This is a genomic window from Amycolatopsis orientalis DSM 40040 = KCTC 9412, assembly GCF_000478275.1.
Lineage (GTDB): Bacteria > Actinomycetota > Actinomycetes > Mycobacteriales > Pseudonocardiaceae > Amycolatopsis > Amycolatopsis orientalis.
Map to the genome: position 1 here is coordinate 1 of NZ_ASJB01000077.1, position 54,980 is coordinate 54,980.

General features: G+C 67.8%; 66 protein-coding genes (1 of these 66 running past the window's edge). 55 read left to right on the forward strand and 11 right to left on the reverse strand.

Annotated features, from left to right (window positions below; translation table 11 throughout):
• Positions 1-199: 199 nt before the first annotated feature.
• The 3 genes from L324_RS27025 (at position 200) to L324_RS27035 (ending at position 1,656) form a co-directional block, all read left to right on the forward strand.
• Entirely contained in the window at positions 200-433 is a 234-nt protein-coding gene (locus tag L324_RS27025; protein WP_037314629.1) for a hypothetical protein, read from the forward strand.
• Positions 434-488: 55 nt separating this feature from the next.
• Positions 489-980: an MmpS family transport accessory protein gene (locus L324_RS27030; RefSeq protein WP_037314631.1), complete on the forward strand. Its 492-nt coding sequence runs from the start codon at positions 489-491 to the stop codon at positions 978-980.
• A gap of 175 nt (positions 981-1,155) precedes the next feature.
• Positions 1,156-1,656 carry a GNAT family N-acetyltransferase gene (locus L324_RS27035; RefSeq protein ID WP_037314634.1) on the forward strand — a complete coding sequence of 167 codons (501 nt, stop codon included), beginning with the start codon at positions 1,156-1,158 and terminating at the stop codon, positions 1,654-1,656.
• Positions 1,657-1,708: 52 nt separating this feature from the next.
• Here the strand turns inward: L324_RS27035 and L324_RS27040 are convergent, their stop codons facing one another.
• Genes L324_RS27040 through L324_RS27055 form a run of 4 tightly spaced genes read right to left on the reverse strand, consistent with a single transcriptional unit; the run spans position 1,709 to position 4,641 of the window.
• Positions 1,709-2,407: a hypothetical protein gene (locus tag L324_RS27040; protein WP_037314637.1), complete on the reverse strand. Its 699-nt coding sequence runs from the start codon at positions 2,405-2,407 to the stop codon at positions 1,709-1,711.
• Between the two features lie 49 nt (positions 2,408-2,456).
• Entirely contained in the window at positions 2,457-3,722 is a 1,266-nt protein-coding gene (locus L324_RS27045) for a WXG100 family type VII secretion target (protein ID WP_051174122.1), read from the reverse strand.
• The gene (locus L324_RS27050; protein ID WP_037314640.1) at positions 3,722-4,078 is read right to left on the reverse strand and encodes a WXG100 family type VII secretion target; all 357 of its coding nucleotides are present in this window, start codon (positions 4,076-4,078) and stop codon (positions 3,722-3,724) included. Before L324_RS27050 ends, L324_RS27045 begins: the two co-directional genes overlap by 1 nt.
• Positions 4,078-4,641: a YbaB/EbfC family nucleoid-associated protein gene (locus L324_RS27055; RefSeq protein WP_037314643.1), complete on the reverse strand. Its 564-nt coding sequence runs from the start codon at positions 4,639-4,641 to the stop codon at positions 4,078-4,080. The genes L324_RS27050 and L324_RS27055 overlap by 1 nt, the downstream gene beginning before the upstream one ends.
• A 190-nt stretch (positions 4,642-4,831) precedes the next feature.
• Here L324_RS27055 and L324_RS43130 point away from each other — a divergent pair, with 190 nt between their 5' ends.
• The 40 genes from L324_RS43130 to truA all read left to right on the forward strand — a co-directional run bounded on the left by L324_RS43130 (position 4,832) and on the right by truA (position 29,964).
• Positions 4,832-4,978: a hypothetical protein gene (locus L324_RS43130; protein WP_152547015.1), complete on the forward strand. Its 147-nt coding sequence runs from the start codon at positions 4,832-4,834 to the stop codon at positions 4,976-4,978.
• A gap of 359 nt (positions 4,979-5,337) precedes the next feature.
• Positions 5,338-5,712 carry a 30S ribosomal protein S12 gene (gene rpsL / locus L324_RS27060; protein WP_003102113.1) on the forward strand — a complete coding sequence of 125 codons (375 nt, stop codon included), beginning with the start codon at positions 5,338-5,340 and terminating at the stop codon, positions 5,710-5,712.
• Positions 5,712-6,182 carry a 30S ribosomal protein S7 gene (gene rpsG, locus L324_RS27065; protein ID WP_005166770.1) on the forward strand — a complete coding sequence of 157 codons (471 nt, stop codon included), beginning with the start codon at positions 5,712-5,714 and terminating at the stop codon, positions 6,180-6,182. The genes rpsL and rpsG overlap by 1 nt, the downstream gene beginning before the upstream one ends.
• 63 nt (positions 6,183-6,245) lie before the next feature.
• Positions 6,246-8,345 (forward strand): elongation factor G, encoded by a 2,100-nt coding sequence (gene fusA / locus L324_RS27070; protein WP_037314649.1) that lies wholly within the window; start codon positions 6,246-6,248, stop codon positions 8,343-8,345.
• 127 nt (positions 8,346-8,472) lie between these two features.
• Positions 8,473-9,666, forward strand: coding sequence for an elongation factor Tu (gene tuf / locus L324_RS27075; RefSeq protein WP_007031035.1), 1,194 nt, complete (start codon positions 8,473-8,475; stop codon positions 9,664-9,666).
• Between the two features lie 379 nt (positions 9,667-10,045).
• Complete coding sequence (rpsJ, locus tag L324_RS27080; protein ID WP_003102098.1) at positions 10,046-10,351, forward strand: 30S ribosomal protein S10; 306 nt, start codon at positions 10,046-10,048, stop codon at positions 10,349-10,351.
• 31 nt (positions 10,352-10,382) lie between these two features.
• Complete coding sequence (gene rplC, locus L324_RS27085) at positions 10,383-11,033, forward strand: 50S ribosomal protein L3 (protein WP_020633317.1); 651 nt, start codon at positions 10,383-10,385, stop codon at positions 11,031-11,033.
• Between the two features lie 2 nt (positions 11,034-11,035).
• Complete coding sequence (rplD, locus tag L324_RS27090) at positions 11,036-11,722, forward strand: 50S ribosomal protein L4 (RefSeq protein WP_037314655.1); 687 nt, start codon at positions 11,036-11,038, stop codon at positions 11,720-11,722.
• Positions 11,719-12,030: a 50S ribosomal protein L23 gene (gene rplW / locus L324_RS27095; RefSeq protein ID WP_005166778.1), complete on the forward strand. Its 312-nt coding sequence runs from the start codon at positions 11,719-11,721 to the stop codon at positions 12,028-12,030. The genes rplD and rplW overlap by 4 nt, the downstream gene beginning before the upstream one ends.
• 14 nt (positions 12,031-12,044) lie before the next feature.
• Positions 12,045-12,878 (forward strand): 50S ribosomal protein L2, encoded by an 834-nt coding sequence (gene rplB / locus L324_RS27100; protein WP_005166779.1) that lies wholly within the window; start codon positions 12,045-12,047, stop codon positions 12,876-12,878.
• A gap of 18 nt (positions 12,879-12,896) precedes the next feature.
• Positions 12,897-13,178 carry a 30S ribosomal protein S19 gene (rpsS, locus tag L324_RS27105; protein WP_026468892.1) on the forward strand — a complete coding sequence of 94 codons (282 nt, stop codon included), beginning with the start codon at positions 12,897-12,899 and terminating at the stop codon, positions 13,176-13,178.
• Between the two features lie 29 nt (positions 13,179-13,207).
• On the forward strand, positions 13,208-13,624 hold the full coding sequence (gene rplV / locus L324_RS27110; protein ID WP_007031038.1) for a 50S ribosomal protein L22: 417 nt from the start codon (positions 13,208-13,210) through the stop codon (positions 13,622-13,624).
• Positions 13,624-14,475, forward strand: coding sequence for a 30S ribosomal protein S3 (rpsC, locus tag L324_RS27115; RefSeq protein ID WP_037314663.1), 852 nt, complete (start codon positions 13,624-13,626; stop codon positions 14,473-14,475). The genes rplV and rpsC overlap by 1 nt, the downstream gene beginning before the upstream one ends.
• Before the next feature lie 3 nt (positions 14,476-14,478).
• Positions 14,479-14,898: a 50S ribosomal protein L16 gene (gene rplP / locus L324_RS27120; RefSeq protein ID WP_005166782.1), complete on the forward strand. Its 420-nt coding sequence runs from the start codon at positions 14,479-14,481 to the stop codon at positions 14,896-14,898.
• On the forward strand, positions 14,898-15,146 hold the full coding sequence (gene rpmC, locus L324_RS27125) for a 50S ribosomal protein L29 (protein ID WP_007031040.1): 249 nt from the start codon (positions 14,898-14,900) through the stop codon (positions 15,144-15,146). The genes rplP and rpmC overlap by 1 nt, the downstream gene beginning before the upstream one ends.
• Positions 15,143-15,421, forward strand: a complete 279-nt coding sequence (gene rpsQ / locus L324_RS27130) for a 30S ribosomal protein S17 (RefSeq protein WP_037314666.1) — start codon at positions 15,143-15,145, stop codon at positions 15,419-15,421. Before rpmC ends, rpsQ begins: the two co-directional genes overlap by 4 nt.
• 77 nt (positions 15,422-15,498) lie before the next feature.
• The gene (gene rplN / locus L324_RS27135) at positions 15,499-15,867 is read left to right on the forward strand and encodes a 50S ribosomal protein L14 (RefSeq protein ID WP_005166785.1); all 369 of its coding nucleotides are present in this window, start codon (positions 15,499-15,501) and stop codon (positions 15,865-15,867) included.
• A gap of 3 nt (positions 15,868-15,870) precedes the next feature.
• Complete coding sequence (gene rplX / locus L324_RS27140; RefSeq protein WP_037314671.1) at positions 15,871-16,185, forward strand: 50S ribosomal protein L24; 315 nt, start codon at positions 15,871-15,873, stop codon at positions 16,183-16,185.
• 2 nt (positions 16,186-16,187) lie between these two features.
• Positions 16,188-16,751: a 50S ribosomal protein L5 gene (rplE, locus tag L324_RS27145; protein ID WP_037314673.1), complete on the forward strand. Its 564-nt coding sequence runs from the start codon at positions 16,188-16,190 to the stop codon at positions 16,749-16,751.
• A gap of 4 nt (positions 16,752-16,755) precedes the next feature.
• Positions 16,756-16,941, forward strand: coding sequence for a type Z 30S ribosomal protein S14 (locus tag L324_RS27150; protein ID WP_005166789.1), 186 nt, complete (start codon positions 16,756-16,758; stop codon positions 16,939-16,941).
• A 79-nt stretch (positions 16,942-17,020) separates the two neighbouring features.
• On the forward strand, positions 17,021-17,419 hold the full coding sequence (gene rpsH / locus L324_RS27155; RefSeq protein ID WP_005166791.1) for a 30S ribosomal protein S8: 399 nt from the start codon (positions 17,021-17,023) through the stop codon (positions 17,417-17,419).
• Positions 17,420-17,435: 16 nt separating this feature from the next.
• Entirely contained in the window at positions 17,436-17,975 is a 540-nt protein-coding gene (gene rplF, locus L324_RS27160) for a 50S ribosomal protein L6 (protein ID WP_037314677.1), read from the forward strand.
• A 2-nt stretch (positions 17,976-17,977) separates the two neighbouring features.
• Positions 17,978-18,376: a 50S ribosomal protein L18 gene (gene rplR, locus L324_RS27165; RefSeq protein ID WP_037314970.1), complete on the forward strand. Its 399-nt coding sequence runs from the start codon at positions 17,978-17,980 to the stop codon at positions 18,374-18,376.
• Positions 18,377-18,407: 31 nt separating this feature from the next.
• Complete coding sequence (gene rpsE / locus L324_RS27170) at positions 18,408-19,052, forward strand: 30S ribosomal protein S5 (RefSeq protein ID WP_005166795.1); 645 nt, start codon at positions 18,408-18,410, stop codon at positions 19,050-19,052.
• 1 nt (position 19,053) lies between these two features.
• Entirely contained in the window at positions 19,054-19,239 is a 186-nt protein-coding gene (gene rpmD, locus L324_RS27175) for a 50S ribosomal protein L30 (protein WP_005166796.1), read from the forward strand.
• Complete coding sequence (gene rplO, locus L324_RS27180; protein ID WP_037314680.1) at positions 19,236-19,682, forward strand: 50S ribosomal protein L15; 447 nt, start codon at positions 19,236-19,238, stop codon at positions 19,680-19,682. The genes rpmD and rplO overlap by 4 nt, the downstream gene beginning before the upstream one ends.
• Positions 19,683-20,025: 343 nt before the next feature.
• Complete coding sequence (locus tag L324_RS27185; RefSeq protein ID WP_235783666.1) at positions 20,026-20,799, forward strand: hypothetical protein; 774 nt, start codon at positions 20,026-20,028, stop codon at positions 20,797-20,799.
• A gap of 50 nt (positions 20,800-20,849) precedes the next feature.
• Positions 20,850-21,482 carry a LysE family translocator gene (locus tag L324_RS27190; protein ID WP_037314684.1) on the forward strand — a complete coding sequence of 211 codons (633 nt, stop codon included), beginning with the start codon at positions 20,850-20,852 and terminating at the stop codon, positions 21,480-21,482.
• A gap of 321 nt (positions 21,483-21,803) precedes the next feature.
• Positions 21,804-23,111 carry a preprotein translocase subunit SecY gene (gene secY / locus L324_RS27195; RefSeq protein ID WP_037314687.1) on the forward strand — a complete coding sequence of 436 codons (1,308 nt, stop codon included), beginning with the start codon at positions 21,804-21,806 and terminating at the stop codon, positions 23,109-23,111.
• Positions 23,108-23,662: an adenylate kinase gene (locus tag L324_RS27200; protein ID WP_037314690.1), complete on the forward strand. Its 555-nt coding sequence runs from the start codon at positions 23,108-23,110 to the stop codon at positions 23,660-23,662. Before secY ends, L324_RS27200 begins: the two co-directional genes overlap by 4 nt.
• Before the next feature lie 44 nt (positions 23,663-23,706).
• Positions 23,707-24,483, forward strand: a complete 777-nt coding sequence (map, locus tag L324_RS27205; protein ID WP_037314692.1) for a type I methionyl aminopeptidase — start codon at positions 23,707-23,709, stop codon at positions 24,481-24,483.
• 537 nt (positions 24,484-25,020) lie between these two features.
• Positions 25,021-25,242, forward strand: a complete 222-nt coding sequence (infA, locus tag L324_RS27210; RefSeq protein WP_005166804.1) for a translation initiation factor IF-1 — start codon at positions 25,021-25,023, stop codon at positions 25,240-25,242.
• Between the two features lie 36 nt (positions 25,243-25,278).
• Positions 25,279-25,392 (forward strand): 50S ribosomal protein L36, encoded by a 114-nt coding sequence (gene rpmJ / locus L324_RS27215; RefSeq protein ID WP_004558882.1) that lies wholly within the window; start codon positions 25,279-25,281, stop codon positions 25,390-25,392.
• 205 nt (positions 25,393-25,597) lie between these two features.
• Positions 25,598-25,978: a 30S ribosomal protein S13 gene (gene rpsM / locus L324_RS27220; RefSeq protein WP_005166805.1), complete on the forward strand. Its 381-nt coding sequence runs from the start codon at positions 25,598-25,600 to the stop codon at positions 25,976-25,978.
• A complete protein-coding gene (locus L324_RS27225; protein ID WP_004558884.1) occupies positions 25,975-26,160 on the forward strand; it encodes a hypothetical protein in 186 nt (61 codons plus the stop codon). The genes rpsM and L324_RS27225 overlap by 4 nt, the downstream gene beginning before the upstream one ends.
• Positions 26,161-26,178: 18 nt before the next feature.
• Complete coding sequence (gene rpsK, locus L324_RS27230) at positions 26,179-26,586, forward strand: 30S ribosomal protein S11 (RefSeq protein WP_004558885.1); 408 nt, start codon at positions 26,179-26,181, stop codon at positions 26,584-26,586.
• A gap of 23 nt (positions 26,587-26,609) precedes the next feature.
• Positions 26,610-27,215 (forward strand): 30S ribosomal protein S4, encoded by a 606-nt coding sequence (gene rpsD, locus L324_RS27235; RefSeq protein WP_037314696.1) that lies wholly within the window; start codon positions 26,610-26,612, stop codon positions 27,213-27,215.
• Between the two features lie 127 nt (positions 27,216-27,342).
• Positions 27,343-28,416: a DNA-directed RNA polymerase subunit alpha gene (locus L324_RS27240; RefSeq protein WP_005166811.1), complete on the forward strand. Its 1,074-nt coding sequence runs from the start codon at positions 27,343-27,345 to the stop codon at positions 28,414-28,416.
• Between the two features lie 77 nt (positions 28,417-28,493).
• A complete protein-coding gene (rplQ, locus tag L324_RS27245) occupies positions 28,494-29,057 on the forward strand; it encodes a 50S ribosomal protein L17 (protein WP_034304270.1) in 564 nt (187 codons plus the stop codon).
• 73 nt (positions 29,058-29,130) lie between these two features.
• Positions 29,131-29,964 carry a tRNA pseudouridine(38-40) synthase TruA gene (gene truA, locus L324_RS27250; protein ID WP_037314981.1) on the forward strand — a complete coding sequence of 278 codons (834 nt, stop codon included), beginning with the start codon at positions 29,131-29,133 and terminating at the stop codon, positions 29,962-29,964.
• On the opposite strand, the gene L324_RS27255 is transcribed toward truA, so the two are convergent.
• From L324_RS27255 to eccE, 3 genes are all read right to left on the reverse strand, one after another.
• The gene (locus tag L324_RS27255) at positions 29,934-30,893 is read right to left on the reverse strand and encodes a DUF559 domain-containing protein (RefSeq protein ID WP_037314706.1); all 960 of its coding nucleotides are present in this window, start codon (positions 30,891-30,893) and stop codon (positions 29,934-29,936) included. The genes truA and L324_RS27255 overlap by 31 nt on opposite strands.
• Positions 30,894-31,137: 244 nt before the next feature.
• Positions 31,138-31,860 carry a hypothetical protein gene (locus L324_RS27260; RefSeq protein WP_037314709.1) on the reverse strand — a complete coding sequence of 241 codons (723 nt, stop codon included), beginning with the start codon at positions 31,858-31,860 and terminating at the stop codon, positions 31,138-31,140.
• Positions 31,857-33,038: a type VII secretion protein EccE gene (gene eccE / locus L324_RS27265; protein WP_037314712.1), complete on the reverse strand. Its 1,182-nt coding sequence runs from the start codon at positions 33,036-33,038 to the stop codon at positions 31,857-31,859. The genes L324_RS27260 and eccE overlap by 4 nt, the downstream gene beginning before the upstream one ends.
• Positions 33,039-33,575: 537 nt before the next feature.
• Between eccE and eccB the strand changes: the two genes are divergently transcribed.
• From eccB to L324_RS27280, 3 genes are read left to right on the forward strand one after another with little or no spacing between them, the layout of a single operon-like run.
• A complete protein-coding gene (gene eccB / locus L324_RS27270) occupies positions 33,576-35,201 on the forward strand; it encodes a type VII secretion protein EccB (RefSeq protein WP_081736489.1) in 1,626 nt (541 codons plus the stop codon).
• 56 nt (positions 35,202-35,257) lie between these two features.
• Positions 35,258-35,584, forward strand: coding sequence for a hypothetical protein (locus tag L324_RS27275; protein WP_235783667.1), 327 nt, complete (start codon positions 35,258-35,260; stop codon positions 35,582-35,584).
• A gap of 5 nt (positions 35,585-35,589) precedes the next feature.
• A complete protein-coding gene (locus L324_RS27280; RefSeq protein ID WP_037314721.1) occupies positions 35,590-36,747 on the forward strand; it encodes a WXG100 family type VII secretion target in 1,158 nt (385 codons plus the stop codon).
• A gap of 132 nt (positions 36,748-36,879) precedes the next feature.
• Here the strand turns inward: L324_RS27280 and L324_RS27285 are convergent, their stop codons facing one another.
• Together L324_RS27285 and eccD are read right to left on the reverse strand one after the other, a co-directional pair.
• Positions 36,880-38,541, reverse strand: coding sequence for a S8 family serine peptidase (locus L324_RS27285; RefSeq protein WP_037314724.1), 1,662 nt, complete (start codon positions 38,539-38,541; stop codon positions 36,880-36,882).
• 23 nt (positions 38,542-38,564) lie between these two features.
• Positions 38,565-39,929, reverse strand: a complete 1,365-nt coding sequence (gene eccD, locus L324_RS27290) for a type VII secretion integral membrane protein EccD (protein WP_081736490.1) — start codon at positions 39,927-39,929, stop codon at positions 38,565-38,567.
• A gap of 461 nt (positions 39,930-40,390) precedes the next feature.
• Here eccD and L324_RS27295 point away from each other — a divergent pair, with 461 nt between their 5' ends.
• The 4 genes from L324_RS27295 to L324_RS27315 all read left to right on the forward strand — a co-directional run bounded on the left by L324_RS27295 (position 40,391) and on the right by L324_RS27315 (position 47,677).
• On the forward strand, positions 40,391-44,398 hold the full coding sequence (locus L324_RS27295; protein ID WP_037314730.1) for a type VII secretion protein EccC: 4,008 nt from the start codon (positions 40,391-40,393) through the stop codon (positions 44,396-44,398).
• 68 nt (positions 44,399-44,466) lie between these two features.
• The gene (locus L324_RS27300; protein ID WP_037314732.1) at positions 44,467-46,410 is read left to right on the forward strand and encodes a type VII secretion-associated protein; all 1,944 of its coding nucleotides are present in this window, start codon (positions 44,467-44,469) and stop codon (positions 46,408-46,410) included.
• Positions 46,411-47,021: 611 nt separating this feature from the next.
• Entirely contained in the window at positions 47,022-47,342 is a 321-nt protein-coding gene (locus L324_RS27310; protein WP_037314738.1) for a WXG100 family type VII secretion target, read from the forward strand.
• Positions 47,343-47,392: 50 nt separating this feature from the next.
• Positions 47,393-47,677: a WXG100 family type VII secretion target gene (locus L324_RS27315; RefSeq protein WP_037314741.1), complete on the forward strand. Its 285-nt coding sequence runs from the start codon at positions 47,393-47,395 to the stop codon at positions 47,675-47,677.
• 129 nt (positions 47,678-47,806) lie between these two features.
• On the opposite strand, the gene L324_RS27320 is transcribed toward L324_RS27315, so the two are convergent.
• Entirely contained in the window at positions 47,807-48,547 is a 741-nt protein-coding gene (locus tag L324_RS27320) for a DUF4333 domain-containing protein (RefSeq protein WP_037314744.1), read from the reverse strand.
• Positions 48,548-48,609: 62 nt separating this feature from the next.
• A complete protein-coding gene (locus tag L324_RS27325) occupies positions 48,610-49,500 on the reverse strand; it encodes a hypothetical protein (RefSeq protein WP_037314747.1) in 891 nt (296 codons plus the stop codon).
• Between the two features lie 276 nt (positions 49,501-49,776).
• On the opposite strand from L324_RS27325, the gene rplM reads away from it, so the two are divergent.
• The 5 genes from rplM to L324_RS27350 form a co-directional block, all read left to right on the forward strand.
• Positions 49,777-50,229 carry a 50S ribosomal protein L13 gene (gene rplM, locus L324_RS27330; protein ID WP_037314750.1) on the forward strand — a complete coding sequence of 151 codons (453 nt, stop codon included), beginning with the start codon at positions 49,777-49,779 and terminating at the stop codon, positions 50,227-50,229.
• 14 nt (positions 50,230-50,243) lie between these two features.
• Positions 50,244-50,756 (forward strand): 30S ribosomal protein S9, encoded by a 513-nt coding sequence (gene rpsI / locus L324_RS27335; protein ID WP_037314753.1) that lies wholly within the window; start codon positions 50,244-50,246, stop codon positions 50,754-50,756.
• Between the two features lie 251 nt (positions 50,757-51,007).
• The gene (gene glmM, locus L324_RS27340) at positions 51,008-52,342 is read left to right on the forward strand and encodes a phosphoglucosamine mutase (RefSeq protein ID WP_037314756.1); all 1,335 of its coding nucleotides are present in this window, start codon (positions 51,008-51,010) and stop codon (positions 52,340-52,342) included.
• 84 nt (positions 52,343-52,426) lie between these two features.
• The gene (locus tag L324_RS27345; protein ID WP_037314987.1) at positions 52,427-52,735 is read left to right on the forward strand and encodes a type VII secretion target; all 309 of its coding nucleotides are present in this window, start codon (positions 52,427-52,429) and stop codon (positions 52,733-52,735) included.
• Positions 52,735-54,980, forward strand: partial view of a hypothetical protein gene (locus L324_RS27350; RefSeq protein WP_037314758.1) — the 5' portion only. It continues 220 nt past the right edge of the window; the window shows 2,246 of its 2,466 coding nt (coding positions 1-2,246); its start codon is at positions 52,735-52,737; its stop codon lies off the right edge, out of view. Before L324_RS27345 ends, L324_RS27350 begins: the two co-directional genes overlap by 1 nt.

Here is a 54,980-nt window from a genome sequence, read left to right on the forward strand (position 1 = left end):
TGGCGGGTGGGGTCGCCTCGGCCGACCCGCTGCCGGTCCCGCCTGCCGGTGGCGGCGGTCCGGCGCTCTGGCTGATCCCCGGCGTCGACCTCGGTGGCCTGCTCGGCCCGGCCGTCACGGCGCCGACCGGCGTCCTCGCGCCGATCTTCGGGATCATCACGCCGATTTCGTAAAACCGTTACCAGTAAAGGAGAAACTCATGAAGAAGACGCTCGCCCACGCCGTCGCCGGCGTTGCGCTCGCCGGTCTCGTCGTGCTCGGCTCGGCAGCCCCGGCGCTCGCCGCGGAAGCCGCCCCGAACGATGTCGTGGTCGTCGACGAACCCGACACCAGCGACCTCAACAACATTTGGACGTTCGCGCCGCTCGGCGTCCCGGTGCTCGGTCTCATCCAGTCGCTCAACGGCGTCCCCGGCAGGCTGCTGCCGTCCTGATTCCCGCGGCGGCGCGGCTGCCGGGCCGCGCCGCCGCCTTCGGTGAGGAGAATCGATGGCCGACAGACAACTGATCGGGCGCGCCGCCATCGCGGGGATCGTGGTGGCCGCGCTCGCGACCTGTGTGGTGCTGCTCAACGGCGGTGAGGAACCGCGCGCCGAGACCGTGGCCGTCGTCGGTGAGCCGACCGAGAGCGCGCCGTCGCGGGAGCCGGACCGCACGATCACGCGGACGCTCGGTCAGGAGCGGCCGCAGCCGGTGTCGAACGACTGGCGGATCACCTACGAACTCGTCGGCACGGGGACCGCGACCGTGGTCTACGACTCGAACGGGCTGGGGCTCGTGCACCAGGAGCCGCAGGTGACGCTCCCGTGGCGCAAGGAGCTCACGTGGAAGAACACCGGCGCGCCGCCGACCGTCCAGCTGATGGGGCAGGGCGAGGGCGCCGTCGAATGCCGGGTGACCGTGGGCGGCGCCGTCGTCACGTCCCAGAAGTCCGTCCCCGGCGAGGTCGCCACCTGCGCCGGCCGCCTAACCCCCTCCTGACCGTGCGCCCAGGTCGACTTTCGCCCCCTAATCGCGCTCCCGGCCCAGGTTCCCTCCCGTACGCCCCAGGTCGACGTTCGCGGGCTAACCGTGCTCTGGCGGCCGTGTCGACTTTCGCGGGCTAACCGTGATCCGGGGGCGGAAATTCGCTGGCCGGGGCAGGGATCATGGAGGCATGACCTGGAGCTTCGAAGTGACCCCCGTCGACCACCCGGACGCGGCCCAGCTGCTGCGCGAGTACCTGGACGAGATCGCGTCGCGTTACTACGGTCGCCAGGTCCCCGAGGACGAGCTCGACACCCTGCTCGAGGAGCACCACAGCCGGGACCTGGTCCCGCCGACCGGTGCCTTCCTCCTCGCGTACCGCGACGGGATGCTCGCCGGATGCGCCGGGGTCCGGGGTGCCACGCCCGAGATCGCCGAACTCACCCGGGTCTTCCTCCGGAAGCCCGAGCGTGGCCGAGGTGGGGCGGCGCTACTCGTGGCCGCCGCCGAGGACGTCGCCCGAGGCCTCGGAGCCACGTCCATCCGCCTGGACACCCGCAGCGATCTGGTCGAGGCGAGAGCCCTGTACGCGCGTCTCGGCTACGACGAGGTCGAGCGCTTCAACGACAACCCCTTTGCCCACTACTTCTTCTCGAAGTCCCTGGTCCAGGCCCTGTCAGATCGCGTTTAGGGGGCGAAAGTCGCTCCGAGCCCGGAGCGACTTTCGCCCCCTAATCGCGATTTCAGCGGGGGAGGCGGGTGGCGACGTCGATGAGGAAGTCGGCCTCGGCGAGCAGGGTTTCGCGGTCCAGTGACCGGCGTCCGCCGGTGCGGATGGTCCCCCGTTCGACGAACACGGGCCACCGGCCGAACCGCGGCTCGGCGAGGATCCACGCGCGCACCTCGGGCGTGAGCAGCGCCGCGGCCCGGTCCCGGTCGGCGGCGCGGACCTTGATCGCGCCGTCGAAGGCCTTGTCGAACGTCTTGACCTGCTCGAACTCCCGCAGTACCCGGCTCGGGAACACGCCGTCGGCGGCCAGGAAGAGCGCCGCCGAATCCGGCACCCGCACCTGGACCGAATGGAACGCCCGCTGCGTCGTGTCCCCGCCCGGCTGATGGCGATCGTCCAGGAAGTCGACCCCGGCGACGTCGTGGTCGCGGTGCCGGAACTCCACCGCCCGCGTCACCGAAGCCTCGGCCAGCGGCCTGTCCCGCCCGACCGGATCGATGCCGAACCCGGGGGAAGTGCCGCCGTCCTCGGCGTGGAACCGGCCGGACCTCTCCGCGGCGAAACCGCTCATCCAGTGCCCCCGCTCGTGACGGCCGCGCACCTTCCCGGCGAGGAACAGGACCAGGAACAGAAGCCCGACGCCGACCGCGAGCATGAGGATCGCCCCGAGGGTGATCATGACCGGCGAATCGGCGTCGAGTGCCGAGACCATCGCGAATTCCCTTTCCCCGCCACCCAGAAAGCCGACAAGCCCGGAAGCCTCAGAAGTCCAGGTCGTTCTTGGTCTCCTGATCGGACTGTTCCTGACCGCGGTCGCCGTGGTCCGCGGCCGTCTTGAAGCCCTTGGCGTAGCCGATCACCTTGCCACTGGCGTCGAGGATGGCCTTACCGCGCTTGTCCTGCCAGTCGCCCGTCGTCGCGCCGGTCAGGCCCTTGACGACACCGTCCGTCGCCGCCTTGCCGACGTCCCGCGCCATCTCCCGGCGCAACGTGGCGTCGACGTCGACCGCGTCCTTGGTGGCGTTGAACACCGGGCGCGGGGTGTCGAGCCGCTTGCCCAGCATGCCCTTCTCACCCATCAGCGCGTCGACGTAACCCTTGCCGGACTTGGTGTTCGCCATCCGGTCGGCGAACCGGTCGGTCGCCCGGTTGCCGTCGGTGAGGAACTTGCCCATCTTGCTGTCGGCGAGTTTGGCCTGCATCTTCCGCAGCCACGCCAGCACGTCGGACAGGATCTTGCGGAGCCGGTTGACGAACCCCGTCGTCTTCGTCGCCGTGGACGCGACCTTCGGCGGCGTGGCGGCACCCGCGGCCGCCGTCGACGCGCCACAGGTGGGGACGGCCGCCGCGATCGCGGGCACCCACAACGTGATCAGCCAGCTGATGACCTCGGTCAGGATGGCCTTGATCAGCTCTTCGATGAAGGTCATCAGCATGCTGTTGAGCTGCAGCATCTGCGCCATGTCACCGGCCTTCGCCGCGACACCGTTGATACCGCTGGAGAACTCCGCGAGACCCTTCTTCGCCGCTGTCCCCGCGTCGCCCGCCCAAGCGGCCAGCCGCTCGTCCGCGACCTGGTCGAAGTTGACCGACATCTCCTGCAGGGCCTTCGCCAGCGCGCCGAAGTTCTCCGCCGCCTTGCTCAGCGCGGGGCCGTCGCCGCTGACGAAATGGATGGCGTCCTGCACCGGCTGGACGACGTTGATCAGAAAGCTCAGCCCCTGCCCGATGAGCCAGCCGAGCGGATCCGTCGCGATGTCCACAATGGTCTGCGAACCGGACTGGATCAGTGTCCTGGCGTCCATCGCGATGGTGGTGACGCCCATCGCGATGTCCGCGCCGTCGGCCTGGGTCTTGCTGTCGAAGACCTGCTTGTAGGCCGCGACGGAGTCCTTGCCCAGCTGGACGGCGTCGCCGACGATCGGCGTCTTCTTGATCGCGTTCTCGGTGTTGATCCCGGGGATCACGGTGTCGTCCTTGTAGGACTTCATCGAGACGCCCTCGGTCACGTCCTTGACCTCGGCCATTACGGCTTCCCCCCGGTCTTCGGTCCGTCGAGCTTCACTTCGAGCTTGTTGAACGTGGTCAAGTGGTCTTCTTCGATGCCCTGGTAGATGTCGGCCGCCTGCGTCATCTTCGAGCCGGCGCTGTCCAGGCCCTTCGCCATGGCCTCCATCAACTCCTTGAGGGAGGCCAAGGTCTCCGTGTAACCGTCCTTGGTGAACAGGCCGACGAGGCCCCAGGACTGGTTGCCGACGTCGGCCTGGCCGACCATTTCCTTCAGCTTCCCGGTCTGGCCCCCGTAGTTGCCGAGTTCGCCGGAGTAGCGGCGGAGCGCGGCGGGGTCCACGTTGTAGCCGCCGTTGACCGAACCGTCGGACATCAGTGGTCACCTTCCTCGAACAGGTGCTTCAGGAACCGGTCACCGTCCGAGCCGCCGGACGACGGCGGTGCCGGTCGCGGCGGTTCCGGGTCGCTCTTGAGGACCGATCGCTCGGAGTAGTCGTCGGGGCTTTCCGGTGAGGGACGCGGGGGCGCCTCTTCCGCCATCTTCGACCGCATTTCCTCGACGGTGGTTCCGAAGATCTCCGCTTGCGTCTCCAGCACCTGGTCGACCAGGTGCAGGTCGTCCCCCATGTGCTCTTCGACGATGGCCGCCTGCTTGCGCGCCGATTCGGCGACGGCCTGCTGGATGGTCGACATCAGCGCGGCCGACAGGGCCTCCGGGCGCTGACGCAGCGCCTCTTCGGTGAACCGGACGTCCATGATGGCGCCCGCCGGGCCCGCCACGACGGTGACCGAACGGTCCGGGGAGGAGGCGGTGGCCTGGAGCGCGCTGAGTTCGCTCTGCATGTCGCCGATGTTCGCGAACCGATTGTCGACGTTCTGGATCCTGGACTGGAACTTCTCGAATTCCGCGACCAGCTGTTCGAACTCGGCTGACATGGAGCCTCCCCGTGAGTACCTGCGTCACCTGGAGCAACGCCCGATCGACGCTGTGACCGGTGTCATCGTGACCTATTCACCGGTTCGACGCGATGGTGTGCTTCCCGGATCCATCCGGCTCACCCGTTGGTGGAATGGGTAGCGTGGTTCGCCGAGTAAGGCGGTATCAGCACAGCGAGGGGAGGGCGTCGTGGACGCCGAGCAGCAGGAAAGCACCGAAGAACCCAGGCGGGGGAGTCACGCGGCGCCGGAGGGGGCGCCCGTGCACCCGCTGATCGACCTCGGCCGGGACCCGAATCCTGGCAGGCCTGACCACGCGAAGCCCGACGACGAATGAAGCTGGGCGCGCAGCTCGTCTCCGACGAGGAATGAAACGGGCCGAAACGCCGTTCCATCAGGGTGGCCGCGGCGTGACGCCCGGCACGATATAGTTATCGACCCCCCGATTTGGTCGGCCCGGAAGTGGCCGGGTATCTTTGGAGACCGTGCCCGGCAGGCGTCGGGCCGTCCCGTGTGCCGTGCGGCGTGAACGGGGTGCTCAGGCATCCGGTTCGAAGGCTTCGCCCACACGGGATCCGACGGAAAATCCCTACGGGAAGTTACCGGTCGAGAGACCGTGACGCGGGCCGACACGCCCGACCGCGGGGGCCGGAGACAGACACGTAGTAGCAAGATCGCGAACAGAAAGCTGGTCCATTGCCCACGATCCAGCAGCTGGTCCGTAAGGGCCGCCAGGACAAGGCTGCCAAGCAGAAGACCGCGGCCCTCAAGGGGAGCCCGCAGCGGCGTGGCGTGTGCACTCGCGTGTACACCACAACCCCCAAGAAGCCGAACTCGGCGCTTCGCAAGGTCGCTCGTGTGAAGTTGACCAGCGGCATCGAGGTCACCGCCTACATTCCCGGTGAAGGCCACAACCTGCAGGAGCACTCGATGGTGCTCGTGCGCGGTGGTCGTGTGAAGGACCTGCCGGGTGTCCGTTACAAGATCATCCGCGGTTCGCTCGACACCCAGGGTGTCAAGAACCGTAAGCAGGCGCGCAGCCGGTACGGCGCGAAGAAGGAGAAGAGCTAATGCCTCGCAAGGGTCCGGCGCCGAAGCGGCCGCTGATCTCTGACCCCGTCTACGCATCCCCGCTGGTCACCCAGCTGGTGAACAAGGTGCTGAAGGACGGCAAGCGGTCCCTGGCCGAGCGCATCGTCTACGGCGCCCTCGAAGGTGCTCGCGAGAAGACCGGCACCGACCCGGTCGTCACGCTGAAGCGCGCGCTCGACAACGTGAAGCCCACTATCGAGGTGAAGAGCCGCCGCGTCGGTGGCGCCACCTACCAGGTGCCGATCGAGGTCAAGCCGGGCCGCTCCACCACCCTCGCGCTTCGCTGGCTGGTGTCCTTCTCCGCGGCCCGCCGCGAGAAGACCATGATCGAGCGCCTGCAGAACGAGCTCCTCGACGCGAGCAACGGCCTCGGCGCCAGCGTGAAGCGGCGCGAGGACACGCACAAGATGGCCGAGTCCAACAAGGCCTTCGCGCACTACCGCTGGTGATGACCGCCCGGCTGCCGATCAAAGCCTTGCCGGGCCCCATTCTTGAGACAGGGGAACACTCTCGTGGCACGTGAAGTGCTGACCGACCTGAACAAGGTCCGCAACATCGGCATCATGGCCCACATCGACGCCGGTAAGACCACCACCACCGAGCGGATCCTGTTCTACACCGGGGTCAACTACAAGATCGGTGAAGTCCACGATGGCGCCGCCACCATGGACTGGATGGAGGAGGAGCAGAAGCGGGGTATCACCATCACCTCGGCTGCCACCACCACCTTCTGGGCCGATCACCAGATCAACATCATCGACACCCCGGGCCACGTCGACTTCACCGTCGAGGTGGAGCGTTCGCTCCGCGTGCTCGACGGTGCCGTCGCCGTCTTCGACGGCAAGGAAGGTGTCGAGCCGCAGTCCGAGCAGGTCTGGCGTCAGGCGGACAAGTACGAGGTTCCTCGTATCTGCTTCGTCAACAAGATGGACAAGCTCGGCGCGGACTTCTACTTCACCGTCCGCACCATCGAGGAGCGCCTCGGCGCCCGCCCGCTGGTCATCCAGCTGCCGATCGGCGCCGAGAACGAGTTCGAAGGCGTCGTCGACCTGGTCCGCATGAAGGCGCTGACCTGGCGCGGCGAGGTCCAGAAGGGCGAGGACTACGCCGTCGAGGAGATCCCGGCCGAGCTCGCCGACAAGGCGGCCGAGTACCGGGAGAAGCTGGTCGAGGCCATCGCCGAGACCGACGACTCCCTGATGGAGAAGTTCCTCGAGGGCGAGGAGCTGACCGAGGCCGAGCTGAAGGCCGGTATCCGGAAGCTCACCGTGAACCGCGAGGCGTACCCGGTGCTCACCGGTTCCGCCTTCAAGAACAAGGGCGTCCAGCCCATGCTCGACGCGGTCATCGACTACCTTCCGTCGCCGCTGGACGTCCCCGCCGTCGAGGGCACGCTGCCCGACGGCGAGACCGTCGTGTCGCGCAAGCCGTCGACCGAGGAGCCCTTCTCCGCCCTGGCGTTCAAGATCGCCGCGCACCCGTTCTTCGGCAAGCTGACCTACATCCGGGTGTACTCGGGCAAGGTCTCCTCCGGCGCGCAGCTGATCAACGCCACCAAGGAGCGCAAGGAGCGCATCGGGAAGCTCTTCCAGATGCACTCCAACAAGGAGAACCCGGTCGACGAGGCCCAGGCCGGCCACATCTACGCGGTCATCGGCCTGAAGGACACCACCACCGGTGACACCCTCGCCGACCCGCAGAACCCGGTCGTCCTCGAGTCGATGACGTTCCCGGCGCCGGTCATCCGCGTCGCGATCGAGCCGAAGACCAAGGCCGACCAGGAGAAGCTCTCCCTGGCGATCCAGAAGCTGGCCGAAGAGGACCCGACGTTCCAGGTCAACCTGGACGAGGACACCGGCCAGACGATCATCGCCGGTATGGGCGAGCTGCACCTCGAGGTGCTGGTCAACCGCATGAAGTCCGACTACAAGGTCGAGGCGAACATCGGTAAGCCGCAGGTCGCCTACCGCGAGACGGTGCGCAAGACGGTCGAGAAGCTCGACTACGTGCACAAGAAGCAGACCGGTGGTTCCGGTCAGTTCGCGAAGGTCATCGTCAAGCTCGAGCCGCTCGAGTCCACCGACGGTGCCCTCTACGAGTTCGACAACAAGGTCACCGGTGGTCGCGTGCCGCGGGAGTACATCCCGTCGGTCGACGCGGGCGCGCAGGACGCCATGCAGTACGGCGTGCTGGCCGGCTACCCGCTCGTCGGGTTGAAGTTCACCTTGTTGGACGGCGCGTACCACGAGGTCGACTCTTCGGAAATGGCCTTCAAGATCGCCGGCTCCATGGCGATGAAGGAAGCCGCGAAGAAGGCCGGTCCGGTCATCCTGGAGCCGCTGATGGCCGTCGAGGTCACCACGCCCGAGGACTACATGGGTGATGTGATCGGCGACCTCAACTCCCGCCGTGGCCAGATCCAGGCCATGGAGGAGCGCGCCGGTACCCGTGTCGTCAAGGCACTGGTCCCGCTGTCGGAGATGTTCGGTTACGTCGGTGACCTGCGGTCGCGTACCCAGGGACGTGCCAACTACTCCATGGTGTTCGATTCCTACGCCGAGGTTCCCGCGAACGTCGCCAAGGAAATCATCGCGAAGGCGACGGGGGAGTAGTTCCCGTCCGTCCGCGGGCATAAGGGACACTCCTGACCGTCCGCAGCACCCACCGAGAAACGAATCTCCGTCCGACGACAGCCACGTTGGCCGGTGAGTAAGCAAAACAGTCCAGGAGGACATTCCAGTGGCGAAGGCGAAATTCGAGCGGACCAAGCCGCACGTCAACATCGGGACCATCGGTCACGTCGACCACGGTAAGACCACTCTGACCGCGGCGATCACCAAGGTTCTGCACGACAAGTACCCCGAGCTGAACACCGCTTCGGCGTTCGACCAGATCGACAACGCGCCGGAAGAGAAGCAGCGCGGTATCACGATCAACATCTCGCACGTCGAGTACCAGACCGAGAAGCGTCACTACGCCCACGTGGACGCCCCCGGTCACGCGGACTACATCAAGAACATGATCACCGGTGCGGCGCAGATGGACGGCGCGATCCTCGTGGTCGCGGCGACCGACGGCCCGATGCCGCAGACCCGTGAGCACGTGCTGCTCGCGAAGCAGGTCGGCGTGCCCTACATCGTGGTCGCGCTGAACAAGGCCGACATGGTCGACGACGAGGAGATCCTGGAGCTCGTCGAGCTCGAGGTCCGCGAGCTGCTGTCCTCCCAGGACTTCCCGGGTGACGACGCTCCGGTCATCAAGGTCTCCGGCCTGAAGGCCCTCGAGGGCGACGCCAAGTGGGGCGAGAGCGTTCTCGAGCTGATGGAAGCCGTCGACGAGAACGTGCCGGACCCGGTCCGCGAGCTCGACAAGCCCTTCCTGATGCCGATCGAAGACGTCTTCACGATCACCGGCCGTGGCACGGTCGTGACCGGCCGTATCGAGCGTGGCCGCGTCAACGTGAACGAAGAGGTCGAGATCGTCGGCATCAAGGAGAAGTCGACCAAGACCACCGTCACCGGTGTCGAGATGTTCCGCAAGCTGCTCGACCAGGGTGAGGCCGGCGACAACGTCGGTCTGCTGGTCCGCGGTATCAAGCGTGAGGACGTCGAGCGCGGCCAGGTCGTCGTGAAGCCGGGCACCACCACCCCGCACACGGAGTTCGAGGGCTCGGTCTACATCCTGTCGAAGGACGAGGGTGGCCGTCACACCCCGTTCTTCAACAACTACCGCCCGCAGTTCTACTTCCGTACCACGGACGTGACCGGCGTCGTCACCCTCAAGGAGGGTGTCGAGATGGTCATGCCGGGCGACAACACGGACATCAGCGTTGTGCTGATCCAGCCGGTCGCCATGGACGAGGGCCTGCGTTTCGCCATCCGTGAGGGTGGACGGACCGTCGGCGCCGGCCAGGTCACCAAGATCATCAAGTGATTTAGACGCCCCGCCCGGGGGCAATACACCCCCGGGTTAGGGGCGTCAAATCACGTGTGCGACACTATTCAGGTTGCTCGTCCTGGGGCGGCCGAATCCTTCGGGGTTCCGGCCGCCCTGGTATGAGCGGCCACGGTCCGTGGAGCTCTTCCTTCGGGTGAGGCCAGCGGGCGCGGCGGTTGAGACGGCACGGCCGGATCGCTGCCTCCTCACATGAGGAAGACCAGCAAGACGACGATCCCGCGGGATCCGTCTGTGCGTCGGGCGCGACACGCCCGACCGCGTGGACCGGGGACAGGGCCGTTGAACTGCGAGAACCCAGGCCCGTCCGGGGTTTGAAGAGACAAAGCGGCACGAGACGACAAGGAACGCAGCCACCATGGCGGGACAGAAGATCCGCATCCGGCTCAAGGCCTACGACCACGAGGCGATCGACACCTCGGCGCGCAAGATCGTCGAGACGGTCACGCGCACCGGCGCCCGTGTTGTCGGGCCGGTGCCGCTGCCCACCGAGAAGAACGTTTACTGCGTCATCCGCTCGCCGCACAAGTACAAGGACTCGCGCGAGCACTTCGAGATGCGCACGCACAAGCGTCTGATCGACATCCTCGACCCGACGCCGAAGACGGTCGACGCGCTCATGCGCATCGACCTGCCGGCGAGCGTCGACGTCAACATCCAGTAGCGGCTGGCGAGCGGCGGAGAGTAAGAGACTCATGTCTGACAGGCAAGTGAAGGGCATCCTGGGCACCAAGCTCGGCATGACCCAGGTCTTCGACGAGAACAACCGGGTCGTCCCGGTGACCGTCGTGCAGGCCGGGCCGAACGTGGTCACCCAGGTTCGGACCCAGGAAAACGACGGCTACAAGGCCGTGCAGCTGGCTTTCGGCGCGGTCGACCCGCGCCGGGTCAACAAGCCGCGCACCGGCCACTTCGACAAGGCGAGCGTGACCCCGCGTCGTTTCCTTGCGGAGCTGCGTACCACCGACGCCGAGACCTACGAGGTCGGCCAGGAGATCACCGCTGAGGTGTTCGAGGCCGGTATCGAGGTCGACGTGACCGGTACCAGCAAGGGCAAGGGCTACGCCGGTGTCATGAAGCGTCACGGCTTCAAGGGCCAGGGCGCGAGCCACGGTGCCCAGGCCGTGCACCGCAAGCCCGGCTCGATCGGTGGCTGCGCCACCCCGGGCCGTGTCTTCAAGGGCCTGCGCATGGCGGGCCGGATGGGCAACGACCGGGTCACCACGCAGAACCTGACCGTGCACGCGGTGCGTGCCGAGGACGGCCTGCTGCTGATCAAGGGCGCCGTGCCCGGTCCCAAGGGCGGCCTGCTGTTCGTTCGCAGCGCCGCGAAGGGTGGTAACTGAACATGACCAGCGTCGAGCTGAAGACCCCGGCCGGTAAAGCCGACGGCACGGTCGAGCTCCCCTCGGAGATCTTCGACGTGCAGGCCAACGTGCCCCTCATGCACCAGGTCGTGGTGGCCCAGCTGGCCGCCGCCCGCCAGGGCACGCATGACACCAAGACCCGCGGTGAAGTCCGCGGTGGTGGCAAGAAGCCGTACCGCCAGAAGGGCACCGGCCGCGCCCGCCAGGGTTCGACCCGTGCGCCGCAGTTCACCGGTGGTGGCGTCGTCCACGGCCCCACGCCGCGTGACTACACCCAGCGGACCCCGAAGAAGATGAAGGCCGCCGCCCTCCGTGGCGCCCTCTCCGACCGGGCCCGCGCCGGACAGCTGCACGTCGTCACCGAACTGGTGACCGGCGAGAAGCCGTCCACCAAAGCCGCCAAGGCCGCCATCGCCGCGGTGACCCAGGCCAAGCGCGTTCTCGTGGTGCTGCACCGCGACGACGAGCTGAGCTGGAACTCCGTGCGGAACCTGGCCGAGGTCCACATCATCACGCCCGACCAGCTCAACACCTACGACGTGTTGGTCAACGACGACGTGGTGTTCACCAAGGCCGCTTACGACGTGTTCGTCGCCGGTCCCGTCAGGGGCAAGGGCGCGAAGGCTTCGGCTCGGTCGAGCGAGGTTGAAGGGAGTGACGAGCAGTGAGTGCGATCGCCATCCCCGATCCCCGCGACATCTTGCTCGCGCCGGTGATCTCCGAGAAGTCCTACGGGCTGCTCGAGGACCACAAGTACACGTTCATCGTCCGCCCGGACGCCAACAAGACCCAGATCAAGATCGCGGTCGAGAAGGTGTTCGGCGTCAAGGTGGTCAGCGTCAACACGGCCAACCGCCAGGGCAAGCGTAAGCGGACTCGCGCCGGCTTCGGCAAGCGCAAGGACACCAAGCGCGCCATCGTGACTCTTTCGGCTGAAAGCAAGCCGATCGAGATCTTCGGCGGACCCACCGCGTAAAGGACTGAGCTGACATGGGCATCCGCAAGTACAAGCCGACGACCCCGGGTCGTCGCGGTTCCAGCGTCTCCGACTTCGCCGAGATCACTCGGTCGACCCCGGAGAAGTCGCTGCTGCGTCCGCTGAGCAAGTCCGGCGGCCGTAACTCCAGCGGCAAGATCACCACCCGTCACAAGGGCGGTGGCCACAAGCGTGCGTACCGGCTGATCGACTTCCGCCGGAACGACAAGGACGGCGTTCCCGCCAAGGTCGCGCACATCGAGTACGACCCCAACCGGTCCGCTCGTATCGCGCTCCTGCACTACGCCGACGGCGAGAAGCGCTACATCATCGCCCCGGAGAAGCTCAAGCAGGGTGACACGGTCGAGAACGGCCCCCGCGCAGACATCAAGCCGGGTAACAACCTGCCGCTGCGCAACATCCCGGTCGGCACCGTGATCCACGCGATCGAGCTCCGCCCCGGTGGCGGCGCGAAGATGGCGCGGTCCGCCGGTGCCAAGGTGCAGCTGGTGGCGAAGGACGGGCCTTACGCCCAGCTTCGTCTCCCGTCGGGCGAGATCCGCAACGTCGACGTGCGCAACCGCGCCACCATCGGCGAGGTCGGCAACTCGGAGCACTCCAACATCAACTGGGGCAAGGCGGGCCGTAACCGCTGGCGCGGCAAGCGCCCCACCGTCCGTGGTGTCGTCATGAACCCGGTCGACCACCCGCACGGTGGTGGTGAGGGTAAGACCTCCGGTGGTCGCCACCCGGTGAACCCGAACGGCAAGCCCGAAGGCCGCACCCGCCGCCGCAAGGCTTCCGACGCCATGATCGTCCGCCGCCGGCGTACCGGCAAGAAGCGCTGAGCAGGGAGGTAGAAGAACATGCCACGTAGCCTCAAAAAGGGCCCCTTCGTGGACGACCACCTGCTCAAGAAGGTGGACGTTCTCAACGAGTCGGGCAAGAAGACCGTCATCAAGACCTGGTCGCGACGCTCCACGATCATCCCGGACTTCCTGGGTCACACGATCGCGGTGCACGACGGTCGCAAGCACGTCCCGGTGTTCGTCACCGAGGCGATGGTGGGTCACAAGTTGGGCGAATTCGCCCCGACGCGGACCTTCAAGGGCCACATCAAGGACGACCGCAAGTCGCGCCGCCGCTGAGCGGGCACGAGAGAACAAGGAAGCTAGCGATGAACGCCCAGAACGACGTGGCCGAGGCTCTGCCGACGGCTTACGCGCGGGCTCGCTTCGTCCGGGACTCGCCTACCAAGGTGCGCCGGGTGATCGAGCTGATCAAGGGACGTAGCGCCGCCGACGCCTTGGCCGTGCTCCAGTTCGCCCCGCAGGCGGCAAGCGAGCCGGTCGCGAAGGTGCTCGCCAGCGCCATGGCCAACGCCGAGAACAACCTCGATCTCGACCCGGACACCCTCTGGGTCAAGAACGCCTACGCCGACGAGGGCCCGACCCTCAAGCGCATCCGTCCGCGGGCCCAGGGCCGCGCGTACCGGATCCGCAAGCGGACCAGCCACATCACCGTCGAGGTGGAGTCGCGTCCGAAGGCCGAGGCCAAGAAGGCACAGGGCAAGAAGAAGGCAGGTGGCCGGTAGTGGGCCAGAAGATCAACCCGCACGGCTTCCGCCTGGGTATCACCACGGACTGGAAGTCGCGTTGGTACGCCGACAAGCAGTACGCGGAGTACGTGGCCGAGGACGTCAAGATCCGGAAGCTGCTGTCCACGGGCATGGAGCGCGCCGGGATCTCCAAGGTCGAGATCGAGCGCACCCGTGACCGGGTCCGCGTCGACATCCACACCGCCCGGCCGGGCATCGTCATCGGCCGTCGTGGTGCGGAGGCCGACCGCATCCGCGGCGCGCTGGAGAAGCTGACCGCCAAGCAGGTCCAGCTGAACATCCTCGAGGTCAAGAACCCCGAGGCCGACGCCCAGCTCGTCGCTCAGGGTGTCGCGGAGCAGCTGAGCAACCGTGTGGCGTTCCGCCGCGCGATGCGCAAGGCGATCCAGACCTCCATGCGTTCGCCGCAGGTCAAGGGCATCCGCGTGCAGTGCGGCGGTCGTCTCGGCGGTGCCGAGATGTCCCGCTCCGAGCACTACCGCGATGGCCGCGTCCCGCTGCACACGCTGCGCGCCGACATCGACTACGGCTTCTTCGAGGCCAAGACGACGTTCGGTCGCATCGGTGTGAAGGTGTGGATCTACAAGGGCGAGCTCGTGGGTGGTCTCAAGGCCAAGGAGGCGCGTGACGCCGCCGCGGCCGCCGAGCGTGCCCCGCGCCGTGACCGTGGTGACCGTCCGTCCCGCCCGCGCCGTTCCGGTGCGTCGGGCACGACGCCGACCTCGACCGAAGCCGGCCGGGCAGCTGCCGCCGCCAAGAGCGACGACACCGCCCCCGCGGCCACCGAGGCCCCGGCTGCTGAGACTGCAGAAAAGACGGAGGGCTGACACGTGCTCATCCCGCGCAGGGTCAAGCACCGGAAGCAGCACTCCCCGAAGCGCCACGGTGCCGCCAAGGGCGGTACGAAGGTGAACTTCGGCGAGTACGGCATCCAGGCGCTTGAGCACAGCTACGTGACCAACCGGCAGATCGAGTCCGCTCGTATCGCCATGACGCGTCACATCAAGCGTGGTGGCAAGGTGTGGACGACCATCTACCCGGACCGCCCGCTGACCAAGAAGCCGGCGGAAACCCGCATGGGTTCCGGTAAGGGTTCGCCCGAGTGGTGGATCGCCAACGTGAAGCCGGGCCGCGTGATGTTCGAGATCTCGTTCCCGAACGAGGAGACCGCCCGTGAGGCGCTCCGTCGCGCGATCCACAAGCTGCCCATGAAGTGCCGCATCGTAACCCGTGAAGGTGGTGAGTTCTGATGGCGAAGGCAGGTGCTGCCCAGGCATCGGAGCTGCGTGAGCTCACCGCGGAAGAGCTCGTTCTGCGTCTGAAGGAATACAAGGAGGAGCTCTTCAACCTCCGTTTCCAGATGGCGACCGGACAGCTCGACAACAACCGCCGTCTGCGCACCGTCCGTACGGACATCGCGCGGATCTACACGGTCATGCGCGAGCGTGAACTCGGCCTGTCCGTTTCCCCTGACGCCGAGAGTGAAGGTGCCGCATGAGCGAGCAGCCCACCGAGGCGGCCCCCCGCAACGACCGCAAGGTCCGTGAGGGTTACGTCGTCTCGGACAAGATGAACAAGACGATCGTGGTCGAGCTCGAAGACCGCAAGAAGCACCGTCGTTACGCCAAGGTTCTCCGCAGCACCAGCAAGGTCAAGGTGCACGACGAGAACAACGAGGCGGGCGTGGGCGACCGGGTCACCCTGATGGAGACCCGCCCGCTGTCGGCGACCAAGCGCTGGCGTCTGGTGCAGATCGTGGAGAAGGCCAAGTAAGTAGGGCTCTTTGAGTCCCTTAGTTCCGCAAGGCTCGCGTCTCAACGCGAGAACCAGCGCGACATACAGGAGTTGACGTGATCCAGCAGGAGTCGCGGCTACGGGTTGCCGACAACACGGGCGCGAAGGAAATCCTTTGCATCCGCGTTCTCGGTGGTTCGGGGCGGCGCTACGCGGGCATCGGCGACATCATCGTCGCCACCGTGAAGGACGCCATGCCGGCCGCCGGCGTGAAGAAGGGTGACGTCGTCAAGGCCGTCATCGTTCGCACGCGCAAGGAGCGCCGTCGTCCGGACGGTTCTTACATCCGCTTCGACGAGAACGCTGCTGTGCTCATCAAGAACGACAATGAGCCCCGCGGCACCCGCATCTTCGGCCCGGTGGGCCGCGAGCTGCGCGACCGAAAGTTCATGAAGATCATTTCGCTCGCGCCGGAGGTGTTGTAGAGCATGAAGGTGAAGAAGGGCGACACGGTCGTCGTCATCGCCGGCAAGGACAAGGGTGCCAAGGGCAAGGTCATCCAGGCCTACCCCGAGCGCGAGCGCGTTCTGGTCGAGGGCGTGAACCGGATCAAGAAGCACACCCGGATCTCCCAGACCCAGCGCGGTGCGCAGTCCGGCGGCATCGTCACCCAGGAGGCGCCCATCCACGTCTCGAACGTGATGGTCGTCGACTCCGACGGCAAGCCGACTCGCATCGGCTACCGCATCGGCGAGGACGGCAAGAAGGTCCGGGTCTCGCGCCGGAACGGTAAGGACATCTGATCATGACCACCGCAGAGAAGATCGCCCCGCGCCTCAAGGTGCGGTACCGCGAGGAGATCAAGGGACAGCTCCAGGAGGAGTTCTCCTTCGAGAACGTCCACCAGATCCCGGGCGTCGTCAAGGTCGTCGTGAACATGGGTGTCGGTGACGCCGCCCGTGACAGCAAGCTGATCGAAGGCGCCATCCGCGACCTGGCCGCGATCACCGGGCAGAAGCCCGAGGTTCGCAAGGCTCGCAAGTCCATCGCGCAGTTCAAGCTGCGTGAGGGCCAGCCGATCGGCGCGCGCGTCACGCTGCGCGGCGACCGGATGTGGGAGTTCCTCGACCGGCTGCTGACCATCGCGCTGCCGCGTATCCGTGACTTCCGCGGGCTTTCGCCGAAGCAGTTCGACGGCAACGGCAACTACACGTTCGGTCTCAACGAGCAGTCGATGTTCCACGAGATCGACCCGGACGCCATCGACCGCCCGCGCGGTATGGACGTCACTGTCGTCACCACCGCCAACAGCGACGACGAGGGCCGCGCACTGCTTCGCAAGCTCGGCTTCCCGTTCAAGGAGAACTGAGTCGATGGCCAAGAAAGCACTGGTCCACAAGGCCGCGAAGACGCCGAAGTTCAAGGTTCGCGGTTACACGCGCTGCCAGCGGTGCGGTCGCCCGCACTCGGTGTTCCGCAAGTTCGGGCTCTGCCGGATCTGCCTTCGCGAGATGGCACACGCGGGCGAGCTGCCCGGCGTCCGCAAGTCCAGCTGGTAAGAGTCTTTTTTAACTCCCACTTCGCCACAGGCCCCGCAGTGATGCAGGGAACCAGGGCGAGAAAGGTTGACAGGTCACCATGACGATGACCGACCCCATCGCAGACTTCTTGACCCGTCTGCGTAACGCGAACTCGGCTTACCACGACGAGGTCGTGCTTCCCCACTCGAAGATCAAGGCGAACATCGCCGAGATCCTCAAGCGCGAGGGCTACATCTCGGGTTACCGCGACGAGCCGGGCGAGAAGCACAAGAACCTCATCGTGGAGCTGAAGTACGGCCCCAACCGTGAGCGCAGCATCGCCGGCCTCCGCCGCGTGTCCAAGCCCGGCCTGCGGGTCTACGCAAAATCGACCGAACTGCCGTCGGTTCTCGGTGGCCTCGGCGTCGCGATCATCTCGACGTCGTCCGGCCTCCAGACCGACCGTCAGGCCAAGCGAAACAGCGTGGGCGGCGAAGTCCTCGCCTACGTCTGGTAAGGAAGGGGGCACAGACATGTCACGCATTGGAAAGCTGCCGGTCGCCGTCCCCTCCGGGGTCGAGGTGACCATCGATGGTCAGCACATTCAGGTCAAGGGGCCCAAGGGCACCCTTGAGCACACGATCGCCGAGCCGATCACCGTGGAGCGCGCCGAGGACGGCACGCTGCAGGTGAAGCGGCCCGACGAGGAGCGCACCAGCCGTGCCCTGCACGGTCTCACCCGGACGCTGGTCAACAACCTCGTCGTCGGTGTGACCGAGGGTTACGAGAAGAAGCTTGAGATCCACGGTGTCGGTTACCGCGTGCAGGCCAAGGGCTCGGACCTCGAGTTCGCCCTCGGCTACAGCCACCCGGTGAAGATCGAGGCCCCGGAAGGCATCACCTTCAAGGTCGAGACCCCCACCCGGTTCTCGGTCTCGGGCATCGACAAGCAGAAGGTCGGCCAGATCGCCGCGGTCATCCGCAAGCTGCGCCGCCCGGACCCGTACAAGGGCAAGGGCCTGCGCTACGAGGGTGAGAAGATCCGCCGCAAGGTCGGAAAGACGGGTAAGTGATCATGAGCGACACGACTACGAAGCGCAAGCCGGTCGGCAAGGACATCTCGACCCGCCGCCGCGTCGCGAAGGCCCGTCGGCACTTCCGGCTCCGCAAGAAGATCAACGGCACGGACCAGCGTCCGCGTCTGGTCGTCAAGCGTTCGTCGCGGCACATCGCCGTGCAGCTGATCGACGACCTCGCCGGCAAGACCCTGGCGTCGGCGTCCACCCTCGAGGCGGACGTGCGCGCGCTGGACGGCGACAAGAAGGCCAAGGCCGCCAAGGTCGGGGAGCTCGTCGCCAACCGCGCGAAGAACGCCGGTGTCTCGACCGTGGTGTTCGACCGGGGCGGCAACGCCTACCACGGTCGCATCGCGGCGCTCGCCGACGCTGCCCGTGAGGCGGGGTTGGAGTTCTGATGCAGATGCTCGTGAATGGAAGGACAGCCTGATGCCGGGACGTACACGGCAATTCGGCGGCGGCCAGGGTGGACCCGGCGGACAGGGCGGCAACGACCGCAATGACCGTCGCGACCGCCGGGACCGGCGCGACAGCGGCCGTGGCGGGGCCGGCCAGGAAAAGACCCCGCACCTCGAGAAGGTCGTGACGATCAACCGCGTCGCCAAGGTCGTCAAGGGTGGTCGTCGCTTCAGCTTCACCGCCCTGGTGGTCGTCGGTGACGGCGACGGTCAGGTCGGCGTCGGCTACGGCAAGGCCAAGGAAGTTCCCGCGGCCATCGCCAAGGGCGTCGAGGAAGCGAAGAAGAACTTCTTCCGCGTTCCCCGCGTCGGCGGCACCATTCCCCACCCGATCCAGGGTGAGGAAGCCGCCGGTGTCGTGCTGCTGCGTCCGGCTTCGGCCGGTACCGGTGTCATCGCCGGTGGCCCGGTCCGCGCGGTCCTGGAGTGCGCGGGTGTCCACGACGTGCTGTCGAAGTCGCTCGGCTCCGACAACGCGATCAACATCGTGCACGCCACCGTGGCGGCCCTGAAGGGTCTGCAGCGTCCCGAGGAGGTCGCGGCTCGTCGCGGCCTGCCGCTCGAGGACGTCGCGCCTGCTCGGATGCTGCGTCAGCGTGCGGGTCAGGGGGTCTGACATGACTCAGCTCAAGGTGACCCAGGTCAAGAGCAAGATCGGCACGAAGCACGCTCACCGCGAGTCGCTGCGCACCCTCGGGCTGCGCAAGATCCGCCAGAGCGTCGTGCGTGAAGACACTCCCCAGGTCCGCGGCCTCATCCACACGGTCCGCCACCTGGTGGAGGTCGAGGAGGTCAAGGCATGACTGCCATCAAGATCCACCACCTTCGCCCGGCTCCGGGCGCGAAGCGCGACAAGATCCGCGTCGGCCGTGGTGAGGGCTCGAAGGGCAAGACCGCCGGTCGCGGTACCAAGGGCACCAAGGCCCGGAAGAACGTGCCCGCCGGTTTCGAGGGTGGGCAGATGCCCATCCACATGCGGCTCCCGAAGCTTCGCGGCTTCAAGAACCGCTTCCGTACCGAGTACCAGCCGGTGAACCTGGGCGACATCGCCCGCGTTTTCCCGGAGGGTGGCAAGGTCGGCAACGAGGAGCTCGTCGCGAAGGGCCTTGTTCGCAAGAACAAGCTCGTGAAGGTGCTCGGCAACGGTGACCTGAACGGCGTCAAGCTGGACGTCACCGCCGATGCCTTCTCCGGCTCCGCCAAGGAGAAGCTCTCCGCCGCCGGTGGCTCCGCCACCACGCTCTGAGCTCTCTTCGCTCGCTTCACCGAAAGGCCCGCCTGGCTCCGCCACGGCGGGCCTTTCGCTTGCGCTCGCTCTCCCGCCTTCGCTCCGCTCGGCTCCACCGTGTCGACTTTCGCGGGCTAACTGTCATCCGATCCCTCGCCCCCGCCGACTTGCGTTTCGCCCCCTGATCGCGATCTCGGTGCGGGGAGCCTTGCCGGCCGCGGATCACGGTCAGGGGGCGAAACGCAAGTCCGCCGGTCGCCCAGTTGCCCGCCGACCGGATCGCGGTTAGCCCGCGAAAGTCGACCCGCCGACCAGGGCAGCGAGCATGGCGGACGGGCATCTGGGCTGGAAGGATCGTGAGGTGGCCACTCCTCCCGGGCAGGATCCGCAGCCCTTTCAGCAGCAGCCGGATGCCCCGCCGATGGTCGTGTCGGTTTCAGGGCCCATGGATCCGGCGGAGGAGCAGGCGCGACCCGGCCGACCGGAGCCCCGCAGACTCGTAGCGGCGGGGCTGGCCACCCTGGCCCTCGTGCTGACCCTCATGGGCTGCCTCTTCCCGTTCTTCAGTACTGAGCATCGGCTCGGCTTCGAGCGCAGCGACGCGTTCATGATCGTGGTCGTCCAAGGCGCCTGGGACACGAAGGTCATTCAGCCCAACGAGCCCTCTACGACCATGTCGGCGTCGCCCGTCGGTATCCCGCTCCTGGTCGCCGCCGCGATCTTCCTGGCGGCCGTGATCGCCAGTGCCCGTGCCTCCCGGCTGCGACGGCCGGGTGCCCTGGACCGATGGCTCACCACCATCGCGGCTGTGTTCCTGGCCGGGGCCGTCTCCACCACCGCGATGGCGGGATTCGGACGTCCGCTCGGGGAATCCGCCAAAGCGACAGTGACCTTCGAAGCGGGAATGTGGGCTCTCTTCGCCGCGATCGTCGCCGCAGCCGGCGCGGCGGTCATGAGTCACCGTGTCGACGAGGCTGAGGTCCCGTCGGCCGGGGATCCGAGTTTCGCGGACATGCCCACCCCGAAGGACGGCATCTCCATCACGGTCCTCCCTCCTGAGCCACAGCCCGCGCCGCAGCCGGACTACTCGGCCTTCGCACCGCCCCCGGATCCCGGCCCAAAGGAGCGCGGTTAGCCCGCTAAACGCGCTCGCGCCGGTCGATACGGTGGGGGATGAGGTGGCCGATGACTTGGGCGGTGGTCTTTTTCGGTGCGGCGGTGCTCGTGGCTTTTACGCCAGGGGCGAACAACCTGCTTGGTCTGCACCACGGCATGACACAGGGCGCATGGAAAGGGCTTGCCGGCCTGTTAGGCCGATTGGCCGCGTTCACCGTGCTGATCGCGGCCGTCGCCGCAGGACTCGGGCAGCTCCTCGCCGCCTCCGAACTTGCACTCACGGTGATCAAGTGGGCCGGTGTCGCCTACCTCGTCTGGCTCGGCGGCCGGCTGCTGTGGTCGACCTTCCGCGGCGAACGGACGACGCTGGTCCCGGGGCCGCGAGGCGCCGAGCCCATACCGGCACTGCGGATCGCGAGAAAGGAGTTCGTCGTCGCGATCACCAACCCGAAGGCGATCCTCATCTTCACCGCGTTCGTCCCCCAGTTCATCGACGCAGCTCACGGCTCTTTTCCCGCCCAGATCGCGATTCTCGGCGCCGTCTATCTGGTCGCCGAATTCGTCGCGGGCGCCACGTACATCGGAGTCGGCACGCTCGTGAAGTCGCTCCGGCTGTCCCGTCGCGCCACCCGCAACGTCGACCGCGGCACCGGCATCGTGCTCCTCGGCATGGCCGGTGCCATCGCCGCGTCGAACTCCTGAACCCCGCACCTGATCACGGTGCGTTCAGCGGGCTAACCGTGATCCGCGCGGTCCGGAAAGCGGGGTACGACAGCGTGTTCTGTCAAGGTTCCGGAGCGAGAAGCGGAAGTCGATCAACCTGACGGACCAACCTTCGTTCGGAAAACCCGCACGCACTGCGAACACGCCCTGTGAAGCTGTTAGAGTCGGCGACACGCTTCGGGACGAGTGTGCCCCGAAGCGTTCCTGGCTTGTGCCAGAAAGCTGTGTGTTCCTGCCGGTCTCAGGCCGGCCAAGCCGATCGTCGGTAAGACAGCCGACGACGCCGAGGAGGTCCCCCGCGTGCTCAGCGCCTTCCGCTCGGCTCTCGCGACGCCGGATCTACGTAAAAAGATCCTGTTCACGCTAGCCATCGTCGCGGTCTACCGAATCGGTGCCACCATCCCGGCCCCGGGCATCTCTTACTCAGCCGTGCAGCAATGTACGGAGACGGGGTCGCAGGAGGGCGTCTATCAGCTCCTGAACCTGTTCAGCGGCGGTGCGCTGCTGCAGCTGTCGCTGTTCTCGACCGGCATCATGCCGTACATCACGGCGAGCATCATCGTCCAGCTTCTCACCGTGGTCATCCCGCGGTTCGAGGAGCTGAAGAAGGAAGGCCAGGCCGGCCAGGGCAAGCTGACCCAGTACACCCGGTACCTGACGATCGCCCTCGCGGTCCTGCAGGCGACCGGTGTGGTGGCACTCGCCGACCGCAAGCAGCTCTTCCCTCAGTGCACCACCGCGATCATCCCGGACAACAGCGTCTACACGCTGGCCATCATCGTCGTCACGATGACCGCCGGTACCGCCGTCATGATGTGGCTGGGTGAGCTGATCACCGAGCGCGGTGTCGGCAACGGCATGTCCGTCCTGATCTTCCTGAACATCGCGGCCCGCATCCCGATCGAGGGTGGCAACATCCTCAGCAGCGCCGGCCCGGTGGTCTTCACCCTCATCTGCGTGTTCGGCCTGGTGATCATCGCCAGCGTCATCTTCGTCGAGCAGGGCCAGCGCCGGATCCCGGTGCAGTACGCCAAGCGCATGATCGGCCGCCGCATGTACGGCGGAACCTCGACCTACCTGCCGATCAAGGTGAACCAGGCCGGTGTCATCCCGGTCATCTTCGCCTCGTCGCTGCTCTACCTGCCGGACCTGATCGCCCGCCTCGTCGGGGACCCGAACAGCAACGCCGGGTGGCAGGTCTTCATCCAGAACTACATCGTCAACCAGTCCAGCTGGGCGCACGTCCTGCTGTACTTCGCGTTGATCATCTTCTTCACGTACTTCTACATCACGATCACGTTCAATGTGGACGAGCGTGCGGAAGAAATGAAGAAGTTCGGTGGCTTCATCCCGGGTATCCGCCCGGGCCGTCCCACCGCGGAGTACCTCAGCTACGTCCTCGGCCGGATCACCCTGCCGGGCTCGCTGTACCTGGGCATCATCGCGATCCTTCCGAACTTCTTCCTGTCCGTCACCGGCAGCGGGAACAACCAGAACTTCCCGTTCGGTGGCACGGCTGTGCTGATCATGGTCGGTGTCGGTCTCGACACCGTGAAGCAGATCGAAAGCCAGCTGATGCAACGTAACTACGAAGGGTTCTTGAAGTGACGCGCCTGGTTCTCGTTGGCCCTCCTGGCGCGGGCAAAGGTACTCAGGCGGTAGCACTGTCGGAGAAGCTCCGGATCCCGCACATCTCGACCGGCGATCTGTTCCGCGCCCACGTGGGCGAGCAGACGCCGCTGGGCCAGGAAGCCAAGCGCTACCTGGATTCCGGTGAACTCGTGCCCGACTCGGTCACGAACGAGATGGTGCGCGAGCGCCTGGCCGAACCGGACGCCAAGGCCGGCTTCCTGCTGGACGGCTTCCCTCGCAACACGAAGCAGGCCGAGGTCCTCGGTGAGATCCTCGGCGAGGCCGACACCTCGCTCAACGCGGTCATCCAGCTCCAGGTTTCGGAAGACGTCGTCGTCGAGCGGCTGCTTTCGCGCGGCCGCTCGGACGACACCGAAGAGGTCATCCGTCGTCGCCAGCAGATCTACGTGTCCGAGACGGCTCCGCTGCTCGAGTACTACGCGGACATCCTGGTCACGGTCAACGGCGTCGGCACCGTCGACGAGATCTCCGCTCGCGTGCTGGAAGCGCTGCGCGACCGCACGTGAATCTCGGAGGACTGCGTGTACTGCAACGACTTCGTCGTGGGCGCATGATCGAACTCAAGAGCCCGGGTGAGCTCCAGGCGATGCGGGCCGCCGGACTGGTCGTCTGGCGCACCCTCACCGCGGTGCGCGAGATCGCCAAGCCGGGGGCGACCACGGCCGATCTGGACGAGCTCGCCGAGCAGACGATCCGCGACGCCGGCGCGGTGCCCTCGTTCAAGGGCTACCACGGCTTCCCGGCGTCGATCTGTGCCTCGGTGAACGAGCAGATCGTCCACGGCATCCCGTCGAAGACGCAGGTGCTGAACGAGGGCGACATCATCTCCGTCGACTGCGGCGCGATCCTCGACGGTTGGCATGGCGACTCCGCAGTCACCCTCGCGATCGGGGAGGTGTCGAAGGCCGATTTGGCGCTTTCGGCGGCCACCGAGGCGGCGATGTGGGCGGGGATCGCTGCGGTGTCGTCCGGCGGACGGCTCACGGACATCTCGTACGCCGTGCAGACCGCGGCCGAGAAGGCTGGCCGGGAAGACGGCATCGAGTACGGGATGATCGTCGAATACGGCGGTCACGGTATCGGCCGCCAGATGCACATGGACCCGTTCCTGCCGAACCTGGGCAAACCGGGCAAGGGCCCGCGGCTCAAGACCGGCATGGCGCTCGCGATCGAGCCCATGCTGACCGGTGGCGGGGGCGAGACCGTCGAGCTCGACGACGGGTGGACCGTCGTGACCGCGGACGGCTCGAGGGCCGCGCACTGGGAGCACACCGTCGCCATCACGGACGACGGCCCCTGGGTCCTGACCGCCCCCGAAGACGCCTGACCCTCCCTGCCCCTCCCGATCGCCTTTAGCCCCCTAATCGCGATCGCGCCCCCGACCTGCGTTTAGCCCCCTAATCGCGCTCCCCGGAGCACGATTAGGGGGCTAAAGTCGAGGCGGTGGGCGCCGGAGCGCAGTCAGGCCGCTAAACGCGGGGCGGCCCAGCGCGGGCGCCCAGGCCCTCGGCGAAGCGTCTGAGGCTTGCCCCCATCGGGTGCACCTCGCCTGCCCGGCGCGCCAGGTCACGGCTCCGCCGGAGCGCGGTTAGCCCGCGAAACGCAGGTCGGCGCAGGCGTACGATGGAGGCGGTTGCCATCGACGGGCTCAGGGGTCATCTAACACAGTTACCCCCCGTTTGGGGCTCACGACACGGGTTGCGTACACTGTCAAGTCGGTGTACTCATCGCGCCCGGATCCAGCGCGCTCGTGATTTCTCGCGAACGGACATTGGACTCGGGGAGGAGTGTGCCGATGCACCACCCAGCCAAGCACTCAAGGCTCAATTGATCACACTGCGTAGCGACAGGAAATGCGGAGGACATGGGCAAGAAAGACGGGGCCATCGAGGTCGAAGGCCGCGTAGTCGAGCCGCTCCCCAACGCGATGTTCCGCGTCGAGTTGGAGAACGGCCACAAGGTCCTTGCACACATCAGCGGCAAGATGCGGCAGCACTACATCCGCATCCTGCCCGAGGACAGGGTTGTCGTGGAGCTCTCGCCCTACGACTTGTCTCGTGGTCGCATCGTCTACCGCTACAAGTGATCACGACGAGTTAGCACAAGCAGGAGAGCAGGAGACGTGAAGGTCCAGCCGAGCGTCAAGAAGATCTGCGACAAGTGCAAGGTGATCCGCCGCCACGGCCGGATCATGGTGATCTGCGAGAACCTGCGGCACAAGCAGCGGCAGGGCTGATCACTCGCACTCGTTCAGAGTGGATTGACGGCTACACAATCTCCCCGCACCTGCCGGGCCGTGCGAACGGCCCGGTTCACCCCCGGACTTCAGGCCGGGGCCGGGACACCCGAAGCGCAAGCCAAGGGCACGACAGGCGAGTCGGTCCCGGGACCGGACGGGGAGCAGACCTGAAGATGAATTCTATGAAGGAGCATCAACGCCAATGGCACGACTCGCTGGCGTAGACCTCCCCCGCGAAAAGCGGTTGGAGATCGCGCTGACCTACATCTACGGCATCGGCCGTACCCGCTCGAAGCAGCTCATCGCGGCTGCCGAGCTCAACGCGGACACCCGCGTCAAGGATCTGAGCGATGACGACCTCGCCAAGCTGCGGGTCTACATCGAAGAGAACTTCAAGGTCGAGGGTGACCTTCGCCGTGAGGTGAACGCCGACATCCGTCGGAAGATCGAGATCGGGTGCTACGAGGGCCTTCGCTGGCGTCGCGGACTTCCCGTCCGTGGTCAGCGCACCAAGACCAACGCCCGCACCCGTAAGGGTCCGAAGAAGACGGTCGCCGGCAAGAAGAAGGCTGGCAAGAAGTGAGCGTCCAGGGCAAGAAGGTCGTGCAGATGGGCGGCGTTCACCGCCGCGGCTCGGCATGTGTCTCGCCCAAGGCGCTCTACGCCCGCCCGATGGCGCTCCGCAACCTGTACACCGACGCCGGTTCGATCATCCGGCGCGGCCAGGCCGAAGCGGTCGCCGCTCACCAAGAGAACGCGCGCTAACAGGAGAACCCTCAGAACATGCCACCGAAGTCTCGTACTGCGGCGGGGGCCAAGAAGGTCCGCCGCAAGGAAAAGAAGAATGTCGCGCACGGCCACGCGCACATCAAGAGCACCTTCAACAACACCATCGTCTCGATCACGGACCCGACCGGTGCCGTGATCGCGTGGGCGTCGAGTGGTCACGTGGGCTTCAAGGGCTCGCGTAAGTCCACCCCGTTCGCCGCGCAGATGGCCGCCGAGAACGCCGCCCGCAAGGCTGCCGAGCACGGCATGAAGAAGGTCGACGTTTTCGTGAAGGGCCCGGGTTCGGGCCGCGAGACGGCGATCCGCTCGCTGCAGGCGGCCGGCCTCGAGGTCGGCACCATCCAGGACGTGACCCCGCAGCCTCACAACGGCTGCCGCCCGCCCAAGCGGCGCCGGGTCTGAGGAACGGGGAGGAGTAAGAAGAAATGGCTCGTTACACCGGCCCCGCGACGCGTATTTCGCGTCGCCTCAAGGTTGACCTCATCGGCGGCGACCAGGCTTTCGAGCGTCGCCCCTATCCGCCCGGCCAGCACGGCCGTGGCCGGATCAAGGAGTCCGAGTACCTCCTGCAGTCGCAGGAGAAGCAGAAGGCTCGTTACACCTACGGCGTTCTCGAGCGTCAGTTCGTCCGGTACTACAAGGAAGCCGTCCGGCGTCCCGGTAAGACCGGTGAGAACCTGCTGCAGATCCTCGAGTCCCGCCTGGACAACGTGATCTACCGCGCCGGCATCGCCCGCACCCGCCGTCAGGCGCGTCAGCTGGTGAGCCACGGCCACTTCGTGGTCAACGGCGTCAAGGTCAACGTGCCCTCGTACCAGGTCAGCAAGTGGGACATCATCGACGTGCGGCCGAAGTCGTTCGCGATGCTGCCCTTCGTCGCTGCCAAGGAGTCGTTCGGCGAGCGTCCCGTTCCCGCGTGGCTCCAGGTTGTTCCGTCCAACCTCCGTGTGCTGGTCCACCAGCTCCCGGAGCGCGCTCAGATCGACGTTCCGGTCCAGGAACAGCTGATCGTCGAGCTCTACTCGAAGTGATCCATCACCGGGCCGGGGAAACCCCGGCCCGGTGTGGGCACGGGCGGCGGCGCCCGGAGTGCGCCGCCGTTTCGCCATCCCTTTCGGTGTCATATGGCGGGCGCCGTTTGGAAAGGAATTAGGAAAGATGCTGATTTCCCAGCGGCCGGCTCTCGGCGAAGAGACGGTCAACGAGACTCGCTCCCGGTTCACCATCGAACCGCTGGAGCCCGGCTTCGGCTACACGCTCGGCAACTCGCTGCGGCGCACGCTGCTGTCGTCCATTCCGGGCGCGGCCGTGACGAGCATCCGCATCGACGGCGTGCTGCACGAGTTCACCACCGTTCCGGGGGTGAAGGAAGACGTCACCGACATCATCCTGAACCTCAAGGAGCTCGTGGTCTCCTCGGAAGAGGACGAGCCGGTCACCATGTACCTGCGCAAGCAGGGCCCCGGTGAGGTCACGGCCGCCGACATCGTGCCCCCGGCCGGTGTCACCGTGCACAACCCGGATCTGCACATCGCGTCGCTGAACGGCAAGGGCAAGCTCGAGATCGAGCTCGTCGTCGAGCGCGGCCGCGGTTACGTTCCGGCCCTGCAGAACAAGCAGGCGGGCGCGGAGATCGGCCGGATCCCGGTCGACTCCATCTACTCCCCGGTGCTGAAGGTGACCTACAAGGTCGAGGCGACCCGTGTCGAGCAGCGCACCGACTTCGACAAGCTGATCCTGGACGTGGAGACGAAGCCGTCGATCACGCCGCGGGACGCCGTCGCGTCGGCCGGTAAGACGCTGGTGGAGCTGTTCGGTCTCGCGCGCGAGCTGAACGTCGACGCCGAGGGCATCGAGATCGGCCCGTCGCCGCAGGAGGCGGACACCATCGCCGCCTACGCGATGCCGATCGAGGACCTGGACCTCACCGTCCGGTCGTACAACTGCCTCAAGCGCGAGGGCATCCACACCGTCGGCGAACTGGTCTCGCGCAGCGAGGCCGACCTGCTGGACATCCGCAACTTCGGTGCGAAGTCGATCGACGAGGTCAAGCTCAAGCTCGTCGGTCTCGGCCTCGCGCTGAAGGACAGCCCGCCCGGGTTCGACCCGACCGCGGCCGCGGCCAGCTACGACGGTGAAGGCTGGTCCGAGGGCGTCGACAGCATCACGGACGGAATTTCGGACAATGGCCACGACGATGGCCAGGACTACGCAGAGACGGAGCAGCTGTAAGGCCAGCTACGGCTCCCTCACACCAGTAGGGGTGGGGGAGCGACGGCCTCCAGCTGTGAGCTGAACGAGGAGAACCGATGCCCACCCCCACAAAGGGACCCCGTCTCGGCGGGTCGCCCGCGCACGAGCGGCTGATTCTGGCCAACCTGGCCACCCAGCTGTTCGAGCACGGCAAGATCACGACGACCGAGGCGAAGGCCCGGCGGGTGCGCCCGCTGGCCGAGAAGCTGATCACGAAGGCGAAGCGGGGCGACCTGCACAACCGTCGTCAGATCCAGCGCATCGTGCGCGACAAGGATGTCGTGCACAAGCTGATCGCCGAGATCGGCCCGTTCTTCGCGGAGCGTCCGGGTGGCTACACCCGGATCACCAAGACGATGGCGCGCAAGGGCGACAACGCCCCCATGGCGGTCATCGAGCTGGTGGCCGAGAAGACCGTCACCGCCGAGGCCGAGGCCGCGCGCAAGACGAAGTTCGCCAAGGACGAGCCGAAGGCTGCCGCCCCGGCCGCCGAGGAGACCACCGACGCCCCTGAGGCTGCCGACACGGCCGCCACCGAGGCTCCGGAGGCCACCGAGGCTCCCGCCGCCGACGAGGCCGCTGAGGCCCCCGCCGCGGACGCGGACAGCAAGAAGGACTGACGTCCTGACAGCACCGAACACCCCGGACGAGCCCGCCACTCCCACCACGGAGGGCGGGCTCGTTCGTCTGCGTCTGGATGTCTCCTATGACGGGACCGATTTCTCCGGTTGGGCGCGGCAGCCCGGGCGTCGCACGGTTCAGGGCGTCCTCGAAGAGGCGCTTGCGAAGCAGCCTCCAGGAGCCTCGGTCCCGAAATCCGTCGTCGTCGCCGGCCGCACCGATGCCGGTGTGCACGCGGCCGGCCAGGTGGTCCACGTCGACGTGTCGCCTTTAGCGGGCGAAACGCGATCCGGTCGCCTGGAGGTGGACGCGCAGGGCATTCCTGACCTGCGCCGGATGTGCCATCGATGGAACCGGTACCTGCCAGGTGACGTGCGGGTGCTGAGCGCCCAGGTGGCCGCCCCCGGGTTCGACGCGCGATTCTCCGCCGTGCGGCGGCACTATCGTTATCGCGTCTCCGACGCGCCATGGGGCGTGGATCCGTTGAGGCGCCACGACACCCTGGCCTGGGGAAGGCCGCTCTCTGTCGACGCGATGAACGAGGCGTCGGCTTCCCTCTTGGGACTGCAGGACTTCGCGGCCTTCTGCAAACAGCGCGAAGGCGGGACGACCATCCGAGAGCTGCAGCGGCTCGTCTGGCGGCGGACCGGACCGCACGCGGTCGAGGTCGACGTCTCCGCCGACGCGTTCTGCCATTCGATGGTGCGCAGCCTGGTCGGGGCGCTGCTTCTTGTCGGCGATGGCCGCCGCCCGCGGGATTGGCCCGGCGACGTCCTGGAGAGCCGCACGCGCGACAGCGCTGTCGCTCCCGCACACGGCCTCACGCTGATGGCCGTCGACTACCCTCCGGACACGGAACTCGCCGCCCGTGCCGATCAAACGCGCGCCATGCGCACCCCCTCCTGACCCGGCCGCGGGAGAGTCACAGGGCTGACGGCGCCGCGTCGAGCACGCAAGACGGCCTCGACGATGCCTTCGAAGTCGGTCGCCAGGTCTTCCGCGGTGACGATGACGAAGCGCCAGCCCTCGGCCTCCACCCGTCTTCGGCGTTCACGGTCAAGGGCGCGTTGCTTCCGGGTGTTGTGCCATCGGCCGTCGTATTCGATCGCGACCTGGGCCTCGTCGTCCGCGAGGTCCAGGCGAGCGAGGAATTCACCTGTCCGGGAGTAGACCTCGACCTGAGGTGTCGTCTTGATGCCGCCGGCTGCCAGCACGATCCGGACTTCCGATTCCCGGGGTGACTCCGCACGAGGATCGGAGAGTCGCAAAGCTTGCCTGGCCAGACGGATTCCCCGATTGCGGCGGCCGTAGAACTCCCTGTTGAGATGCAGATCAGTCAGCTTCTCGGCCCTCATGAACTGGTCCAGATCCGGGACGCCGATGCGAAGCCTTCGCACCCATCCGGATTTGCGGGGCGAAAGCCGGAGGAGCAGGTCCACCGCGATCCGGCTCTTCCGCGCGATGCGGATACCGTTCCACGGCTTTGATTCTTCGGGCTTGATCTCGGTCCGTCGAACCTTGATGCCGACTATCGGGCCGAAGCGCTGCTTCTCCGGTACGACCATCTCGACAGGATCGTTGGGCTGGGCCAGATCGACGCCGTGAACGGTCGCGGCCGAACGGCCGGTCAGCACGGCTTCCGGCGGTGCCAGCAATGCCGCACCCCGACAGCGCAGTTCGTGCGTGACCTCCACGTCAGCGCGCGTGTAGACGTCCTGAAACAGCCTCCGGACGCTGGGACCGCGCAGGCGGCTTGCCGTGATGAGGCCCGCTTTGCGTGCCTCGGAACCGCGGAAGACGTCGGGGAGGTGGGATGAATCGAAGGGTTTGGTCATGCCTCCACGATGATCGGCAAGACCGACAAGGAATCGCGAAAACCGCCTCAGAAGGCCGATTCATCCACAACCCCCCCGCTTATCCACAGCCGGCGCGATTACCCCTTGACGTCCCCTTTTCCCACCCCAGGTCGACTTTCGCGGGCTAACCGCGATCCGGGGCGGGACGCAAAACGGGGGCACCGTCCGATATGGACAGTGCCCCCGCCGAGCACGGTTAGCCCGCGAAAGTCGACGCGCCGGGTTAGTCGCCGCGCCTGACCGGGCCCAGGATCTGCTGTTCTTTGGCGGTGGTGACCAGGCGAAGGGGACGCCAAAGGTTGCGTCCCAGCGCGACGACCTGGTCGTCCTTCAGCGTCGTGAGCTGCTTCATCATCTGCGGCGGGAGCCGCCAGATCCGCGCGGCCAGTTCGGCCTGACCCGGCGGGAGCCGCTGCATCAGCACCAGGTCGGCCGCGTTCGCGGTCGCCCCGGCCTGCGGGTGCAGGTACGGCAGCACGTAGACCGTCGTCTGCCACGGCGAACGCGGCGGGAACAGGTCCTGCGGCGTCGGGCCGCCGTCGGTCACCACCAGCAGCGGCGCGTCCTCCGACGGGCGCGGGAGGTCCACCGGCGACAGCCGCCGGATCTGCACCAGCGGCGACGGCCTGCCGTTGGGCTGATTACCCGCCGCCTGGGGGAGAACCTGCCACGCGGCCGGACGACCGGTCGCCACGACGACCCACGCCCCGACGGCCATCGCCCGCAACGCCACCTGGCGGGCCAGATACAGGCCACCGACCAGCACGATCCGGGTCGGCGTCGAGCGCAGCGCGGAGATCGTCAGCGGCTCGCCCTTGAGCCCGGAGCCGAGGACGATCCCGCCCCGGTCGCCGGACGGGCTGATCGCGTCGAGCATCGCCGGGTCGACGGTGAATTCCGGGGCGACACCGGCGTTCTGGCCGGCGTCGCGCATACGGGTGCTCATGCCGTGCCTCCGATCGGCAGCGTCGCGGAGAACCCGGAGATCTGCAGGCCGCGCAGCGGCGTCAGCGCCACACCGAGCCTGTCCGAGATGCCCTGCAGCCGCTGGTCCGCCGCGTCCAGTTCACGCGGGTTCCGCGCGCTCAAGCGCACGATGCCCCGCAGGCCGATCTTGCCTTCGTCGGCGGACGGCGAGATCGACATCGCCACCGTCGCCGACAGCGCGCGAACGCTGGTCAGCGCGTTCAGGCTGCCGCTGATCTTGCCCTTCGGCCAGCTGGTGATCGCGTAGCTCGCGTGTCCGATGCCCGCCGCGGTGACGCCGGTCCAGCGCTCCTGCAGACCGACTTTCGCGGGCGAACCGGCGACCGCGGTCAGTTCCGCGGCAGAGATGCTGGACCGCAGCAGCTCATCCGGGTCGAGCGGCCGGGTGGGCACGCCCTGCGATTCCAAGGCGTTGCGCACCCGCGACAGCGCGCCGATCAGCGCGCGATGAGCACCGACGACGCCGCCGCCGCGTTCACGGATGGCGGCCGGGCACCGGCGCGGGTCGAGCCGGATGGCCACCCACGTCGTCCGCCGCGCGGCCGCGGGCAGCGGGCCGAGCACCTCCATATAGGAGCTGAGCGCCGGCGAGTCCGACGGAAGAGCCGCGCTGCCCGGGTAGCAGTGCCAGATCATCTGGATCGAGTCGAGGACAACGCCGCGGTCTTCGAGACACGGCGCGAGCGCGGACAGCGGCAGGCTCGGCGCGCCACCGGCCTGGGTGATCAGCGCGGGCGCGGGCTCGACGAGCAGGACCGCGGTCCATGTCCCGTCGTGCCACGCGAGGCCGACCTGCTGGCGTTCGTGGTCGACGCCGTGCGCGACGACGAGATCGGGCACGGCGAGGCGGAGCAGGTTCACCCGGGCGTCGTCGGGACCGGTGACGGCGTCCTCTTCGGCGGCGAGCGTCTCGATACTGCTCGGCGGAAGCGGGTTCGCCACGCGGTCATGCGAACGGAACATGTACCGCAGGGTGAGTCCAGCCCATTGGGTGAACCACCGGCCGCTCCAGCGCAGGAACGCGATGACGATCGCGACCCCGAGCACGCCGATCGCGACGTACTTCAGCTTCATGTTGATCGCGAGCAGGACGAGGCCGATCGCGAGCCCGAGTTCGAGGACGACCAGGTTCGCCACGGGCAGCGGACCGAGGTTGATCCCGCCGGTCCGGCGTCGCGCGGGCGCGGAGATCCGTACCGCCGGGGTGGGCGGAGGGCCGGACTGCGGGCTGGGGCCGCCAGGCGGAGGACCGCCCGGGCCACCGGGCCCACCAGGGCCTCCCGGACCACCAGGTCCACCGGGGCCACCAGGGCCTCCGGGACCGGGGCCACCGGGACCTTGCGGTCCGCCAGGGCCTCCCGGGCCACCGGGACCGCGAGGAACACCGGGGCCTCCCGGGCCCCCGGCCGGGCCGCCCGGACCACTCGGCCTGCCGGGCCTTGGCGGCGGCCCCGGCGGGCGGCCTGGCGGTTGAGACCCCGGGGGGCCAGGCGGACGTGGAGGAGTGGTGACGGACATCCGCGCTTTCTCTTCCCCTCGTGCGTGCTGCGTACCCGGAAAGCCGGTCCCGAGCGACTCGACCCTAGCTGGAGTTGGTAGAAACCCCACACCAGACGGTCCCCGTACGGCTATCCTGCGGAACCGTACCGCGACGGGGAGGACTGTAGGTCGAGAATGCCATCAACGCCGACTACTAAGTCTCAAGTTCAGGCTTATCAGTTCGTTCTGCGCCGGATGCAATCCGCGCTGGTCCGTCGCGACGCCGTCATGCTCCACGACCCGATGCGCACCCACACGCGCGCCACCATCGTGGGCGTCGTGCTGGCCGCGCTGGGCGTCCTGGTCTTCGTGATCTGGGGTCTCCTGAGCCCGAAACCCTCCGTGCCGGACGCGGGCAACATCGTCATCGGCGAACAGTCCGGGACGGTGTACGTCGTGGCGGGGAACCCGAAGAAACTGATTCCGACCTTCAATCTCGCTTCCGCGCGGCTGCTGATCATCGCGCAGTCGAAGCAAGGGGCACAGCAGGCGGGGAACAAGCCTTCCGGGCCCACGCAGGCTTCCGAAGTGAAGAACCCCACAGTCGTTTCCGACGAGCAGCTGAAGAACATTCCCCGCGGTCAGCTCATGGGAATTCCCAACGGCCCGCAGCTGATGCCGACGGAAGGCCAGCGCGTCGCCCCGGACTGGGGTGTGTGCGACGAGGTCATGTACGACCCGACGGTGCCCCGGCCGGACCTCACGAAGACGGAGACGACCGTCTACGCCGGTGTGAAGCAGCTGGGGAACCGTGAGCTGGGCCAGGACGAGGCATTGCTGGCGAAGGGCGCCAACGGCAGGACCTACCTGATCTACCGGCTGGCGGCGAATCCCAACCTCCCGAACGCGAACGCCGTCAAGGCCGAGATCAAGCCCGACGCCAGTGCCGTCCTGTCCGCGTTGAAGCTGCCGGATCAGCCTCGCGGTATCTCCCAGGGCCTTTTGGACGCGATTCCCGAGGTTCCCGAGCTGAAGCTGCCGGACGTCGACGGCAAGGGCGAAACCCCCAACTTCGACATCGACGGCCTCAAGGTCGGGGACGTCTTCTCCACCGAGCAGGCCGGTGGGCAGCTGGACTTCCACCTCATCACGAGGGAAGGCATCCAGGCCGTTTCCCCGGCAGTCGCGGACATCGTGCAGACCGGGAAGAACGACGGCAGCACTTCGGTCATGTCCGTGGCGCTGGGCAAGATCCGCAACGTCACGCGGGTGACCAAGGGGCAGCCGGGCTTCGTCGAGGTCGACGCCTACCCGCAAAGCGTGCCGACGGTGCTCAACGCGACCCAGGGCTCCCGGGTCTCCTGCCTCAGCTGGTCCATCGTCGGTGAAGGCAGCAACCGGGACGGCCACACCGCGGTGTTCGTCGACGACAAGCTGCCGAAGGGCAGGAACGCCGACGGTTCCGCGCCCGGGGTCAAGATCGGTACTCCCGGCCCGGTCGGCGCGCCGATCAACAGCTTCTACATGGAGCCCGGTTTCGCCGCCGTCGTCCAGTCCGCGACCGGCAAGGAGACCTTCGACAAGGGGCCGATCCAGCTGATCTCCGATCGCGGGATCCGCTACGGCGTGCCCGACGCGGTCACGGCGGATTCGATCGGACTCAACAAGCGGGTGCCCGCACCGGAGTCGATCGTCAGGATCCTGCCGGTCGGCGCGTCGCTGAACACGCAGGACGTGCTCCGCACCTTCGACACGGTTCCGATCGACGACAGGGCGGGTTCGGTCGCCACGCAGTCGCAGCAGGCCCCGGCGGGGAACTGAACGCGGGAACCCCTGGGCAGGCGCGCGCGTCTCAACGCCCAAGCACGATCGGGTGAGTGGAGGGTGCAGTGGCCGGCCTGAAGATCGACGGCGCCGCCGTCGGTGACTATGCGAAGCGGGTGGACGCGGCCGCCGGAGAACTCGAGCTGGCGGCCGCCGAGGTGACCGGGGACGGCGTCACCGTCGAGTCCTACGGCACGCTCGGGGAGGAACTCGGGCTCGGCACGTCTTACGGAAGCGCGGCCGAGGCCATCCGGCGTCAACTGGTGGAGGGTGCGGCCGCGCTGAGGTCGGCGTCGGAGGCCCTGCACACGGTGACCGCGCGGCACGCCGGGCACGACGACGAGGCCGCCCAGATGATCAAGCGCGCCGTGGAGCTCTGAGCAGCATGATCGCCGAGTCGGAACACCCGACCGATTCCATCCCGCACCCGATGGCGTCCGCGCGCCCTGCCGTCCCCGAGGCGGCCCCGAGTGCGTTTAGCCCCCTAATCGTGACCGGCTCGGGCGAGGATGACCTGGTCGCGGCCGCGGCGCCGCATCTCGCGTTTCTCACCGAGCTGTCGGGCCATCTGGGGCTGATCGATCCGGTCGAGGCCTACCTGGCCCCGCTCGCGGGGCGCTGGGAGGACTTGAAGGACGAGGCGGACAGGCTTCGGAAGGCGGCGAAGGCCGCGGGCACCGTTTCGAAGGAACTGGCCGAGGACCTCGGCCGCCTCGACGCCGGATGGTCGGGCAAGGACGCCGATGCGTTCGTCGCGTACATCGGCGACATCAAGGTCGCGGGTTCTGACGTCGAGGACGCCCTTACCGCGTTGGCGGGTTCGCTCGACGAGCTGGTGCTGTCGATCCGGCGCATCCTGACCGACCTCGTCGAGGTTCTGGTCGATACGGCCGAGCTGACGTCCGAGACCGCGATGCTGCCGGTCGGCGGTGTGAGGCGGGCGCGAGCCCAGCTGGAGGAGGCGCAGGAGTCGGCCAAGGCGCTCTACGAGGCCGCTCGCGACGTGCTCGAGGGCTTTGTGAGGCTTTGCGACGGCGTCGACGATCCTGATGCGGCTTCGCGAAGCATCGAGATCACTCACCGGTTTCCGCAGGACGAGTTCAAACTGCACGACAATTCCGCGGTGGCCGGGGCGCCGGTGCCGGAGAAGAACGCCGGTGGTCGAGCGGAAGCCGCTGAGCCTGCTTCCGAGGAGCAGTCGACGTCGCCGTCCGCGGCCGATCCCGCCGACGGCCGGAAGACCGGATCGCAGGAACCGCTGATCGAGCAAGGGCAAGCGCCGATCCCGGAGGTCGCGCCCATGCAGGCCGCGCCTGCCGCCGGCCACGCGGGTGCCGGGGCGGGGACCGCGATGATGCCGATGGGGATGGCGCCGATGGGGATGGGCATGGGCGGGGGAGGCGGGACGGCTCACCAGTCGAAGACGCGGCCCGCCTCGAAGCCGTCCGACGTGGTCGGCGAGCCCGGCCAGGTCGTCCCGCCTGTGATCGGCGAGGACGACGCCCCCGCGAAACCGAGCCCGAAGCCGAAGCCCGCCAAGTAGGTGCCCACGGCCGGAGCGACTTTCGCGGGCTAACTGCGACCCGGGGCGGCGGAGCGACATTCGCGGGCTAACCGTGATCCGGGGCGGGCAGGGAAGTGCCCCAGGTCACGGTTAGCCCGCGAAACGCAAGTGCTACGGGGTTTTGCGGCCAGGTGAGGTGGCCGGCCGGTTGCGCCGGACCGAGTGCACCACGAACAGCGTGATGAGCAGCGCCACCAGGCCCCCGCCCGTTCCGGCGAGCGCGACGATCATCGGAGCGGAGTCGCGGTCGTTCGCGGGCGGCAGGTTCGCGGGCAGCTGAACCGGCTTGGCCTTGTCCGCCTCCGACGGCACGATCGCCGTCAGCGCCGCGATCGGGTCGATGACCCCGAAACCGACGAAGTTGTCCCGCCCGCCCGGCGCCGCGGGGTGCTGCGCCGTCGCCTTGATCCGGTTCATCACCTCGCGAGCCGTCAGCCCCGGGAACTTGGCACGCACCAGAGCGGCCACGCCCGCGACGTACGGCGCGGCGAAGCTGGTCCCTTGGATGGCGCCGGGTTCCCCGTTGCCCTCGATGGTCAGGTTGGCCAGGCTGTTCGACCCTTCCGCCGGGTCCAGCGAAATGATCTTGGTGCCCGGAGCGGCGACGCTGACCCACGGCCCGTTGACGCTGAATTCCGCGACACCGCCGGTGTCGTCGATCGCCGCGACGGACAGGACGTCGTCGGCGAACCACGGCGGCGTGACGATCATCTTGGGGGACTTGGGATCCGGCTGATCGTTCTGCGGGCACTTGTCACCGACGTTGCCCGCCGCCGCGACGACGACCACGTTGTGCTCGACGGCGTAGTTCACCGCGGCCTGCAGCTGCTGCTCGCCCTCGGTGATGCCCCCGTCCGCGCGGCGGCAGTTGTCGACGGACATGTTGATCACTTGGGAGCCCTTGTCGACGGCGCGGACCACGGCCTGCGCGAGCGTCTTCAGCGTCCCGGCGGTTTTGCCCTGCTCCTGCTGCCGTCCGCCCTTGTTCTGTCCCGGCGCCGTACCGTCCGCCGCACCGCCGACGGCGCTGTTTCCCTGCGAGGACGGCGGAAGCTGCGATCCCGGGTTGTTGGAAGAGGCCGGAGGTGCCGAGTTCGACGACGAGGGCGGTGGGGGCGGCGGCTCGGCCTTCTTCTCCGTCTCCTCGTAGTTCTGGCTCGACTGCCGGATCGAAAGGATCTTGGCGTCGGGTGCGACCCCGCGGAACCCGATACTCGCGTCGGGTGGGTTCGCGGCGATGATCCCCGCCACTTCGGTGCCGTGGCCGTCGCAGTCCTCGAGCCCCGGTTGTTTGCCGCCGTTGGGATTCGCGACGTAGTCGCCTCCCGATTCGACGCGGCCGTTGAAGTACGGGTGCTGGGTGACGCCGGTGTCGATCACGGCGACCTTGACGTCCTTACCGACCGAACCGGTGGCGCCGCGCATCAGCTGGTGCACCTTTTCGATCTGCAGGTACTCCTGGCCCCACGGGCGGTTCTTGATGTCGACCTGATCGCCGCCGAGCTTGCTGCGCTGCACGCACTGCGTCTTCTGCTCGTAGTTCTTGTCCGGCTTGCCCTCGTCGTTCGGCTTCTTGGACTTGTCCACCGGAGGCGGGGTCGCGTAATAGCCACCGGCGTCCGGCGCGGTGCTGCTTTGCTGCGCCCACGCCGGAAGTGCCACCGAAGCCGGCGAGAGAACACCGATACCGGCCGCGAGGAGCATCGTTCCGGTGCGCCCGGCGAGGCCGAGGTGGCGGACGCGCGTCCCCCTGGACTTCCGCGCTACGGCCATCAGAGCATCATCCGATCGGGTCGTCACTTGAAGTTGAGGTGGCGCAGCGTCGTGTAGAGATCCATGACGCCGAGCGCCAGCGGGAGCACCGTCGCGATGAAGACGGCCTCGAAGATCTCCACGGTCCGCCGCAGCGGCGGCGAGAAACGCTGGTTCGGGAAGATCACGCCGACCACGAGCGCGCCCGCGCCGATCAGCAGCAGCGCGCCGAACACGAACAGAACGCGGTTCAGCGGGCTCGCCGACCACATCCAGCCGAGCAGAATGCCGGCGCCGGACACCATGCCGGTGGTCAGCAGCGCGATGGCCTGCGCGCCGTTCGCGTACGCCCGCGCACGCAGGAGCAGGACCAGCGTGGCGACCACCCCGAGAATCGGGCCGAAGATCGACGACGACGTCGAGGCGATGATCGCGAACAGCGCCGTGGCCGCGCCGCAGCCGGTCAGCAGGCCGGTCATGTACTCGTGGGCGACCGCGGTGCGGCGTTCGATGGCGCGGTAGTCCGGGAAGCCCGAGTCTTCCTTGAGTTCTTCCGCGCTGCCGGGAACGTGCGGCGTCGGCAGGGCGGCGAGTTTGATCGTCGCGCGCGGCAGGATCGAGATGCAGGCCAGGGCGAACGCGGTCGCGCCGGCGGCGATGCCGGGGATCGGGGTGTCGATGAGCGTCGCGGCCAGGAACGTCAGCGCGGAGATCGTGGCCGTCGTCGCGGCGGCGATGAAGGTGGTGATCCCGTGGCCGATGACGAGGATGCAGACCGCCGCCACGATGATCACCATGGTGCTCGCGAGCAGCAGGTTCGCCCACGGGGACAGCCCCGGCACGATGTAGAACCCGCTGACGAAGGCCAGTGGCAGGCCACCGGTCGCGGCGATCAGGACGCCGGTCGCCTCGGCCTTGTAGGCCTTGGCGAGCGTCGCGCCGATCGCGACGCACGCGATCGCGCCGACGCCGCCGGCGATCGCGGCGGCGAGTGCGTTGCCGCCGTAGAACGAGCCGCTGGTGAAGAGGGCGAGGGCCGCGAAGAACAGAGCCAGGCCGCCCGCGATGTGCCCGAAGCGGCGGGCCGTCTCCTTGGTCCAGGGGCGGAAGCTGTCGGGGGAGGACTCCGCGATCGCGTCGACGACGTCGTCGTAGAGCGGCGGGGGCGGGTTCTCGTTGCGCTTGCGCAGCTGCAGCAGTTCGCCGTCGACGACGCCGAGGGACGCGAGGGTCCGGCTCGGGTCGAGCGGTGCGTCGCCCAGCTTCGCCAGCGCCCAGCCGCCGTGGCGGGCGCCGCCGTCCGGCGTCGCCTCCTTCGCCATCTCCAACAGCATGGGCAGCAGGTCCGCCACCGCGACGTCAGCCGGCAAAGCCACGTCGATCCGGGTGCGTGGTGCGACCACCGTCACCCTGCTGAATACCGTCGTGCCCGTTGCCACTGCCTTCCCCCTGCCCTGAGAGTCTGCTCCCGGGGGAACTTATACCGAACCCGGGTGCCCACATCATCGACTGTCGGAAAAAGACCGGCAAAAGTAAGGGAGACGACCCATGCGGTCCTCTCGTCGCGCGCCGGGCACGTCGACTTTCGCGGGCTAACGGCGACGCTTAGCGAGCCTAAGCATCCTGAAGGTCCCGTGGCCGCCGGATCGCGATTAGGGGGCGAAAGTCGACGTGGGTCGGCCGGAGGCCTGCGGGTTCGTTGGGTCTTGTCGGTCCGGAGCCCTACACTCCCCGACATGCGTATGGCCCCGGTCGGGGCCGTTCTCGGCGTTGTCCGGATTTTCCCCGGCCACGTTCGATAGGTTGTCTCGCGCACCAGTACGCGCACCAACGGTGGCCGCCATCGTCGAGTTTGAAGAGGGGTCCTTCGATGAGCACGCTGCAGTTCAAGAAGTCACCGCGGCTGGCGGCGCCGCGCCCGCCGGGTGGCGAGGTGCATCTCGAACCGCCACCGGAGGTGCCGCGCACCATCCCGGGCAACATCGTCATGAAGCTGCTTCCCGCGGTGATGATCGTCGCCTCCCTCGGGATGATGGTCTTCATGTTCACCACGGGTGGACGCAACCCCATGATGATGATGATGGGCGGCATGATGGTGCTGAGCACCGTCGGCATGATGGCCGGTGGTGCGGGCAAGGGCGGCGGCGCCAAAAAGGCCGAGATGGACGAGGACCGCAAGGACTACCTGCGCTACCTCGGCCAGATGCGTGACAGGGCCCGCGAGGCCATGGTCGACCAGCGTGCCGCGCTCGAATGGGTCCACCCCGACCCGCAGACGCTGTGGTCGCTGGCCGCGAGCCGCCGCATGTGGGAACGCCGCCAGAACGACCAGGACTTCCTCCACCTCCGTGTCGGCCGCAGTTCGCACCGTCTCGCGACGCGGCTCGTGCCGCCGCAGACCGGCCCGGTCGACGAGCTGGAACCGATCGCGACGCTGGCCCTGCGCCGGTTCGTCCGCGCGCACTCGATCGTCCCGGACCTCCCGACCCAGATCACCCTCCGCGGGTTCGCGGCGGTCAGCATGCAGGGTGACCGCGGCCTGACCCGCGGCCTCACCCGCGCGATGCTGGCCCAGCTGGTCACCTTCCACAGCCCCGACGACGTCCTCATCGCGATCGCGACGGCGGGCCGCGCCAAGGAGGAGTGGGAGTGGGCGAAGTGGCTGCCGCACGCCCAGCACCCGGCGCTCGCGGACGGCATCGGCCAGCTGCGGATGATGGCGGGCTCCCTCGCGCAGATCGAGCAGTGGCTCGACGAAGAACTCCGTGACCGCCAGCGGTTCTCCCGTAACGCGACGCCCGCCCCGGACCAGCCGCACGTCGTCATCATCATCGACGACGCCGAGGTCACCCGCGAGGAACAGATCATCCTCGAAGAGGGTCTCGTCGGCGTCACCCTCATCGACCTTTCCGACTCCATCGGCAACCTCGCGGCCCGTCGTGGTCTGCGGCTGGTCGTCGAGGAAGACCGCCTCGGCGCGCGCAGCGCGGGCGGCGTCGAGTGGTTCGGCCGTCCGGACACGCTCAGCGTGGTCGAGGCCGAAGCGCTGGCCAGGCTCCTCGCGCCGTACCGCGTCGGCACGGCCGCGCAGGACGCCGCCGAAGAAGAGCCGCTGCTGTCCAACCCCGGTCTGCTCGAACTGCTGGGCATCCCCGGCGACCCGATGACCTTCGACGTCCAGCAGGCCTGGCGGCCGCGCCCGGTGCGGGACCGCTACCGCGTCCCGTTCGGCGTCGGCGAATACGGCCAGCCGGTCGAGCTGGACATCAAGGAAGCCGCGATGGAAGGCATGGGCCCGCACGGCCTGTGCATCGGGGCGACCGGTTCCGGTAAGTCCGAGTTCCTCCGCACCCTGGTGCTGGGCATGCTGGCGACGCATTCGTCGAGCACGCTGAACTTCGTCCTCGTCGACTTCAAGGGTGGTGCGACGTTCCTCGGTCTGGACGCCGCGCCGCACGTTTCCGCGGTCATCACCAACCTCGCGGACGAGGTCACGCTGGTCGACCGGATGAAGGACGCGCTGGCCGGTGAGATGAACCGGCGCCAGGAGGCGCTGAAGAACGGCGGTAACTTCAAGAACGTCTGGGAGTACGAAAAGGCCCGCGAGAACGGCGCCGACCTCGACCCGCTGCCCGCGCTCTTCATCGTCTGTGACGAGTTCTCTGAGCTGCTGGCCGCGAAGCCGGACTTCATCGACCTGTTCGTCGCCATCGGACGGCTGGGCCGGTCGCTGCAGATGCACATGCTCCTCGCGTCGCAGCGGCTGGAAGAGGGCAAGCTGCGCGGTCTCGACTCGCACCTTTCCTACCGCATCGGTCTCAAGACCTTCTCCGCCGCGGAATCCCGCGCCGCGATCGGCGTGCCCGACGCGTTCGAACTGCCGTCCGTCCCCGGTGGCGGTTACCTGAAGTACGACACCTCGACGCTGGTCCGCTTCAAGGCTTCGTACGTCTCGGGCCCGTACCGGCCCGCCGGTATCAAGGCGGCGGGCCCGGTCGCGACCGTGGTCCGCGCGGACAAGCGCCCGCAGCTGTTCGTCCCGGACTTTGTCGAACTGCCGAAGGAACCGGAGCCGCAGCAGATCGAGGCCGCGCCGGTGGAGCAGGCCAAGTCGGAAGAGGCCGTCGAACCCAGCGAGCTCGACGTGATCGTGTCCCGGCTGATCGGCCAGGGCCCGCCGGCACACGAGGTATGGCTGCCGCCGCTCAAGGAACCGAACTCGCTCGACACCCTGCTGCCGAACCTGAACCCCACCGACGACCGAGGGCTTTCCCCGGTCGGGTTCTTCGGCAACGGACGGCTTCAGGTGCCGCTCGGCATCGTCGACCGGCCGTACGAACAGCGCCGTGACCTGCTCTGGGCGGACTTCTCCGGTGGTGCCGGACACGGTGTGATCGTCGGCGGCCCGCAGTCGGGCAAGTCGACCATGCTCCGGACGCTGATCATGTCGATGGCGCTGACCCACACCCCCGAAGAGGCGCAGTTCTACGCGCTCGACCTCGGTGGCGGTACCTTGGCCGGTCTCCAGGGCCTGCCGCACGTCGGTGGCGTCGCCGTCGCCCGGCGCGAGCCGGACAAGGCCCGCCGGATCGTCGCCGAGCTGACCACCCTGCTCACCGAGCGGGAAGGCAAGTTCGGCGCGCTGGGCATCGACTCGATGAACGAGTTCCGCAACCGGAAACGGCGTGGCGAGATCAAGCCCGAAGACGACGCCTTCGGTGACGCCTTCCTGATCGTCGACAACTGGAAGGCCCTGCGGGACGACTTCGACGAGCTGGAGACCTCGATCACCAAGCTCGCCACCCAGGGTCTTTCCTACGGCGTGCACGTCGTCATCGCGGCGAACCGGTGGGCGGACATCCGTCCCGCCATCAAGGACATGATCGGTACCCGGTTCGAGCTCCGCCTCGGTGACCCGAGCGAGTCCGACATCGACCGCCGCGTCGCGGTGAACGTCCCGTCCGGTCGTCCCGGCCGTGGTCTGACCAGGGACAAGCTGCACCTGCTGACCGGTCTTCCGCGGATCGACGGATCGAGCAACCCCGACGACGTCGCCGCCGGTGTCGCCGACGCCGTGGCGAAGATCAAGGGCGCGTGGCGTGGCCGCCCGGCACCGCAGGTCCGCCTGCTGCCCGAGATGGTCACCTACGACGAGGTCCTCAGCATCGACTCCAAGCGCAACACGAAGCTGGTGCCGATCGGTGTCAACGAGGAAGACCTCCAGCCGATCTACCTCGACTTCATGGCCGATTCGCACTTCTACGCGTTCGCGGACGGCGAGTCGGGCAAGACGAACCTGCTGCGGCAGATCACCCGGGGCATCACCGAGCGGTACACGACGCAGGAAGCGGTCATCATCCTCGTCGACTACCGGCGCACGATGCTCGGCTTCATCGGCGGAGACCAGCTGCTCGGCTACGCGGTGTCCGCCGCGCAGCTGGAGAGCATGGTCAAGGACGTCCACGGGTCGATGACCCGGCGGCTCCCCGGTCCGGACGTGACGCAGGAACAGCTGAAGACCCGGTCCTGGTGGACCGGTCCGGAGCTGTTCATCATCGTCGACGACTACGACCTGGTCGCCACGCAGACGAGCAACCCGCTGAAGCCGCTCGCCGAGTTCCTCGCGCAGGCGAAGGACGTCGGTCTGCACATCGTCGTGGTGCGCCGGAGCGGTGGCGCGGCCCGGGCGATGTTCGACCCGATCCTCGGCAAGCTCAGGGAGATCGCGGCGCCCGGTATGGTCATGAACGGCTCGCGGGACGAGGGCAACCTCATCGCCAACGTGAAGCCGAGCCAGATGCCGCCGGGACGGGGAAACCTCGTCACGCGGAAGCACGGCAAGCAGCTCATGCAGGTCTCGTGGATCCAGCCGGACTGACCTCCCGCGGAACCAGGTGAGGTACCGGCTGGGCGTGGGGTGACGACGACGATCTGCGGGAGTGGCTTGTGACAGTGCGGGTAGCGGTGGACTTCGGGACATCGAGCACCTGCGTAGTCGCTTCGATCAACGGCCGTGAGCCGCAGGTCGTCGTGGTGGACGGGCAGCCCCTGATGTCGTCGGCGGTCTACGCCGCGCCGGACGGGACGCTGTTCGTCGGCCAGGAGGCGGAACGGCAGGCGGCGGTGGACCCGTCGCGGTACGAGCCGAATCCGAAGCGCCGGATCGACGAAGGCGACCTGCTGCTGGGCGACAACGTCCTCCGCGTGACAGACGTGGTGCACGCCGTGCTGAAACGCGCGGTGACAGAGGCGCGAAGGCTCGCCGGTGACGCAGAGGTCGAGTTGCTGGTCCTGACCCACCCCGCCGATTGGGGCGCGACCCGGACCCGCCTGCTCCGGCAGGCGGCGGGTCGGCTCGCGCGCCAGGTCGCCCTCGTCCCGGAGCCGGTCGCCGCAGCGGTCTATCACGCGGCGACGTTCGCCCCTGCCGAGCTGAACTCCGAACGCACCGTCGAGTTCAGCGGTCGGCCCGGCGATGCCCTCGCGGTGCTCGACCTCGGTGGCGGCACCGTCGACGTCTCCGTGGTCCAGCGGATGCCCGGCAGCCCGGCGGATCGCAGTTCGCCCGCTAAACGCGCCGGGTTCCAGGTGCTGGCCACCCGAGGGGACCCGAGCTTCGGCGGGGCGGACGTCGACCAGGCGCTCCTGGAGCACGTCGGCTCGCTGGTGTCGTCCGTGGATCCGCCGGAATGGCGGAAACTGGTCGAGGGCCGCGAACTCACCGACCGGCGACGCCGTCGCGTACTGCGGCAGGACGTGCGCGGTGCGAAGGAGACACTCTCGCGGCACGCGTACACCGACGTCCCGATGCCGCCGCCGTTCGCCGACGCCCATGTGACCCGGGAGGATCTCGAACGGCTCATCGCGGGCCCGCTGGGGCGCGCGGTCGAGCTGACGGTCGCCGCGATCGCCGACTCCGGGCTGCGGCCGAAGCAGCTGACGGCGATCTTCCTGGTGGGTGGGTCCAGCCGGATCCCGATGGTGTCGCGGCTCGTGCACGAGCGGACCGGTGTCGTGCCCACCACCCTGGACCAGCCGGAGACCGTGGTCGCCAGGGGCGCCTTGCGCGCCGTGCTGATCGATCCGGACCGGACGGGCTCGCTGGCGGGCTCCGCGGTCTCCCGCGCCGGCGCCGCACCCGCGCCGTCCCCCGCCGACCGCCGCCCCGAGGCCCCGCGCCCCCAGTTCCAGCCCGCCCCACCCCCGCAGGTCGCCTTTAGCCCGCTAAACGCGACGCGGCAGGGGCCGCCGTCCCCGCCGATGGGGCAACAGCAGCTGGGGATGGCGCCGCCGCCGTGGCGGCCGGGTGAGCCCTCCCGCGAGTCCAAAGCGGCCGAGCGGCGCGGGAAGGGCAAGAAGACGCCCTGGATCATCGCCGCGGCCGTGGTCGCCGTGGCCGCTGCCGTCGGAGGCGTCCTTTTCGCGGTCAACAGTGGGGACGACGAACCGGCGGGCAGGCCGCTCGCCCAGTACGACTACCGCTTCATCGCGCCCATGGACTGGACCCAGACCGACGACAGGGTCGCCCAGCGCCAGGTGGTGATCCACCCGAGCGACTCCCTCACCGGGGACGACCTCGTGGTCGCCCAGGAGTACGTGATGAACTACGACGCGACGGCGGACAGACAGAAGCTCGTCGACGAACTCGGCGCGGAAGCGGCGGCCAAGCCGGAGCAATACAGCGGCTTCAACGGTTCCGTGGGGTACGCCGGCAAGACCGTCATCTACTACCGCGAGACCAAACCGAAGGCCCGCGTCGACTGGTACGTCGTCGCTCAGGGAAAGATCCGCGTCCACATCGGCTGCCAGTACGGCACCGGCTCACCGCTCGAACAGCGGGTGAGCGCGGCCTGCGAGCAGGTCGTCAAAACGATGGCGGTCGTCAACTGAAGAAAGGTGGACGACTGATGCCACCCGAACCCGAGACAGCCACCGAGCATTTCGCGCGCACAGGACGCGACGCGGTCACTTACGCCCGCCAGGTCGCCCGCACGGCGAAGGCGCGGTACGAACGCCGGCGGGGCGAGAACGCCGAACTGGCGAAGCAATTCGGCAGAGGACGGCTCGCGGGCGGGGAGACCGCCCCGACCCCCAGCGTCGTCCGGAACGCCGCGAAACGGTTCCGCGCGGGCGCCGGTCTCCCGGTTCCCGCTTTGCCCTCAGCGGCAGAGTTGGTTCCCCTTCGGCCAGAACCGGCGTCCCGACGGCCACGTGTGAGTGACGGCGACGAGGACTTTTCGCAGTCGCGAATCATGATCCGCGGTGAATGATCGAACGCTGTGCACTTGCGAAATCCCGTGGTGAAAGGCCATTTCTTCACTCGATTCGCGACAGGTGCGCGCGTGCTCGGAGCCCGGTTCCCCCGGCGAGCGTTCACGCAAGCAACTACTTGAAACCAAACAGCGACAAGGGGGAACCAGACATGGCAGGGTCTTCGTCGTAGGTCCGTACGAAACGAACTCACCGAGTACGGATAACCACGAACGAAGGGGGTAGCTCCCATGGCTGGCGGTTTTCAGGGGAATGTCGAGCAGTTCACCCAGGCTGAGAAGCGGGTGACTGAGGTCCGCGTCTCGATGGACCAGAACTTGGGCACGCTCCGCAGCAACATCGAAGCCACCCAGGCCGGCTGGACCGGCGACGCGGCGATCGCGTTCAACAACGTGATGAAGCGCTTCGACGAAGCGGGCCGGGGGCTGAACCAGGCCCTCCAGAACATCGGCGAACTGCTCGAGCAGGCCGGTTCCAAGTACAACGCTTCCGAGCAGCAGCAGCAGGAACTCATCAAGTCGGTCAACGCCGGCTTCGGCGTCCTCGGCTGATCTCGGCTCCCCGCACCATCCACAGACTTTCTTAACCACTGGAGGAAAACATGTCCGAGATGAAGGTCGATTACGCCACGATCCACACGGCGGCCGAAGACTGCAAGAAGACCGGAGGGGAGCTCGAGTCGCTGTTCGGTCAGCTGAAGAGCGACCTCGCTCCGCTGGTCAACACCTGGCAGGGTGACGCGCAGACCGCGTACCTGGCCGCGCAGCAGGAGTGGGACAACAAGTTCGAGGAGCTCAAGCAGCTCCTCGCGCAGGTTGCCGGCGTTCTGCCGCAGCTGGCCGACGGCTACCAGGCCACGGAGCAGGGCGTCACCGGCCTGTTCTGAGTCTCACGCTCCGAACGAGCAACGGCGGGCAGGCATCTTCGGATGCCGAGCCCGCCGTTTCGTTTGTGGGAAAGAGAAAAGCCGCGACGGACGAGTTCCGTCGCGGCTTTCCGCGTATTCGGGCGAAGGTCAGTGCGGCGCGCCGACCTCGAATTCCGGCGTGGTGTTCAGCACCCGGACGGTGACCTTCTTCTGCTGCCCCGAAAGGTCGATGGAACAGTCGAAGGTGGTGCCGTTCTCCACCGGTTGGCCGGAAGGACACGCCACGTTCTTCACGTCCGGTTCCCCGTAATGCTCGTTGAGCACGCGGACGACGCCGTCCTGGACCGACTTCTGATCGAGACTGTCGCCGGCGAACGCGCCGAGCAGCCAGGCGCCGACACCGCCCGCGACCACGACGGCCGCGGCGATCCCGCCGATCAGCAACGTCTTCTTCGAAACCTTCGGCTTCTTTTGCGACTCACCGAAGGCACCGAGTCCGCCGTATTGCGACGAGGGCGCGGGCTGGAACCCGCCGCCGTACTGGCCCTGCGGGGGAGTGCCCGGAATCTGTTGCTGCGCCTGCCAATCCTGCTGCGGCGCGGGCGGCTGCTGCGGTTGCGGCTGCCACGCGGTGCCCGGCGCGGGGGCGCCGGTTTGCTGCCAGGGCCCGGAAAACGAGCCGGTGACGCCGGGCTGGCCGGGCTGCTGCCACTGTCCGGTGTAGGAGCCGGTGGTCGCGGCGTTCGCGTCGTTCTGCTGCCACTGCCCGGAATGCGGTCCGGTGGCCTGTCCTTCCTGCTGCCAGCCCTGCTGCTGGTTCGCGGGATTCGCCGGTGGCTGCCACCACTGCTGCGGCTGGTGCGGCTGCTGTTCGGGCGGCTGGCTCATCGGTGGTCACCTCGGTGCGTCGGGAACTTCACAGCGTCGGGACGAAGGCGTTCGGTCATGCGTCAGACGCCTTTCAGCTCGGCGAACCGGCGATTGAAGTCGTCCTTCGCCGCCTTGTCCGGCAGCACGGTGATCTGCGAGGCGTCCGGGAGCTTCGGCAGGTCCTGCGCGGTGGCCTTGCCGGTGAAGCGGAAGTCGTAGCGCAGTTCGATCTTGTGGCCGCCGCCTTCGATCTTGGCCTCCATCACGATCTGGTTCAGCGTCCCGTCCGCGTTGAGGGAGACCGTGGTCCGGACCGGCGCCTTCTTCATCTCGTCCGTGATGGCCCCGCTGATCGAGGCGGGCAGGACCTCCACCCGCCGCTCGATGAACTTCCCGAACGGGACGTCGGCGGCCAGCTCGATCCGCTTCTCCGGAAGGCTTTTGGCGCCCTTCACGACCTTCCTGTCCGCGTTGTAGGCCACGGCGATGGCGTCGGCCATCTTGCAGGCGGTGATGATCCCGCTCCACGCGCACGGAATGGTCAGCCCGGCCTCGGACTTCGGCATCGAGACCCAGGGCGTCGGGGCGAGACTCTTGTAGGCGGGTCCGAGATAGGCGTATTCGACGGCCCCTTCGGCCGGGGTGTACCAGTCGACGCTGTCGTCCGGGTTCTTCTGCGAGCGGTGACGGCTGACCCGGCCTTCCGGGGAACCGGTGCGCGCCGAGGAGATCGTGCTGCGGATGTACTTCTCGTCGAAGCGGAAATAGGCGCCCGATTCGCTGGTGACGTCGCGCTGGTCGCCGATGGTTTCCTGCAGCTTGTTCATCGCCGTCTCGAACTTCGTGCCGACGTAGGTCGCCGCGTCGTCGCCCTTCGGCACGGCGGTGCCCGCACGTCCCTGGCCGCAGGCGGTGGTGAGCGCCAGCACGGCACCCAGCACGCACAAGATGATCGTTGGCCGTTTGTTCATCGCCGTTCCCCTGAATCGAGTCCCCGCGCGCGGTGCGCGTCCGGATCGTCTCATCCTCTCCCGCCGAAGGTGATGCCGTGGGCGGTTCCGCCACACCGGCGGGGTACGATTGCCGGGCGCCCGCCGGGCGCCGGTCCTAGTATGGGACCCCGGACCGACCCCCGCTTCGCAGTAGGGTCGGGCGTGGGGGTATCTTCATATGTCGTTGTGCGCTGCGGCGCGTAAGCGCTAGGCCCGCACAGAACCCACACGCAATGTTGACGACGAGGTAGACCCTTGCCCACGTACAGCCCCAAGCCCGGCGACGTCACTCGTGCCTGGCACGTGATCGACGCCGAGGATGTCGTGCTCGGCCGGCTCGCGACCGAGGTCGCCACGCTGCTGCGCGGCAAGCACAAGCCGACCTACGCCCCGCACGTGGACACCGGTGACTTCGTCATCATCGTCAACGCCGAGAAGGTCGCGCTCACCGGTAACAAGCGCGAGCAGAAGTTCGCGTACCGGCACAGCGGTTACCCCGGTGGTCTGCGCAAGCGCTCCTTCGGCGAGCTGCTCGACACCAAGCCCGAGCACCTGCTCGAGAAGGTCGTCAAGGGCATGCTCCCGAAGAACAAGCTCGGCCGCGCTCAGGCGAAGAAGCTCAAGGTCTACGCCGGCCCCGGGCACCCGCACGCCGCGCAGCAGCCGCAGGCGCGCGAGATCACCAAGATCGCGCAGGTCGCGCAGTGAGTGAGGAACAGTCTGTGACCAGCACCGAGGAGACCGCGACCGAAGCCGTCGAGGCCGTCGCGACCACGGAGACCCCCGCTGTCGGCGACGCCGTCGCCACCAGCGAGACCCCGGCCGCCGCGCGCCCGTCGCGTGCCGCCGGTGGCAACGCCCAGACCGTCGGCCGCCGCAAGGAGGCCGTCGTCCGGGTGCGCGTCGTTCCCGGTACCGGTGAGTTCAAGCTCAACGGCCGCACGCTCGAGGAGTACTTCCCGAACAAGGTGCACCAGCAGCTCATCCGTGAGCCGCTGGTGACGGTCGACAAGCCCGACTCGTTCGACATCTTCGCCAACCTGCACGGTGGCGGGATCTCGGGCCAGGCCGGTGCGCTCCGTCTCGCGATCGCCCGTGCGCTCGTCGAGGTCGACGCCGACGACCGCCCGGCCCTGAAGAAGGCCGGCTTCCTGACCCGTGACGCCCGCGCCACGGAGCGGAAGAAGTACGGCCTCAAGAAGGCCCGTAAGGCTCCGCAGTACAGCAAGCGCTGATCGCGCCTCTGGCGCAACCCGCGGAAGCGCCCATCCGTCTCTCGGATGGGCGCTTCCGTGTTTCCAGGGTCCTGTCCTACCCGCGGACCCCTTTGTCACAGCAGTCCCGCGTGCCCCACCCGTTCGACTTTCGCGGGCTAACCGCGCTCCGCGCGTCGCGATTAGCCCGCGAAAGTCGACATCGGGGGTGCGGGCAGGCGGGGCTGGGCACTCGCTAGGTTGTCGTGGTGGTTTTTCAAGGAGGTCGACAGATGGCACGTCTATTCGGTACCGACGGCGTACGTGGCCTCGCCAATGAGGAGCTGACCCCGGAGCTGGCGCTTTCGCTCGCCGCCAGCGCGGCCCGCGTCCTCGCCGCGCACGACCGTTCGCACCGCCCGGTCGCGGTCGTCGGCCGTGACCCGCGTGCCAGCGGCGAGATGCTCGAGGCCGCCGTCGTGGCGGGCCTCACCTCCGCCGGTGCCGACGTGCTCCGCCTCGGCGTCCTCCCGACGCCCGCCGTCGCCTACCTCGTCGGCTCGCTCGAAGCGGACCTCGGCGTGATGATCTCCGCCTCCCACAACCCGATGCCCGACAACGGCATCAAGCTGTTCGCGGCAGGCGGCCACAAGCTTCCCGACGGGATCGAGGACGAGATCGAGGCCGGTCTCGCCGCCCCCGTCACCCGCCCCACCGGCATCGGCGTCGGCCGCGTCAAGGACGTCCCCGACGCGGGTGAGCGCTACATCCAGCACCTGCTGTCGGCCACCCCGCACCCCCTCGCGGGCCTGCGCGTCGTCGTCGACTGCGCCAACGGCGCGTCGTCCTTCGCCGCCCCCGAGGTCTACCGCAAGGCCGGCGCCGAGGTCATCGCGATCCACGCCGACCCGGACGGCGTGAACATCAACGAGCACTGTGGTTCGAATCACCCCGACGCGTTGCGCGCGGCCGTCGTCGAGCACGGTGCCGACCTCGGGATCGCCCACGACGGTGACGCCGACCGCTGTGTCGCCGTCGACGCCGCGGGCGAGCTCATCGACGGCGACCAGATCATGGCCGTCCTCGCACTCGCCCTCGCCGAGACCGGCGAGCTGACCAAGAACACCCTGGTCGCGACCGTGATGAGCAACCTCGGTCTGCACCTGGCGATGCGCGCGCACGACATCAACCTCGTCACCACCGCCGTCGGCGACCGCTACGTCCTCGAGGAGCTCCGCGCGAGCGGGTTCGCGCTCGGTGGCGAGCAGTCGGGCCACGTCGTCCTCCCGGCCTACGCCACCACCGGCGACGGCCTGCTCACCGCGCTGCGGGTGATGAGCCGCATGGCCTCCACCGGCAAGTCGCTCGCCGAGCTCGCCGGCGTCATGAACCGCCTGCCGCAGGTGCTGGTGAACGTCCCCGTGGCGGACAAGGCCGCGGTCGCCGTCTCGGAGGCCGTCCGTGACGCCGTCGGTGCCGTCGAGGCCGAACTCGGCGAAGAGGGCCGCGTCCTGCTGCGCCCGTCGGGCACCGAACAGCTGGTCCGCGTCATGGTCGAGGCTCCCGCGCACGACACCGCACAGGCGGCCGCCGACAGGCTCGCCGGCGTCGTCTCCTCGGCCTCGTAAGCCCCCTCACGATCTCCCCAAGTCGCTGCGCACGGGTTATCGGCCCGGTACATTCCGTGTGCGGATACCTAGGGGAGGGTGACGGTGGCGGGTAAAGGGCACAAGGTCGATCCGGCGCAGCTGAACGAGGCCGCCAAGGTGTTGCAGGACCTGCCCAAGCAGGCCTGTGAAGGACCGATCGCGGCGGTCGAGCAGATCAACCTGACCGCGGCGAGTTTCGGGCCCGCGCACGGGGACTGCTTCAGCGGCTATTCCGCGAGCATCCAGCGCATGGCCAAATGCGCGCGCAGTTATCTCGCGGCGTCGGACGAGTTCGGCCGCAAGCTCGCGGCGTCCAAGGACCTTTACCAGTCCAATGAGGACGCCAACGCGGCCGAGATGAGGAAGCACTGATGGGCCTCGCAGACGTCGGTGGTGACACCGGACACGACATCCCCAGCCGCGCCGAAGTCGAGAAGATCCTCAACGACCCGAACATCGATCGCGACACCAAACGCGAACTCGCCCTCAACTACATCGACTACATCGAGGACGAGTCCCCGGAAAGCTGCGGCTTCGCCAGCGAAGAAGAGCGGAACCGGTTCCGGGACCACATCAAGTCCATGAACGGTGACTGGATCACCGAGGGCGACCTCAATTTCAACGACGGTTCGCTCGACGAAGTCCAAAAGGCATACAAGACCGCGCACGAGAAGTACGACGCGAACCAGGCCGCCGGGCGGCAGGGCGATCGTGACGCACTGAACAAGGACGCGGCGAAAACCCAGGAGATCGCGGGACGCGCCACCGAGACCGACCCGGGCTGCGCGAATTCGAACGACATCATGGTCCCCGGCCTGTCGGGGTTCAAGGTCTACGAGATCTTCCACCCGCTCTACGTCCGCGCGCTGGGCCTGGCCGGTGGCGGGGCGGCCGTTTCCCTCGGCGAACTTCAGCGGCTCTACCACGAACAGGACAACATCCCGTTCAACCTTTTCAAGGCGAGCGCGGACGAGCTGACCGCGGTCGGCACGGCCGTCGCCGGGTCGGCTCAGGACGTCTCCGGGAAGTTGGGGAACTCGCTCGGCACCTGGGAGGGCCCCGCGGCCGATCAGGCGCGCGCCTACCAGAAGGCCTACTCGGACAAGACCGGCAAGGTCGCCGAGGCCTTCCAGGCGGCCGGTGACGGGCTGCTGCGGACCAACGCCTCGGTGGGCAGGTTCTGCCGCGAGAAGGTCGAGTGGCTGCAGAAGTGGTACACCGACAACATCGACGGCGCCACGGCGCAGGACATCGAGCGGATCATTCGCATCGCCGACGGTTCCTGCAGCCAGAACGACATCATCCACTGCATCAAGTTCCTGAGCATCGAGGCCAAGGACGCCTTCAACGACGACGCGGGCGACATCGACCAGAGCACCATCGACGAGGTCCTCAAACCGCAGGCGGTGGCCTGGCTCAAGGGCGTGTTCCTCGGGTGGTTCGGCAAGCACATCGAGAACTTCCAGCTGGTGTGCAAGAACACGCGCGACGCGATCAACGGCGCCTGGAAGGCGTACTTCGATTCGCTCGGCCAGGTGGTCGAAAACCCGTTCGCGGATTTGGGCAAGACCCCGGAGACCGGTGGCGAAAAGCCCGTCGAAAAGGGCGGTGGCGGCAAGGACACCGGCGGTGGCGCCGGTCCCTCCACCGGCGGTGGCGGCGGGAAAACGGGTGGCGGCGGGCAGATGCCGCCGCCCAGCGCCGTCGAATACAAGCAGCCGGAGAAGCCCGAAGTTCCGGAAGTGCCGGGCCAGGAGAAGAACCCGGTCACGGACAAGCCGCTCGACGTCGACCCGGCGACCGGGGAGCCGTATCCGATCGATCCCCGCACGGGCGAGGCGATCAAGGACGGCACCCGGCCCGAGACGATGACGGTCGAGCAGGGCGATCGCAAGATCTCCATGGCCGAGCCCGGCGCCGACGGCAAGATGGGCATCTCCGTCCAGGACGGCACCGGCCAGGCCAAGGACTACAACCTCGATTTCGGCGACGGCAAGGCCACGCCCGGGACCGGCGACGCGGCGGGCGGGCCCGTGCACCGGGACACCGCCGAGCGGCTGGACCAGCAGGCGGCCTCACGTCCGCTCGCGAGTCCTGGGCAGGTCCATCAGCCGGGCCCCGACGGCAAGATCCACATCGAGGACGGTGGCCTCAAGATCATCGCGGAACGGCCCAGCGGGCCCGGCGGGCCGACGCTGGTGACCGTCGACGACGGATCGGGACATCCGTCGAAGTACACCCTGGGCGAGGACGAGCCCGCGGCCGGTCGGCACGCGAGCCCGGACCCCGCGTCCCAGGCGGCGAGCAGGCCTGTCGCCGAAGGCGCCGCGGCCCGGCCGGTCGAGGACGTCGCACGTCAGCAGGCCGAGCAGGGCGTTCGTCAGCACGACGTGACGTCCGGTGGTGTCGGCGGCGGAGCACCCGCGGCGATACCCGAGCACCAGGCCGAACCGGTGGCGGCGGCCGCGGACGGGAGTTCCGAATCGACGACCGCCCAGTCGTTGAGCAACCCGTTCGGCGGGGACGACAACGGTCTCGGCGACACGTCGGATCCCGCCGGAACCGGTGGCGGCGCGTCCGTCCCCTCGGCCCCGGCGGGACTCGGTTCCGCCCCGGG

Coding starts and splice junctions, on each gene's coding strand:
- map (WP_037314692.1), top strand. CDS start 23,707: ATGATCGAACTCAAGAGCCCGGGTGAGCTCCAGGCGATGCGGGCCGCC.
- L324_RS27315 (WP_037314741.1), top strand. CDS start 47,393: ATGTCCGAGATGAAGGTCGATTACGCCACGATCCACACGGCGGCCGAA.
- rpsJ (WP_003102098.1), top strand. CDS start 10,046: ATGGCGGGACAGAAGATCCGCATCCGGCTCAAGGCCTACGACCACGAG.
- rplX (WP_037314671.1), top strand. CDS start 15,871: ATGAAGGTGAAGAAGGGCGACACGGTCGTCGTCATCGCCGGCAAGGAC.
- L324_RS27045 (WP_051174122.1), bottom strand. CDS start 3,722: ATGGCCGAGGTCAAGGACGTGACCGAGGGCGTCTCGATGAAGTCCTAC.
- rplV (WP_007031038.1), top strand. CDS start 13,208: ATGAACGCCCAGAACGACGTGGCCGAGGCTCTGCCGACGGCTTACGCG.
- L324_RS27260 (WP_037314709.1), bottom strand. CDS start 31,860: ATGAGCACCCGTATGCGCGACGCCGGCCAGAACGCCGGTGTCGCCCCG.
- rpmD (WP_005166796.1), top strand. CDS start 19,054: ATGACTCAGCTCAAGGTGACCCAGGTCAAGAGCAAGATCGGCACGAAG.
- rpsQ (WP_037314666.1), top strand. CDS start 15,143: ATGAGCGAGCAGCCCACCGAGGCGGCCCCCCGCAACGACCGCAAGGTC.
- rplD (WP_037314655.1), top strand. CDS start 11,036: ATGACCAGCGTCGAGCTGAAGACCCCGGCCGGTAAAGCCGACGGCACG.
- infA (WP_005166804.1), top strand. CDS start 25,021: ATGGGCAAGAAAGACGGGGCCATCGAGGTCGAAGGCCGCGTAGTCGAG.
- L324_RS27310 (WP_037314738.1), top strand. CDS start 47,022: ATGGCTGGCGGTTTTCAGGGGAATGTCGAGCAGTTCACCCAGGCTGAG.
- L324_RS27240 (WP_005166811.1), top strand. CDS start 27,343: ATGCTGATTTCCCAGCGGCCGGCTCTCGGCGAAGAGACGGTCAACGAG.
- L324_RS27255 (WP_037314706.1), bottom strand. CDS start 30,893: ATGACCAAACCCTTCGATTCATCCCACCTCCCCGACGTCTTCCGCGGT.
- rpsM (WP_005166805.1), top strand. CDS start 25,598: ATGGCACGACTCGCTGGCGTAGACCTCCCCCGCGAAAAGCGGTTGGAG.
- L324_RS27295 (WP_037314730.1), top strand. CDS start 40,391: ATGAGCACGCTGCAGTTCAAGAAGTCACCGCGGCTGGCGGCGCCGCGC.
- rpmC (WP_007031040.1), top strand. CDS start 14,898: ATGGCGAAGGCAGGTGCTGCCCAGGCATCGGAGCTGCGTGAGCTCACC.
- rplC (WP_020633317.1), top strand. CDS start 10,383: ATGTCTGACAGGCAAGTGAAGGGCATCCTGGGCACCAAGCTCGGCATG.
- L324_RS27040 (WP_037314637.1), bottom strand. CDS start 2,407: ATGGTCTCGGCACTCGACGCCGATTCGCCGGTCATGATCACCCTCGGG.
- rplR (WP_037314970.1), top strand. CDS start 17,978: ATGAGCGACACGACTACGAAGCGCAAGCCGGTCGGCAAGGACATCTCG.
- rpsH (WP_005166791.1), top strand. CDS start 17,021: ATGACGATGACCGACCCCATCGCAGACTTCTTGACCCGTCTGCGTAAC.
- L324_RS27285 (WP_037314724.1), bottom strand. CDS start 38,541: ATGGCCGTAGCGCGGAAGTCCAGGGGGACGCGCGTCCGCCACCTCGGC.
- rpsG (WP_005166770.1), top strand. CDS start 5,712: ATGCCTCGCAAGGGTCCGGCGCCGAAGCGGCCGCTGATCTCTGACCCC.
- rpsK (WP_004558885.1), top strand. CDS start 26,179: ATGCCACCGAAGTCTCGTACTGCGGCGGGGGCCAAGAAGGTCCGCCGC.
- rplB (WP_005166779.1), top strand. CDS start 12,045: ATGGGCATCCGCAAGTACAAGCCGACGACCCCGGGTCGTCGCGGTTCC.
- rpsS (WP_026468892.1), top strand. CDS start 12,897: ATGCCACGTAGCCTCAAAAAGGGCCCCTTCGTGGACGACCACCTGCTC.
- L324_RS27190 (WP_037314684.1), top strand. CDS start 20,850: ATGACTTGGGCGGTGGTCTTTTTCGGTGCGGCGGTGCTCGTGGCTTTT.
- eccB (WP_081736489.1), top strand. CDS start 33,576: ATGCCATCAACGCCGACTACTAAGTCTCAAGTTCAGGCTTATCAGTTC.
- L324_RS27325 (WP_037314747.1), bottom strand. CDS start 49,500: ATGAACAAACGGCCAACGATCATCTTGTGCGTGCTGGGTGCCGTGCTG.
- L324_RS27055 (WP_037314643.1), bottom strand. CDS start 4,641: ATGTCAGCCGAGTTCGAACAGCTGGTCGCGGAATTCGAGAAGTTCCAG.
- rplQ (WP_034304270.1), top strand. CDS start 28,494: ATGCCCACCCCCACAAAGGGACCCCGTCTCGGCGGGTCGCCCGCGCAC.
- L324_RS27025 (WP_037314629.1), top strand. CDS start 200: ATGAAGAAGACGCTCGCCCACGCCGTCGCCGGCGTTGCGCTCGCCGGT.
- rplF (WP_037314677.1), top strand. CDS start 17,436: ATGTCACGCATTGGAAAGCTGCCGGTCGCCGTCCCCTCCGGGGTCGAG.
- glmM (WP_037314756.1), top strand. CDS start 51,008: ATGGCACGTCTATTCGGTACCGACGGCGTACGTGGCCTCGCCAATGAG.
- L324_RS27280 (WP_037314721.1), top strand. CDS start 35,590: ATGATCGCCGAGTCGGAACACCCGACCGATTCCATCCCGCACCCGATG.
- L324_RS27035 (WP_037314634.1), top strand. CDS start 1,156: ATGACCTGGAGCTTCGAAGTGACCCCCGTCGACCACCCGGACGCGGCC.
- L324_RS27050 (WP_037314640.1), bottom strand. CDS start 4,078: ATGTCCGACGGTTCGGTCAACGGCGGCTACAACGTGGACCCCGCCGCG.
- L324_RS27320 (WP_037314744.1), bottom strand. CDS start 48,547: ATGAGCCAGCCGCCCGAACAGCAGCCGCACCAGCCGCAGCAGTGGTGG.
- L324_RS27150 (WP_005166789.1), top strand. CDS start 16,756: ATGGCCAAGAAAGCACTGGTCCACAAGGCCGCGAAGACGCCGAAGTTC.
- rpsE (WP_005166795.1), top strand. CDS start 18,408: ATGCCGGGACGTACACGGCAATTCGGCGGCGGCCAGGGTGGACCCGGC.
- rplO (WP_037314680.1), top strand. CDS start 19,236: ATGACTGCCATCAAGATCCACCACCTTCGCCCGGCTCCGGGCGCGAAG.
- L324_RS27030 (WP_037314631.1), top strand. CDS start 489: ATGGCCGACAGACAACTGATCGGGCGCGCCGCCATCGCGGGGATCGTG.
- rplE (WP_037314673.1), top strand. CDS start 16,188: ATGACCACCGCAGAGAAGATCGCCCCGCGCCTCAAGGTGCGGTACCGC.
- rpsD (WP_037314696.1), top strand. CDS start 26,610: ATGGCTCGTTACACCGGCCCCGCGACGCGTATTTCGCGTCGCCTCAAG.